Here is a 57216-nt window from a genome sequence, read left to right on the forward strand (position 1 = left end):
ATCGAATGGGTGCGCTACGCGGGCCTCAAGGACCATCCCGACCACGCCATCGTGCAGAAGCAGTCGGGCGGCCGCGCCTCGGGCATTCTGTCGTTCAGCCTGAAGTCGTCAGGCGAAGACGCACGCGCCGCCGGTGCACGCTTCCTTGACGCGCTGCAGCTGTTCACGCGACTGGTGAACATCGGCGACGCCAAGTCGCTCGCCACGCACCCGGCCTCCACGACCCACCGCCAGCTAGACGCCACAGAACTCGCCAAGGCAGGCGTGACCGAGGGCATGGTGCGTCTGTCGGTGGGCATCGAGCACATCGATGATCTGCTGGCGGATCTGGATCAGGCGCTCGCAGCGGTATAAACAGAGGCTTCAGGAAGTACCGGGCAGACGTATGTTGTTGCGCGGACTTTGAAACCGCGCCGCCTTCGGCCGCGATTGTTCAATCGTTTGGAGGCGGCGAGATGGGCCATATCGCGTCGTTGCGAAGCCTTGCCGTACGCTTGTACTGATCTGCGGCTTCGACGCCTAGCGCTATGGCCCATCTCTCCGTTGGGGCGCTTGTCCGAACGCACGGTACGCTTCGTTGGCCCGCTCCGGCAAGCAGGGCTTACCGTGAGTCTGCCATGCACCTTCCGGCTCCCACCGTCGCATCGGCGGACGCCTCGTTCAAACGTCTCGCGCCAGCCTCACTCCCGCAAACTGCCAGCGCGCAGATGTCGGGAAAAAATTGCGGTAGCTCGCGCGGATATGGTCGGATGGCGTTGCGCAGGAGCCGCCGCGCAGCACGTACTGATTGACCATGAACTTGCCGTTGTACTCGCCCACCGCACCCTCGGCCGGAGCGAATCCGGGGTAGGCCTCATAGCTTGAACGGGTCCACTGCCACACGTTGCCGAAGAGCCGCGCCGCGCCGTGCTCCGCCATCGGATGGTGGATGCCGCTGTCCGCGAAGTGGCCGTTCATGTGGCCGTTCATGTGACCGTTCAAGGGCAACGACTGCGCCACTGCCTCCCATTCCGCTTCGGTCGGCAGCCGTGCGCCGCGCCAGCGGGCATAGGCGTCGGCCTCGAAATACGAGAGATGCACCACGGGCTGTTCAGGCGCGATATCGACCACGCCGTGCAGCGTGAACTCCTGCCAGACGGCACCCTCGTCCCTTGAGCGCCGCCAGTACAGCGGCGCGTGGATCGCATGGGCCTCGCGCCAGTCCCAGCCCTGCGCGAGCCAGAGCGCGGGCTGTTCGTAGCCGCCGTCCTGCATGAACTGCAGATACTCGCCATTGGTCACCAAGCGCGAACTCAGCGCGAACGGCTCGAGGTAGACACGGTGGCGCGGCGATTCGTTGTCAAAGCCAAAGCCTTCGCCTGCATGACCGATCTGCTCAAACCCACCAAAGTGGGAGATCCACGCGGGCTGCGCGGACGATGCCACCTCGGCCCGCGGCCACTCTGCAGCGCGGTAGGTCGGCCACAGTGGATGGCAGGACAGAAGGTGCTTGATGTCCGTGAGTATCAGCTCCTGATGCTGCTGTTCGTGCTGCAGACCAAGCTCGACCAGCGCGTGGCATGCGTCATCTTCACAGCGCGCAAGCAACTGCTGCATTCGCTCGTCCACCGCCGAACGGTAGCGCAACACCGTGGCGAGATCGGGCCTCGTGATCAGGCCCCGCTGCGGTCTCGGATGCTGCGCGCCGACGCCGTGGTAGTACGAGTTGAACAGCACGCGGAAGGCCGGATCGAACGGTGCGAAATCCGATTCGAACCGCTCGAGCACAAAGGTCTCGAAAAACCAGGTCGTGTGCGCGAGATGCCATTTCACGGGGCTTGCGTCGGCCATCGATTGAGCGCAGCAGTCCTCCGCCGACAGCGGCTCGGCGAGCCGTTCGGTCGCGGAGCGCACCCGGCTGAAGCGGGCCGCGAGATGCTGTTCGAGGTTGCGCACCGGGGTCAGCATGCAGGCTCACTGCTTCGCATGGATCAGCGCAAACCAGCCCTGCTCGTCGGTCCAGCTGCGATGCTCTCGAAAGCCCGCGAGCGTGAGCAACGATGCGAAGTTCTCCAGCGAGTGCTTGTAGCTGTTCTCGGTGTGGATGCGGTCGCCCGCCGCGAAATCGCGTCCGCCGCCAGGCCAGCGCACGCGCTGCGCGGTCTGCGCGACGAGGTGCATTTCCACGCGTGAATGGGTGGCGTCGAAGAACGCGCGGTGCCGCCAGCCATCCGGATCGAAGTCGCTGCCGATGCGCCGGTTCAGATGCACGAGCGCGTTGCGGTTGAACGCGGCCGTCACGCCGCCCGCGTCGTCATAGGCCGCCTGCAGCACATGCACCGGCTTGGGCAGGTCAATGCCGATCAGGAGGCTTCCGCCCTCTTGCGGCGAACCCGAGAGCTGCCGCATCCGCGTGAGAAGCTGCACCGCCTGCGCGGGCACGAAATTGCCGATGGATGAGCCGGGATAGAACACCAGCCGCCGCTCACGCGGCACGTCGCGCGGCAGGCGCACGGGCTGAGTGATGTCGGCCGCCACGGCGCGTGCGCGCAGCCACGGCATGTCGGCGCGCAGGCGACGCACGGCGTCCTGCAGATGCTCGGACGAGATGTCGATGCCGACGAACTCGCGCGCCGCGATCAACTGACACAGGCCGCGTGCCTTCTCGCAGTTGCCCGCGCCAGGCTCGATCACCACCGCACCCGCACCGATCGATTGCGTGATCGCTTCGCCATGGCGCTGAACGATGGAGCGCTCGACCCGCGTGAGGTAGTACTCGGGCAGGCGCGTGATCTGCTCGAACAGCTCGGAGCCTCGCTCGTCGTAGAAATAGGTGGGAGAGATGACAGGCTTGGCGCGCATCAGCCCCTCGGTGATCGAGCGGGCCTCGGCGAGCGCGGCGTCATGTGCCGCGCGCGTCCACTGCGACCGGCCCACATCCCGAGCGACGGAGCCGAAGAGGCCGGCAGCGTCATCGAAGTCGCCCTGCGTGCCGGGCGAAGAGCGCGAGTTCAAGGACATGACCCAAGCGTAGGAGAACGACACCGCGCCCCTCGCCGTCCTCAGCGCAGTTCCCGCGTAGGAATCAGCCGACACAGACGGGCACCACCCGCATCACACCCCAGTGAAAACCCTAGGAGCCAAATCCGCCGCTGGCACTATCATCACTTTAGAACCAATGTTCTGCAGAACAGAACAAATAGAACCAAGGAGCCTGCGCAATGAGCCATGAATCCCTGCTGCGGACATTCGAGTCCATTCCGGCCCACGTGAATCAGGACGCACATCTGATTCACCGAGGTCGTTTCATGAACGCACTGATTCGGATTTCGGTGGGAGAAACCGCGTATCTGATGAATATCCAGCAAGGCCGCATCGCGGATCTGAGCCAGAAAATGCCGCTGTTTCAAACCGCGGATCTGGTGATTTCTGCCGGCGATGAGGCCTGGAGCGCGCTCTGGGAGAAATTCCCCAAGGCGGGCTGGCATGACCTGTTCGCGCTGCACAAGCGCGGCGCGATGCGCATCGAGGGCACGTCGCACCTGTTTTTCGCCCATCTCCAATACCTCAAGGATGTTCTGAATATCCCCCGCCGGTATCACGGCGAATGAAACGGGAGCCGCAATTGAAGAATATGCACGGATCCATCGAACCCATCACCGGGAAATATGTGCACGTCGATATCCTGGGTGAAACCTGTCGCGTGTATTTCGAGGAAAACGGCCAGGGCATTCCGCTTCTGTGCCTGCACACCGCCGGGGCCGACGCGCGCCAGTTCCGGCATCTGCTGTGCGACGAGGAAATCACCCGCCGATACCGTGTGATCGCCTTCGACATGCCATGGCATGGCAAGTCCTACCCACCGGTCGGCTTCCAGAACCACGACTACGAACTGACCACCGAACGCTATGTGCAGACCATTCGCGCGGTCTGCTCGGCGCTCGGGCTCGACAAGCCGGTGGTCATGGGCTGCTCCATCGGCGGGCGCATCGTGCTGCAGCTGGCCCATGCCCACGGCGCCGAATTCAAGGCATTGATCGGGCTTGAAGGCGCGGATTTTCAGAACCCCTGGTACGACACGAGCTGGCTGAATCGCCCCGACGTGCATGGCGGTGAAGTCTGCGCGGCGCTGGTATCCGGACTGGTCGCGCCCCAAAGCCCCGATGAATATCGCCACGAAACGCTCTGGCAATACAAGCAAGGCGGGCCCGGCATATTCAAGGGCGATCTGTATTTCTACCGCGTCGATTCTGATCTGCGCGGAAAACTCGGCGGAATCAACACCGCCGAAACGCCGCTGTATCTGCTGACCGGCGAATATGACTTTTCCTGCAGCCCCGAAGACACGATCCGCACCGCGCAAAGCATTCCCGGCGCCAAGGTCACGGTGATGGAACAGGTCGGGCATTTTCCGATGAGCGAAAACCCGGCGCAATTTCGCCCCTACATCCTGCCGGTGCTCAACGAGATCGCCGAGCGCTGAACCGATATTCGATTGCCCTTTTACACCCACACAAGGAGAACCTCATGAAGAAGATACTCGCCGTTTCGCTGATGTGCCTGGCAGGCACTGCGTTCGCACAGGAAGAACTCAAGGTCGGTGCCATCGTCACCCTGTCGGGAGCGGGAGCCGCCTGGGGCCAGGCCATGCTCTACGCCACGGAACTCGCGGCCGATGACGTGAACGCCAAGGGCGGCCTCGACGTGGGCGGCAAAAAGTACAAGGTCAAGGTCGTTCCGTATGACGACAAGTACCAGGCGGGCGAGGCGGTGACGGCCGCCAACCGTCTGGTGTTCGAGGACAAGGTCAAGTTCATCATTGGCCCCGTGGGCTCTGCGGGCGCGCTGGCGGTGACGCCCATCGTCGACAAGAACAAGGTCGTGATGCTGACGCTCGGCTTCACCGACAAGGCGCTCGGCAAGGACAAGCCGTTCAACTTCCGCCCCAACCTGACGACGATGGAGACCTCGCAGCCGCAGATCAACTGGATCGTGAAGGCCAAGGGCGTCAAGAAGGTCGGCGGTCTGTTCCCGAACGACGAGACCGGCCAGCAGATCGCGCAGGATCTGGAGAAGGCCTACAGCAAGGCCGGCGCGCAACTCAACGCCAAGGAATTCTTCGAGCGCGAGCGCGTGGACATGATGCCCCTGCTCACCCGCCTGATGGCCAAGGGCGTGGACGCCATCGAGCTCGACGGCAACGCTCCCGGCACGGCCGGTCTGATCGTCAAGCAGGCGCGCGAGCTGGGTTTCAAGGGCGTGATCATCCGCAGCGGCGGCCCGGCCACGCCCGAGATCGTCAACGTCGCGGGCGCTGGCGCCACCAACGGCATGCTGGTGAACACGCCGATCAATCCCGGCAATGCGGAGGTGAAGGCCTATTCCGACCGCTACTTCGCCAAGTACAAGAAGCGCATGAACGGCTTCAGCCCCGCGTTCTACGACGGCACGCACATGCTGTTCCAGGCGATGGCCGCAGCGGGCACCACGACCGACACCGACAAGGTGCGCGTGGCGCTCGAGAACATCAAGGACTTCAAGGGCATTCTGGGCACGCTGAACTGGACCGGTGCCGAGGTCTACGGCGCCGCGCACCAGATCAGCGCACCGTTCTACATCGCTCGCGTGCAGGACGGCCAGGAAGTGATCGAGGCCACCTGCTCGCTCACCGAATGCAAGTGACAACACACGCGTGAATCGGGGATACCGCCGTGGACTTTACTTTTCTGATCGGTCAGGCGCTGACCAATGGCCTCATCATCGGCTTGCTCTACCTGCTGATGGCCATTGGCTTCACGCTGGTCTTTGGTGTGATGCGCGTCGTGAACTTCGCGCATGGCGAGTTCTACATGCTGGGCGCGTTCTCGGCCTACGTGTTCGTCACCAAACTGGCGCTGCCCTTTCTCGCGGCGGTGCTCGCGACCTTCGTGCTCACGCTCATCCTCGGCTGGCTGATCGAGGTGCTCGTGATGAAGGGCTTTCGCGGTGACGAGCTCAACGGCATGATCGCCACCATCGGCCTCGCGATGATCCTGCAGAACGGCGCGCTGATGGTCTTCGGCCCCGATCCCCAATCCATGCCCGCCGTGGCCGAGGGCGTGCTCGCGCTCGGCCCGGTGATGGTTCCGATGTCGCGCCTCTACGTGGTGGCGTTCTCCATCGTCGTGCTGATCGTGCTCTACGTCTTTCTCATGCACAGCAAGGGCGGCCGCGCGCTGCGCGCCGTGGTGCAGGACATCGAGATCGCCAACGCCCAGGGCATCCGCTCGCAGCTCATGTATCCGCTCGGTTTCGGCATCGGCGTGGCGCTCGCGGCCATCGCGGGCGCGCTGATGGCGCCGGTGTTCTCGGTGTCGCCAAGCATCGGCTCGACGCCGCTGCTCAAGGCCTTCATCGTGGTGATTCTCGGCGGTCTCGGCAGCATTCCCGGCGCGGCGCTCGCGGCCCTGCTGCTCGGCGTGTTCGAGAGCGTGGCCAACACCTTCATGTCCAGCAGCTTCTCGGACATGCTGCTCTTCGGCTTCGTGATCCTGATGCTGATCTTCCGCCCGGCGGGTCTGCTCGGAAAGGCGGGGCGCTGACACCATGAACGCTTCTCACCAACCTCTCTCCCGCAACGAAAGCCAAGGCGTGTCCGCAACGACGTCATCTCCCACCACGAGCACCACCAAGGGCGGGCGCTGGTCGATCTGGATTCCCGGTCTGCTGGCGCTCTTCGCCCTGCCCCTGCTGCTCGCGGGCAATCCGTTCTACATCCATCTGGCGGTGCTCATCTGCCTGAACATCATCTTCGTGAACGGCCTCGCGCTGATCAACCGCACGGGACAGCTCTCGTTCTGCCACGCGGCGTTCATGGGCATGGGCGCGTTCGTCGCGGTGATCTGCACCACCCGCCTACACACGCCGTTCTTCGTCTCGGTGGCGGCGGGCGTGGTCGCCTCCATGGTCATCGCCTTTCTGCTCGGCGCGGTGATTCTGCGACTGCAGGGCGTGTACTTCGTGCTCGTGACCTTCTGCTTCGGCGAGCTGTTCCGGCTCGTGCTGCTCGAAGGCGGCGACCTCACCGGCGGCGCCAACGGCATCGCCAACATTCCACCCGCCAGCCTGCTTGGCTTCACGTTCGACTCCAAACTCGCGTTCTATGGCCTCGCGGCGGTCTGCGCGTTTCTCTCCATCGTTCTGCTGATATCGCTGTTCAAGACGCCCAAGGGCAACTCGCTCGACGCCGTGGGCGACAACCCCGACCTCGCCGAGGCCAGCGGCATCAGCATCCAGGGCTCGCAGATGTTCGCCTTCGTGCTCGGCAGCGCCTTCGCGGGATTTGCGGGCGCGCTGCTCGCGCACTACCTCGGCTTCGTCTCGCCCGAGTCGTTCAACCAGCACATCTCGGTAGCGGCCATCATCATGCTGGTGATAGGCGGACGCGGCTCGGTGCTTGGCCCGATTCTCGGCGCGCTGATCATGACGCCCCTGCCCGAGCTGTTCCGCAGCGCCATCGAGACGCAGAACATCATGTACGGCATCACGCTGATCCTCGTGCTCAAGTTCCTGCCGATGGGTCTGGTCGGCATCGGCGCCAAGCTGTTCGGCAAGGGAGGCAAGTGATGACGACGACATCAAAAACAGGCAACGCGAACACGCTGCTCAAGGTCGACGGCCTGTCCAAGACCTTCGGAGGCCTCGCCGCCGTGCGTGATCTGAGCTTCGAGCTCACGGAAGGCGAGATCGTCGGCCTGATCGGACCGAACGGCGCCGGCAAGAGCACCGCGTTCAACATGATCAGCGGATCGCTCGCGCCCACCGCCGGAACCATCGTCTTCGCGGGCGAGAACATCACCGGCAGGAAGCCCAGCCACGTGGTCAAGCACGGCCTCGCGCGCACCTTTCAATCGGCGACGGTCTATCCGAAATCCACGGTCTACGAGAACGTCCAGCGCGGCGCGCTCTGCCATTTCGGCGTCCCCGTGTGGGCGCAGATCGTGCAGACGGGCGCCTACAAGGAGGCCCTGCGGCGCACGCGCGAGCAGGTGGACAAAGTGCTCGAGATCACCGGTCTGGCCCCCTATCGCGACGAGATCGCGGGCGAGCTGGCCTACGGGCACCAAAAGCGCATCGGCGTGGCCATCGGTCTCGCGACCAGCCCGCGCCTCCTGCTGCTCGACGAACCCGCCGCGGGCCTGAACCCCGAGGAATGCGCCGAATTCGGCCGACTGTTGAAGACATTGCGCGACGAGCACCGCATTTCGCTGCTGTTCGTCGAGCACCACATGGCGTTGGTGATGGGAACCTGCGAAAAGATCATCGTTCTCGTGCAGGGACAAAAGATCGCGCAAGGCACGGCGGAAGAAATCCGCAACCACCCTGCCGTGATCGAAGCCTATCTGGGAGTGGATGAAGATGCGCACGCTTGAGGTCAAGGACATCGTCGTCCACTACGGACTCGTCGAGGCGCTGCACGGCGTGAGTTTCCAGATCGACGCTGGCAAGATCGTTGCGCTCGTGGGCTCCAACGGCGCGGGGAAAAGCACCACGCTCAAGGCGCTGATGGGGCTGAAGAAGCTCACTTCGGGCTCCTTGACGCTGGACGGCAAGCGCATCGACGCCACGAATTCCGCCGAGCGCGTGGGCATGGGCATCGCGCTCTCGCCCGAGGGTCGGCGACTCTTTCCGCGCATGTCCGTCTGGGAAAACCTGATGGTCGGCGCGCACACGGTGAGCTCGTCGCAGCAGCGCAACGAATCGCTCGAGCGCGTCTACGCGCTGTTCCCGCGCGTGAAGGAGCGCCGCGAGCAGATGGCGGGATCGCTCTCGGGCGGTGAACAGCAGATGGTCGCCATCGGCCGCGCGATGATGTCCAATCCGCAGATCCTGATGCTGGACGAGCCCTCGCTCGGCATCGCGCCCAAGATCGTCTCGGAGATCGCGCAGGCCATCAAGCGGCTCAACCAGGAGACCGGCGTCTCGGTGATTCTGGTCGAGCAGAACGCGCGTCTGGCGCTCAAGATGGCCGACGACGCCTATGTGTTCGAGCAAGGTCTCGTGATCCGCGCAGGCTCGGGACAGGAACTGCTGAACGACCCGTTCGTGCAGAAGGCCTTCCTCGGCATCTGACACATGAAGAAGCATCCATGAGCAGCAGCACCCTTCCCATCATCCCCCGCGCCGAGGTGCGCCCCGACTGGCTCGTGCAGTACACCGAGGCCGCGCTCGAACCCGATCTGCCCATCATCGATCCGCACCACCATCTGGCCGACACCAACTGGGGCGGCTATATGGCGGACGATCTGCTGGCCGATCTGGGTTCCGGCCACTGCATTGAATCCACGGTTTTCATCCAGGTCGACTTTTCGTATCGCGAAGACGGGCCCGAGGCGCTCAGACCCGTGGGCGAGACCGAGCGCGTGGTGCAGATCGCCAAGCAAGCCAACACGCAGCAGTCACGCACGCACATCTGCGCGGGCATCGTCGGCTTTGCGGAGTTGTCGCTGGGCGCGGCGGTCGAGGAGGTGCTGAGCGCGCAGATGCAGGCGGGCGAAGGTCGCTTTCGCGGCATCCGCTGCCACGCCGCAGCGCACGAGAAATTCCAGTACGGCGTGATGCACTCGCCGCCCCTGCATGTCTACCTGAATCCGCAGTTCCGCGAAGGCTTCGCCAAGCTCGCGCAGTTCGGTCTCAGCTTCGACTCCTGGGCCTATCACACGCAGCTCGGCGAGCTCACCGATCTGGCCAAGGCCTTCCCCGACACGCCCATCGTGATCGACCACATCGGCGTGCCGCTCGGCGTTGGGCCGTACACGGGGCAACGCGGCGCGGTGTTCGCGGAATGGAAAAAGCAGCTGCAGCGCATCGCCCAGTTGCCCAACGTGAGCATCAAGCTCGGCGGCCTCGGCATGAGCGTGTTCGGCTTTCCGTTCCACAAGCAGCCACGTCCGCCCACCTCGCTCGAACTGGCCGACGCGTGGCGGCCCTACATCCTCACCTGCATCGAGCTGTTCGGTCCCAGCCGCTGCATGTTCGAGAGCAATTTCCCCGTGGACAAGGGCAGCTGCAGCTATGCCGTGCTGTGGAACGCGTTCAAGCACATCACATCGGGCATGAGCGGCGATGAAAAGCGCGCGCTCTATCACGACACCGCCCAGCGCTTCTACCGAATCTGACGTTGTCAGCACGCTCGGGGACAAAAAAATACCGGCTCTCGCAACGAGAGCCGGTATTCCATTTTTCCCACCATGAATTTTCAGTTTCCGTCCAAGGGCACCCCTTGAACGGAGCCGCGCGGCCCAATGCCACGCAGTTTGGAGTGCCTTGTGGGCAGCGCCGTCAGAAGCGGTAACCCACGCCCACGCCGACCAGCAGCGGATCGACCTTGAACGAACCCACCTTGTTGCCAGCCGAGTAGACGTCGGTGCCGATGTAGACCTTCTTCACGTCGAAGTTGATCGACCAGTTCTTGTCGATGGCATAGTCAAAACCGACCTGCAGGGCACCGCCCCAGCTGTTCTTCTTGATGGAAGGCGACAGCGCGGCATCGACGGCCGGGTCGAACTTCACGCTCGAGAAGCGGGTGTAGTTGATGCCGGCGCCGACGTAGGGCTTGAACGCGCCCATGCCGGTGAAGTGGTACTGGCCCAGCAGTGTGGGTGGCAGGTGCTTGAGCGAACCGATCTTGGCGCCACCGGCACGCAGGTCGTGCTTCTGTGGGTAGGTCAGGATCAGTTCGGCCGCGAAGTTGGGCGTGAAGAAGTAGGAAACGTCAACTTCAGGGATCCACTTGTTGTTGATCGACAGGTCGAGGCCGGTGGTGTCGTGGTTGCGGCTGTCCAGATGCACTGCACGCACGCGCACCATGAAAGGACCGACGGCGTCTGCCGATTGAGCGACTGCCGCACCGGAAGTGAATGCGCTGACTGCTGCGATGGCCAACAGGGTTTTCTTCATCTTGGTTACCTCGGGTTGTGATAGAAACAATTTGTATGCATTCTATTGAACCAATTTCACTACCCGGTCGTTTTGCTCCAAATCAAGACAGCACGGGCAAACCCTAGGAAAACCTTACTTATTTTGTGGGCGCCCCAAAGTGTTGCGAAAAGGTAACGCGCCGCGACTCAATGAGCGGGCTTGCCTCTGATTGCACCCCAGATGTGCACGCAAGCCACCACCGCCGCTCCTATCAGCGCACCAACACCCGCATGCACCAGCAGCGGCAGCACGGTGGCGACCACGGTGCCGGCACCCGTCACCATGACATGCAGCCAGTGCTCAATGAACGGAATGCCGTGCACCAGCAGGCTGCCGCCCACGAGGAACATGGCGGCCGTGCCGACGATGGACAGGCCGCGCATCAGCCACGGCGTGCTCGCGATCAGGCCGCGACCGACGGCGCGCGCGACGCTGCTGCTCTTGGCCTTGAGCCATTCGCCCACGTCGTCCATGCGTACGATGCCCGCGACGAGTCCGTAGACGAAGATGGTGATGGCGAGCGCCACGGCGATCAGCACCAGCGCCTGTTCCCAGATCGGCTTGGTGGAGACCGTGCCGAGCGCAATCGCCATGATTTCTGCGGAGAGGATGAAGTCGGTGCGGATCGCGCCCTTGATCTTGTCCTTCTCGTAATCGACGGGCGCCTTGGCCGTGTCCTTGGCGGCGCGCACGGACGACGGCGCGACGCCCTCCTTTTCCGCCTCCACGAACTCGGCGGTGATCGCTGCAGGCTCCTGCTTGCCGTGCTTGTGGAACAGACTCAGGATCTTCTCCACGCCCTCGAAGCACAGGAACGCGCCGCCCACCATCAGGAGCGGAGTGATCAGCCACGGCGCGAAGGCGCTGATCAGCAGCGCTGCGGGCACGAGGATGAACTTGTTCCACAGCGAGCCCTTGGCCACGGCCCAGACGACGGGCAGCTCACGGTTGGCTTTGACGCCCGTGACCTTCTCGGCGTTGAGCGCCAGATCGTCCCCGAGCACGCCGGCCGTCTTCTGCATGGCCACCTTGGTCATGGTCGCCACATCGTCCACCGCCGCCGTGCTCTTGCCCGCCGCCACCTTGGACATCACCGCGATATCGTCGAGCAATGCTGTGATGTCGTCCAGCAACATCAGAAGTCCGCCACCTGCCATGTCTTGAGCTCCGTGAAATAGATGAATTGCGCCGTGCATGCAGGAGGCGCGTGCTTCCCGCGTGCACAAAAAAGCCGGGCATCGATCCCGGCTTTTTCCATGGAGAGGAATTTAGCGCTACTGGTCAGCAGCGCCGTGAAATCACCCCAGCCACTTTCGGGCATTGCGCCAGACGCGCATCCAGGGGCTGAACTGCGCCTTGTCGCCCGAAGTCCAGCTCATCTGGATATTGCGGAACACGCGCTCGGGGTGCGGCATCATCGCGGTAAAGCGGCCATCCGCCGTCGTCACGGCCGTGAGGCCGCCCGTGCTGCCGTTCGGGTTGAACGGATACTGCTCCGTCGCCACGCCCAGGTTGTCCACGTAACGCATCGCGCCGATCACCTTGTCGGCATCGCCGCGGTACTTGAAGTTCGCAAAGCCCTCGCCGTGCGCCACCGCAATCGGCAGGCGGCTGCCCGCCATGCCCTGCAGGAACAGGCTCGGCGATTCGAGCACTTCCACCATCGACAGGCGGGCCTCGAAGCGGTTGCTCTGGTTCTGCGTGAAGCGCGGCCAGTCCTGAGCGCCGGGGATGATGTCGGCCAGCTCGGCAAACATCTGGCAGCCGTTGCAGACGCCCAGACCAAAGGTATCGGCGCGGCCGAAGAACTGCTGGAACTCGGCCGACAGGCGATCATTGAACGTGATCGAACGCGCCCAGCCGATGCCCGCGCCCAGCGTGTCGCCGTAGCTGAAGCCGCCGCAGGCCACCACGCCCGCGAAGTCCTTGAGCTGCGCACGACCGGTCTGCAGATCGGTCATGTGCACGTCCACCGCCTCGAAGCCGGCTTCGGTGAAGGCGTAGGCCATCTCCACATGCGAGTTCACGCCCTGCTCGCGCAGCACGGCGACGCGTGGCTTGGCGAGGTTGAGGAACGGCGCGGCCACGTTGTCCTGCGGATCGAACGTGAGATGCACGTGCATGCCCGGATCGGCGGGCACGCCTGCGGCGGCGTGCTCGCTGTCGGCGCAGGCCGGATTGTCGCGCTGCTGGGTGATCTTCCAGCTCACGGCGTCCCAGACCTGATGCAGGTCGGAGAGCGTCGCGCCGAACACCTTCTTGGCATCGCGCCAGACCTGCAGCTCGCCCTTGCCGTCGTCGAGTTGGGACGACGCCGGACGGGTCTTGCCGACCACGTTCGAGCAGGTGGACAGGCCGTGCTCGCGCAGGATCTGCATGACCTCGGTGCGGTCGCTGGTGCGGATCTGGATGAGCGCGCCCAACTCTTCGTTGAACAGCGCGCGCAGCGTCATGTCTTCGCGGCGGCCGCTGATCTGGGCGCCCCAGTTCTTGCCTTCGCCGGAATCCATGCGGCTGTCGGAAATGCCGTCGCCTTCGGTGATCAGCATGTCCACGTTGAGCGCCACGCCCACATGGCCCGCGAACGCCATCTCGGCCGCAGTGGCCAGCAGGCCGCCGTCGCCCTTGTCGTGATAGGCCAGGATCAGGCCCTTGGCGCGCAGCGCGTTGACCGCGTCCACCATGGCGATCAGGTCCTTCGCGCTGTCCAGATCCGGCGTCTCGTTGCCGGACTGGTTGAGCACCTGGCCGAGAATCGAGCCGCCCATGCGCATCTTGCCGCGCGCGAGATCGATGAGCACCAGCGTGGTGTCGTCTTCTTCGGCATTGAGCTGCGGCGTGAGCGTGCCGCGCACGTCGTCGATCGACGCGAATCCGGTGATGATCAGGCTGACGGGCGACGTGACTTTCTTCACTTCGCCGTTTTCGCTCCACTGCGTGCGCATCGACAGCGAATCCTTGCCGACCGGAATCGACACGTTCAGCTCGGGGCACAGCTCCATGCCCACGGCCTTCACCGTGGCGTAGAGCGCCGCGTCTTCACCGGCCTCGCCGCAGGCCGCCATCCAGTTGGCCGACATCTTCACGCGGGACAGTTCAATCGGCGCAGCCAGCATGTTGGTAATGGCCTCGGCCACGGCCATGCGGCCCGACGCGGGAGCGTTGATCGCGGCGAGCGGCGTGCGCTCTCCCATCGCCATCGCTTCACCCTTGAAGCCCTTGAAATCGGCCAGCGTCACGGCCACATCGGCCACCGGCACTTGCCACGGGCCGACCATCTGGTCGCGGTGCGTGAGGCCTCCCACGGCGCGGTCGCCGATGGTGATGAGGAAGCGCTTGGACGCCACGGTCGGGTGCGCCATCACCTCGATCACGGCCTTTTCCAGCGGCACGCCGGTCAGGTCGATGGCGGGCAGCTCGCGTTCCACCGTCTTCACGTCACGGTGCATCTTGGGCGGCTTGCCGAGCAGCACGTCCATGGGCATGTCCACGGGCAGCTTCTGGTCACCCGAAGCCACCGCCGTGTCTTCCAGCACCAATTGGCGCTCTTCGGTCGCCACGCCGATCACCGCGAACGGGCAGCGCTCGCGTTCGCAGAACGCGGTGAACTGCGCCAGCGACTCGGGCGCAATCGCCATCACGTAGCGTTCCTGGCTTTCGTTGGACCAGATTTCCTTGGGGGCCAGGCCCGACTCCTCGAGCTTCACCGCGCGCAGATCGAAGCGCGCGCCGCGGCCCGCGTCGTTGGTCAGTTCGGGGAAGGCGTTGGAGATGCCGCCCGCGCCCACGTCATGGATCGCGAGAATCGGGTTGTTCGTGCCCTGCTCCCAGCAGTGGTTGATGACTTCCTGCGCACGGCGCTCGATCTCGGGGTTGCCGCGCTGCACCGAATCGAAGTCCAGCTCGGCCGCGTTCGTGCCGGTGGCCATCGAGCTGGCAGCGCCGCCGCCCATGCCGATGCGCATGCCGGGACCGCCCAGCTGGATCAGCAGCGTGCCGGCGGGGAACAGAATCTTCTTGACCTGCTCCGAGTCGATCACGCCGAGGCCGCCCGCGATCATGATGGGCTTGTGGTAGCCGCGCGTGATGTCGCCGACCTGCTGTTCGTATTCGCGGAAGTAGCCGGTCAGGTTGGGTCGGCCGAATTCGTTGTTGAACGCCGCGCCGCCGAGCGGCCCTTCGATCATGATCTGCAGCGGGCTCGCGATGTGCTCGGGCTTGCCCACTTCGCTGCCCCAGAGCTTGGAGACGGTGAAGCCCGTCAGGCCCGCCTTGGGCTTGGAGCCGCGGCCGGTAGCGCCCTCGTCGCGGATCTCACCGCCCGCGCCGGTCGATGCGCCGGGGAACGGCGAAATCGCGGTCGGGTGGTTGTGGGTCTCGACCTTCATCAGCACCTGATTGACGGCGCTGGACTTGGCATAGCTCGGGGCCGTGTCGGCGTCGAACTGCGCGACGAAGCGCTCGACTTCGTGGCCTTCCATGATGGAGGCGTTGTCGGCGTAGGCCACGATGGTGTGCTGGGGCGAGACGGCCTCGGTGTTGCGGATCATGCCGAACAGCGACTTGTCCTGATCCACGCCGTCGATGGTGAACTTGGCGTTGAAGATCTTGTGGCGGCAGTGCTCGGAATTGGCCTGCGCGAACATCATCAGTTCGACGTCGGTCGGGTTGCGCTTGAGGCCGTTGAAGGCACTCACGAGATAGTCGATCTCGTCATCGGCCAGCGCCAGACCCCATTGCTTGTTGGCTTTCTCGAGCGCCGAACGGCCACCGCCCAGCACGTCGACGAACTCCATGGGTTCGGCCTGCAGCGTGGAGAACAGCTTCTCGGCCTCGGCGCGTGTGGCAACGACCGACTCCGTCATGCGGTCGTGCAGCAGCGCGGCGATCTGGCCGGTCTGCTCGGGCGAGAGCTCGGGCGTGCCGCCCAGCAGACCGCTCTTGAGCGTGACGCGGTATTCGGTGATGCGCTCCACACGGAACACGTCGAGCCCGCAGTTGCGCGCGATGTCGGTCGCCTTGGAGGCCCACGGCGAGATCGTGCCCATGCGCGGCGTGACCACGAAGGCCGGACCGTCGACGGCGCCTTCGTAAGGATCACCATAGGTGAGCAGCGCCAGCAGTCGCTCGCGCAGCGCGAGTTCGGGCTCGCCCGCTGTGGCCACCAGATGCACGAAACGCGCGGCGACGCCGGTGATCTTGGGGTGAATGGCGACCAGATCGGTCAGAAGCTGTTGGGCGCGGAACGAGCTCAGGGCGTTTCCACCCTCAAACTGTGTCAAATGCAGGGTCACGTGGCGGCCTGTATGTGTGAAGGCTGGTGTATGACGCCCGGGCCCTCGCCTGATCCCAGACGTGGGCCCGAACGCAGAATCGGTGAGCCCGGCATTTTAACCGGCCAGCGAATGCCCCGAGGGTTTACACCATCACAAAGGCTTCGGAACCGAAACGAACCCGATCTTGGCCAGCCCTGCAGAGCTCGCCTCAGCCATCAACCCGGCGAGCACCGCATAGCGGGTGGACTCGTCCGCATAGAGGTGCAGCTCGGTACCGGGGGCCGAGCGACCCAACTCAACGAGACGCACCTTCAGCTCTTCGGGCGTGAGCGGTTTGCCGTCCCAGAAGGTCTGACCGGCCGCGTCAATGGACAGTGCCACCTTGTCGGCCGCCGTCACCGGCGCGCTGCTGGCGTGCGGCAGATCGAGCTTGACGGCATGGGTGATCAACGGCGCGGTCACCATGAAAATGACCAGCAACACCAGCATCACGTCGATCAGCGGCACCATGTTGATCTCGGCGGGCGGAACCTGCCCTGCCTCGCGCAATCGACCCATCGCCATCACACGCCTCCCGCTGCGGTCTGCACCGGCAGGCCGGTGGTCAGCACATGCAGCAGGTCATGCGCATGGCCGTCGAGACGGTTGAGCAGCACACGGTTGGCGCGGCTGAACGCGTTGTAGGCCAGCACGGCCGGAATGGCGACTGCCAAACCGAAACCGGTCATGACCAGCGCCTCACCCACCGGCCCGGCAATCTGCTCCAGCGACGCCCCTGCCCCGCCGCCAATGGCCGACAGCGCGTGGTACACCCCCCAGACCGTGCCGAACAGCCCCACGAACGGGGCCACTGCCGCCACGGAGGACAGCAGCGTGAGCCCGCCCTCAAGGCGGGTGGTTTCATGATCGATGCTGCGGCGCAACTGACGCGTGAGCCATTCGGCGGGCGTTCCCGCCTGAGCCAGCGTATGTGCCGAGAGCCCTTGGACACGGCCTTGGGCGCGCAGCGCATCACTTGCGAGCCGCGCCATCGGGTCACGCGGCGCGCTCTGGGTGAAACGGTGCGTCACCGCCGCGATGGAAGGCGCGGACCAGAATGCGGCCTCGCTCGCGTTGCCACGGCGAAAGTCGGACCACAGCTGCAGCGACTTGCCGACGATGTAGGTCCAAGACGCCAGCGACATGGCCAGCAGGATCAGCGCCAGCACGAGGCCGACCGTGTCGGTCTGCGCAAGAAAGTGACCGATGAAGTGATTTGAGTTCATGGAAAAAACAGGCCGACAGCCCTACGTATGTTTATTGCAATTGGAAGGAGATCGGCACGATGACGGTGCCCGCCACGGCCACGCCGCCTCGGCGCGCAGGTTCGAAGCGCCAGCGCTCGCGCACCGTGGTTTGCGCTGCGTGATCAAGACGCTGATGCCCGCTGCTCGCAGCCACCTCCACCGACTCGGGACGCCCATCGACACCGACCCGGACACGCAGACGCACCGTGCCCGATTCGCCGCGTACGCGCGCCGCGGGCGGATAGGCGGGCTCCGGATTGTTGAGATAAGCCGCGTCAAAACGTGCGGCGGTGACCTCGACAACCGGGGCAACCGGGGCAACCGGGGCAACCGGGGCGGGCGCGGCGGGCGCAGGTGAAGCCACAGGTTCAGAGACAGCGACCACGGGTTCCGCTGGCACGCTCTGCGGCATGACCTCCTGCACTTGTTCAGACGTGGTTGCGGACGTGGTTGCCGGCGTGGTTGCGGGATTCAGTGCGGCTGGTGGACTCGGTGCCGACACCGTCGACGGGCGCGGTGCAGCTCGAGTCTCAACACGTGCCTTGTGTGCAGGCGGAGGAATGGGCGAAGCGGGTGCGGGTACAGGCGGCGACGGTGACGGTGGCGGCTGAACAGGCGCCGGCACGGCAGCCGCAAGCCATTGCACCTTGAGCGCTTGCGGCGGCTCTTCGGGCTCGCTTTGGCTGACGGGCTGCGACGCCAGCCAGCCGAACAGCGCCACATGCACCGTCACTGCCGCCAGCGGCGCACACCATGCGCTCCGGTCGACTGATCGTGGCGTGTGCGTCGCCGTCATGCACATCAGGCTCATGGCAGATTCAGCGCGCGCGCCACGTCGCTCCATGGCACGAGCTTGAAATTCTGCGAGCCGTCGGGCAGACGCTTGTGGCCGTCCTGCACCACCAGCATGCCCGCGCCGTAGGGACCGCCCAGATTGGCCGAGGTCACGTCGAGCCCGTCGGTTTCCGACACCCCGTCGATGCCAAGTGGCGCGTTGATTCCGACGCGGAATGCGCCGCGAAGCCGGAACGGCGCCTCGGCATCCATCACCACAAAGCTGTCGTTGCCCTGGCTGGAGACGATCAGATAGCTGCCGCGACTGCCATGGTAAATGGCCATGCCTTCCACATCGGCATGCAGTTGGTCGCCCACCTTCAGCACCGGTTCAAGCGGCGTTGCTTGCGCTGCATCTGCGCGCGTCGTCCACACGCCCACATCCTCTTCGCCCACGAAGAGCTGGCCAGTGGAGTCATCCACCACGCAGCCTTCGGGCTGACTGCCAAGGCGCAGCGTGCGCAGCAGCCCGCCCTTCCATTTCACATCGTCGCGTGTGATGCGGTAGTGCTGGAGACGTCCGTCCTTGTCGTTCACGAAGGCTTCCAGACCTCCCGCGGGCGGCTGGTAAAGGCATACGCCGTAGATGTCCTTGAGATCGGTGGGCAGGCGCGCAGCCTCTTGCACCTTGCCGTCGCCGTCGATTTGATAAAGCACCAGGCTCAGGTCGTCTCGCTGTGTGGCAACCGCCAGATCAAAAGTCTCCGAACCGAAACGCACGCGCTGGCGCAGGTCGACATTGTTGAGCCGGCCCGACGCGAGGAACTGGCGCTCCTTGCCCTGCAAGTCATAGACCAACAGGCCTTGTTTCTTGTTGGTGCCAAGCACCAGCGAACGCGCGGGATCGCCTGGGTGCAACCAGATCGCCGGGTCGTCCGCCGCGTCACCCGCCGTCGCAACCGGTGCCGTTTGCGCGCTGGGCTGCACGCTGGGCAATGATCCAGGCCGGACAGAGGCAGAAGCGCGCCAGTGCTGCTGTGCGGCTTGCCACGGGCTGCCAGCCTTGTCCTTGCCATGCCAGACCAGCGTCAATTGTTCGCCATCGACGCGGCTGGCAAGCACCTCGGGATGCGCGGCAGCAGCCAGACGGCGGGTCCCGACGACCTTCCAGTCGTTGGTGCTGCCTCCCGATGGTGCGCGCGCCAGATGCACGCTGCGGCCATCGGCCGACAGGACCGCAGCGCCGCCCGGCAGCGCTGCGACGGCACCCGCTCCGAGCCCCAGTGGCCCATAAGGCTTGCGCAACAGCACCGGCTCACGCGATGGGATGCCTTCGCCGGCAATGGAATACGCCCATGCACCGAAATGCGGCTCCGCCACCAGCAGCATGCCCGAGAGATCGTCCACCTGGCACGACTTCACATCCGGAGGCAGCGCCAGTGAGCGGTACAACTGGGCCTTGCCATCGGCCAGCAGCCACTGCTCGGCATGACCATCCTTGCCGATCATGAACAGATGATCGAGTTGCAGGGCATCGCGATAGGCGCACATGGCCTCCACGCCGAACTGAGCGCCGCGCAGCGCAGGCTGCGCGGTCAACGTGCCCGCGAGCAGATCAATGTCTACCGGAATCGGGCTCTGCAAATTGGCGTCCAGCACCCAGGCCCGTGCCTTGCCGCCGCCGGGCGATCTGTCGATGCGCGCATCGAGCGCCGCGCCACGCACAGCCAATCGCGCGCGCTCGCGCCCCGCCTCATCGCGCAGCACCAGCGCACGCTTTTCCAGACTCAGCCAGTGATTCGGCAAAGCCACCAACGCGGTACTGGCGTTGAAGGTTGCGGGCATGGACTGCACCGCCCTGCTCTGTGCTCCAGCTGTCGCTGGCTTTGCGCCCATAAGTGCAGCAGCACCGAAGACAACCCCCACCAGCCCGAGGCGGCGCAAACCCATGCGCATGGCTCTGGCAGGTTGCTTGTTGAAGGCAATCAGCATCGTTCTCGAATCCACTTGTTGTTGTTCAGGTAAAAAAACAGGAATAGACATCACAGCGCGAATGACAGGCCCAGCTTGTAGATGGGGCCGTACTTTTCGTACTGCGCGTTGTAGGCCCGGCCTCCGGTGTAGGCGTAGTACTTGGAGTTGGTCAGATTGACGGCCTGGAAGATCACGCGCGTGTTCTTGTTCAGGCGATAGCCGAACGAGAAATCAACCTGCGTCTGGCTATCCACGTGGATGTCGTGGCGCGCGTCGCTGAGGCTTCCCGTTTCGAGCAGATAGGGACTCTTGTGGCTCACGGCCACGCGCGCCGACCACGGGCCGCTTTCGTACCCCAGCATCAGGTTGAGCGTGGTGTCCGACTGGCTTGGCAGCGAAATCGTGCGCGACACGGCCACGCCATCTTCATAGCCGCCGATGCGGGCCTTGGAACGGCTGAAGGTCGCGTTGGCACCGACCAGCAGGCCATTCCACGGCGCGGGCAGCGTGTCGCGAAAGCTCTGCGAGTAAGCCAGCTCCAGACCCTGAACATGGGCCTTGTCGCCGTTCGCATAGGTGGTGGCCTGATCGAAATCGGCCCAGCTTCCCGAGCCCGCGAGATTGGTCTGGTAGACGAAGTTCTTGATGTTCTTGCGGAACACGTAGGCCGAGACCACGCTGGCATAACCGAAGCGGTGCTCGACGCCCAGATCGAAGTTGCGCGAGGTCAGCGGTTTGAGGTCGGGGTTGCCGAACTCGGCCTCGTCGCCATCGATCACATAGTTCGGGGCGAGCTGTCCGAACGTGGGCCGCACCACCGATTGCGTGTAGGCCGCGCGCAGCGTGGTCGCATCCGACAGGTCGTAGCGCAGGTGCAGCGCGGGCAGCCAGTGGTGGTATTTGTTTTCTGCTGAAGTGGCAGAGAATTCGCCATTGTCCAGTCGCGATCCATGGGCCGAGAAGCGCGTGCCTTCATAGCGCAGACCGCCCAGCAGACGCAGCGGGCCGCTGGCCCAGGTGCCCTGCACATAGGCCGCATTGATCTTCTCGCGCATGTGGAAATCGGCGACGCGTGAGGCCTCTTCGTCGTAGTAGTCGTCGGCGTTCAGACCATCGAGCAGACCGTTCAGGCGCCCCGTGGATACGCCGGGACCGAAGGAGCCCAGCCCATGCGACACATTGCCGCCACTCAGCGCCGCGAGCGAGAGCTGATCGTCCGAAACGCCCGCCTTGTCGAGCTTCTTGTAGGTCCAGGCTTCGAGGTCGTTGGTCTTCTTGCGGCTGGCCATCTTGCCGCCGAACTTGAGCTCAAGCGTGTTCTTGTCGAACTTGAAATCGCGCGACAGATCGAGCTTGATGCTGTTGATCGTGTCGCGCGTGTCGCTGCGCTCGCGCTCCACCTTGTCCAGCGAATAAGCGCCCGGGTCATACATCGCGCTCGGGCCGCTGAGCACCGGGCGGCGCGAGTCGTCAAAGCCCACGCCGGAGAACGCATCGTTGCCGGTGAACTTGGCGCTGGCAATGCCCAGAGGGGACTTCTCGCCCGCGCGGCTGCCCGCCAGTGCCGCGCCCAGCTTCCAGTCGCCCAGCCGTTGCTCCGTACCGAGCACGGCCGAGAAGATCGACTGCGTTTCCTTGCGCGACTTGAGCGCGCGCCAGGTCTCCGCATCTCCGCGTTCGCCCGCAAGCTGTGCGTCGGCAAACTCGGCACCAAATGCCTGGCGGGTCTCGGTATCCGAGAAGCGGCTGGCGAGCGTGTGCAGAAAATACTGGGTCTCGGTGTCGGGACGGTAGTCCAGATTGAAGACACCACCGATGCGCTCGCGCTTGATGTCGTAGCGGCGCATTTCGCTCTCGCCCAGACGGGCTGCGCCGTCGCTGCCGCCGCTTTTTCCAAAGTCCCAGGCGCCGCCGGTTTCCACATTGTCCGAGCCGAAACGACGGCCCTCGTAGCTCAGACCCAGCGCGATGCCGAGCTTGCCATCAGGCCCCAGGCGATTGCTGTACGCACCCGAGATTTTGGGACTGGTCTTGCCCGCGTTGGAGTCATGGCCGGCCTCCATGTCGAGTGACATGAACTTGCCCGGATGATCGAAGCCGGTCAAGGTCTTGATCTCCACGGTGCCTCCAAGCGAGTTGGCGTCCTTGTCGGGAGTGAGTGTCTTTTGCAATTCGATGGAGCGCACCAGCGACGCGGGTACCACGTCCAGCGCCACGGCACGGCGGTCGCTGTCGGGCGACGGAGTTTGCGCGCCATTGATGGTGACGGTGTTGTAGTCGGGGCCGAGGCCACGGATACGCACATAGCGCCCCTCACCCTGATCGCGCTCGATGGAAACACCGGGCACGCGCTGCAATGCTTCGGCGGCGTTGTCGTCCGGCAGCTTGCCGATATCGTCAGCCATGACGGCGCTGACGATGTGGTCGGCCGCCTGCTGCACGTCGAGCGCGTTGTCGAGGCTGGCGCTCTGGCCGGTGACCTGTACGGTCTCGAGCGTTGGTGCTTCCTGCGCATGTGCGAACGCGCTGGCCAGGCAACAGGCCAAGGCCGTCAGGCGCAAAGGGGTGCGGGGCATCGTGGGAATCCTTTGGTGAATGCGGATGGGGTGAGTGACGATTCGGACAGGCGCCGGCCCGTCTCGGTGGGCTCGAATGTCTCCGCGGCACATGGCAGTCCGGTGACACACCGGCCGCACAGGCTCCCGCAGCGGCCAGACACCCGACCATGTGAGCCGCATTGACTGCCCAGCACTTTTTGCGTGAGCTGAATTGACTGCCCCTGCCACGCGCCCTCCAGCCCAAGTGACCACCCGCACAACGGGCAATCCCCCTTTCCGATCAAGCACTTGCATGCGCATGCCCGCTCCGGACCGAAGTCCGTCGTGAGCCATCTGCACTCCTTGCCCTGCGCCGCGAACGTCGCACCGCCACACCCTTGTCACATAGCCGCAACACAGTGACGCCACTGCTTCGCACCCGCCTCTTGCGCCCCACCATGCTGACCACCTACCGCACACCCCTGATCACCTTTGCCGCCCTGCTGACCCTGCTGACCGTGTTCTACGCGACGGTCGGCATCGCCAAGCCATACGAGATATGGAACTGGCTGGACATCGTCGGCGAGGGCAGCATTGCCCTGATGGCGGGCCTGTGGGCCGTCGTGCTGCTGGCAAACCGCCCTGCAGGCACGGTGACCTGGCTGCTGGCTGCAGGACTTGGCGCGATCACCCTGGGCACCTGGAGCGACTGGATGGACGAATTCTTTTCCATCGACAAGGCGATGCACTGGCCGCATCTGCTCGAATCCGTGTTGACGCCACTGGGGATGGTGACGCTGACCTGCGGCCTTGGCCTGTGGCGGCAGGAGCAGTTCAGCCTCAACGAGGTACTGGCCAAGCGCGAGCGCATCTTTCGCGATCACCGGGCATTCGACCGCATCACGCAGCTCGCGAATGCCGACTATCTGCGCCGCCAGATTCAGCTCGAACAATCGCGCGCGCCACAATCACCGTGCGCGCTGGTGCTGCTCGATCTGGATCGCTTCCAGCACATTGCCCGCGATCACGGTCATCGCGAGTCCGAGCGCGCGCTGCAGGCCATCAGCCACCTGCTTCTCCTGAACCTGCGCCACGGCGATCTGCTGTGCCGTTATGCGGGTGACCGCTATGCCGTTCTGCTGCCTGGCGCAAGCGCCCAGACAGCATCGCGCACCGCCGCGCACCTCGCCGATCAGGTAGGCCGGCTCGCATGGCACAGCCGGGATGGCGAACGCATTCACCTTTCTGCCCGCGTGGCCAGCGCGCTTGCCGATACCGATGCGGATGCGCTGCTCGACCAGCTCAATCAGGCGCTCGCGGAACCCGCTCATCACGCCACGCCGCAAGCCGCCTGAGGGAGTGATCCATGGGTTCAGTGCACACCCGCCTGCCATGACCGCCCGCTACCTCACCCGTGACGCGCCCTGCATTCCCACGTGCCGGCAGCCCGCGCTGGCGCTCGCCTTCGCGCAGGAGCGTGAACTGTCCGTCGCCCGCGTGCTGACGGACACCGGCCTCAATGCCGCAACGCTGCACCTGCCCCAGCACCAAGTGAGTCCAGCGCAATTGCTGCTCATGCTTCACAACCTCGCACGCGTGGCAGGCGATGCGGAACTGCCGTTTGTGCTTGGCTCGCAATGGCTGCCGGGACACTATGGTGCGGTGAGCCATGTGCTGCTGCTGTCCGCCAATCTCAGGCAGGCGCTCACGCAGCTTGCGCGCTGGCCGTTGTCGCTCAGTCCGCTGATGACGCCACGTGTCGAATTCGATGCGCAAGGCGCGACACTGCACTGGCATGACGCCTGGGGCGTTGCCGCCCAGCACGCCTTTCTTGTGGATCTGCACATGAGCGCGGTGGCCGCGATGACGCGTTGGCTCTCCGGCGAACGCCTGCCTTGGCAGTTTCGCTTCAACCGCACACGACCGCGCGAAATCGCGGCGCACGAGGTTCACCTGGGCCATGCGCTCGCCTTTGGAGCGCAGCGCAACAGCATGCATATCGGCGCCGCATGGCTTGACCGCTCCTGGCCGCGAGGCAACGCGGCGGCGGTGGAGCTGACCGTGCCGCAAGCGGCTGCGGCGGAGCAGGCACTCGACGGCGCAAAAAGCCTGCTCACCCTGCTCTACGACCACCTGCAGACCCGGTTGCACCTGAGCCCGACCCTTGACGACTGCGCGCAATGGCTGTCCATCAGTCCCGCCACGCTCAAACGCCATCTCGCCCACCACGGCACGCACTACCAGGCCGAGCTGGACCAGGTGCGCGCACATGTGGCGCTCGACCTGCTGCAAAAGGAAGGCCTGGACAATGCCACAGTCGCCTCGCGCCTGGGGTTTCACGACAGCAACAATTTCCGCCGGGCCTTCAAACGATGGACTGGCCTCACGCCGAGCCAACTGGCGTTCTGACCCAGACGCTGACAACACCACTCCCAGCGACGGTTGCGGTGCAGTGGGATAATCAGGGACATGAGTATCACTATCAAATCCCAAGAAGATATCGAGGGCATGCGCATCGCCTGCCGGCTGGCCTCGGAAGTGCTCGACTACATCACTCCCCATATCAAGCCCGGCATCACCACCGCGGAAATCGACCGCCTCGGCAAGGAATGCATGGACCAGCAAGGCACGGTCTCGGCCACCATCGGCTACCAGCCACCCGGCTATCCGCCCTATCCCGGTCACCTGTGCACCTCGGTGAACCATGTCGTCTGCCACGGCATCCCCAACGACAAGGCGCTCAAGAAAGGCGACATCGTCAACGTGGACGTCACCGTGATCACCAAGGACGGATGGTTCGGCGACAACAGCCGCATGTACCTGATCGGCGAATGCTCGATCGCGGCCAAGCGCCTGTCGGCCCTGACGTTCGACGCCATGTGGCTGGGCATCCAGCAGGTCAAGCCCGGCGCGCGTCTGGGCGACGTGGGGCATGCCATCCAGACCTTCGCGGAAGGCAACCACCTGACGGTGGTGCGTGAATTCTGCGGCCACGGCATCGGCAAGAAGTTCCATGAAGAGCCCCAGGTGCTTCACTATGGCCGACCCGGCACGGGCGAACTGCTCGAGCCCGGCATGGTCTTCACCATCGAGCCCATGCTCAACCTCGGCAAGCGCGACATCAAGGAACTCGGCAAGGATGGCTGGACCATCATCACCAAGGACCACAGCCTCTCCGCTCAATGGGAACACACGGTGCTCGTGACCGAGACCGGCTACGACGTGCTGACGCTGTCGGAGGGATCGCCCACACTGCCCTCGTTCGTGACCACGACGCGCACCTGAGCCCGGGGCCGCATCGCGGCCCCCCCTCCTGCCTGCGCGCGGTGCATGGTTCTTGCTAGTCATTTCACATGTCCTCACTCATGCCCTCACGCAGCACCCCGACGACCGCCCAACCCCTCCAGTCCGATGATCTGGTGGCGCTGCGCGAGCGCCACAAATCCGGCAAGGCGGCGATCATCGCCACCCTGCTCAAACCCTCGGCCAACACCCGCGGCATCCGCACGCTGCTGCACAGGCTCGCGCTGCAGACCGACAACCTGCTCACGCATCTGTGGGATCGCGCCGGGCTGCCGTCCGAAGCGGCGCTCGTCGCGGTAGGCGGCTATGGGCGCGGCCAGCTGTTTCCACATTCGGACGTCGACGTGCTCGTGCTGTTTCCCGACACCGCGGGCAGCGAGCTGACGGAAGGCCACCGCGCGCCCATCGAGGCGTTCATCGGCAGCTGCTGGGATGCGGGTCTGGAAATCGGCTCCAGCGTGCGCACCGTGGCCGACTGCCTGCGCGAATCCGCCGCCGACGTGACCGTGCAGACCTCGCTGCTCGAATCCCGCCTGCTCTGCGGCAACGCCACCGCGTTCGCCGATTTCGAGCGGCGCTATGGCGAGCAGATGGACCCGCGCGCCTTTCTCATCGCCAAGGCGTTCGAGATGCGCCAGCGGCACAACAAGTACGAGAACACGCCTTACGCGCTCGAACCCAACTGCAAGGAGTCACCCGGCGGGCTGCGCGATCTGCAGTTCATCGCCTGGGCCGCGCGCGCCGCAGGCTTCGGACGGGACTGGGACGAGATGGCCGAAACCGGCCTTGCCACGCCGTTCGAGGTCGAACAGATCGAACGCAACGAGGCGCTGCTGTTTCTGATCCGCGCCAAGCTCCACGCCGTTGCCGGTCGCCGCGAGGACCGCCTCGTGTTCGACCTGCAGACCGCCGTGGCCGAGGCCTTCGGCTACCGCTCGACCACGCCCGAGGGCAAGCGCCTCGCCATGCGCGCGAGCGAGACGCTGATGCGCCGCTATTACTGGGCGGCCAAGGCGGTACAGCAGCTCACGCAGATCCTGTACCTCAACATCCAGGAACGCTTCTACCCCAGCTCCCACGAGCTCAGGCCGATCAACGAGCGCTTCTTCGAAAAAGCAGGCCTCATCGAGGTCGCCAGCGACGATCTCTACAAGCAGAATCCTCACGCGATTCTCGAAACCTTTCTGCTCTACGAGACCACGGTCGGCCTCAAGGACCTGTCGGCCAAGACGCTGCGCGCGCTCTATGACTCCCGCTCCATCATGGATGCCGAGTTCCGCCGCGACCCGGTCAACCGCGCCGCGTTCATGCAGATCCTCAAGCAGCCCGCAGGCATCACGCACGCCATGCGGCTGATGAACCAGACCTCGGTGCTCGGGCGCTATCTGTGGCCGTTCCGGCGCATCGTCGGGCAGATGCAGCATGACCTGTTCCACGTCTACACGGTGGACCAGCACATCCTCATGGTGCTGCGCAACATGCGCCGTTTCTTCATGGCCGAGCATGCGCACGAATACCCGTTCTGCTCGCAGCTCGCTGCCGGCTGGGACAAGCCGTGGATCCTCTATCTCGCGGCCCTGTTCCACGACATCGGCAAGGGCCGGGGCGGTGACCATTCGCAGATCGGCGGCATCGAGATCCGCCGCTTCTGCAAGCAGCACAGCATCGACAAGGACGACGCCGCCCTGCTCGACTTCCTCGTGCGCGAACACCTGACGATGAGCCAGGTCGCCCAAAAGCAGGACCTGGCGGACCTCGACGTGATCAAGGCCTTTGCCGCGCGCGTGGGAACCGAGCGCTATCTGACGGCGCTGTATCTGCTCACCGTGGCCGACATCCGCGGCACCTCGCCCAAGGTCTGGAACGGCTGGAAAGGCAAGCTGCTCGAGGACCTGTACCGCTCCACCCTGCGCGTGCTCGGCGGCCGCGAACCCGATGCCGCCGCCGACATCGAGGCCCGCAAGCGCGACGCGCTGGTGCAGCTCGCCCTCAGCTCGCAGCCATTTGAATCGCACAAGAAACTCTGGGACACGCTCGACGTCGGCTACTTCATGCGCCACGAGGCCGCCGACATCGCCTGGCACACCCGACACCTCTCGCGCCATGTCGGCACCGGCAACCCCGTGGTGCGCGTGCGCCAGTCGCTCGCGGGCGAAGGCCTGCAGGTACTGGTCTACTCGCCCGACCAGCCCGAACTGTTCGCGCGCATCTGCGGCTACTTCGAGCGCACCGGCTTCTCGATCCTCGACGCGCGCGTGCACACCGCGCTCAACGGCTACGCGCTCGACACCTTCCAGGTCGTCCCGTCCGAAACGCTCGCGGGCCACTACCGCGAGCTGATCACGCTGATCGAAAGCGAACTGCTGCGCTCCATCAGCGCCACCGGCCCCCTGCCCGAGCCCACCAAACGCCGCGTGTCACGCCGCGTCAAGAGCTTCCCGTTCGCGCCGCACGTGTCGCTCAAGCCCGATGAAAAAGCCCAGCGATGGATCCTCACGATCTCGGCCAGTGACCGCGCCGGCCTGCTCTACACCGTGGCCCGCATCCTCTCGCAACACCAGCTCAGCGTGCAGCTCGCAAAGATCAGCACCTTGGGCGAGCGCGTGGAAGACACCTTTTTGGTGCAGGGCAACGAGCTCCAACATGGTGCGCGGCAGATTCAGATCGAGACGGAATTGCTGAAGGCACTGGCCGAAACGCCCTGACTGTTTTTCTACCGAATCGTGAATTCGAGAAAGGGCCAAATGACGATCATCGTCTCCGCCCTTCCCTCAGCAACAATCCTGCGCTTCGACAATAGCGTGGTGTCGCCGACGATGAACCTGTTCGTAATGTAGGCTCTGACCACCACGGGGGCAGTATCGGCATCCTTGATCGTAAGAAATCCCGAGTGCATCAGCGTCTTTCCGCTTTGAAAAAGGAACATCTCCTTGGCCTGGAAAAAGTCCATCTTCTCGGCATCGGGATGCAGGTCCTTGACACTTTTGCCGATGAATTCCTGCGCCTCCCATTTGTAGGGCATCGCAAAGAATGCAAGCATCAGCGTGACCGGCACGAGCACCAGCGCACACAGGAGATAGAAAGTCGACATCTTCTTTCGCATGATCAGTCAATGCATCGGAAAAGGGTCATGGAAATAACTGGCGCTGCGGATCGTTCGTCACGAAGAACAATGCCGGATTGCAGCGTTCCTCTACGTGGAGCGCCATCCAGGCGCCTCGCGCGCGGCCACGGACAAGGAGCCGCATTCAAGCGCCCTGCCGCGCCACTGCGGGCATATCCGTCCGACAGCTGGACGATCCCGCGAAACAATGAACGGCGGCGAGTCAGGCTGCGCCCAATCCAACTCGGGTCTGCTCTTGCTGGCAATGCCCTTCTACTCGTCCTCTGCCGCCGCGATTCCAGGAAACAACACATCCGTATAGCCAAACTGCGTGAAGTCCCGCACACGCATCGGATACAGCTTGCCCCAGAGGTGGTCGCACTCGTGCTGGACGACGCGCGCGTGAAAGCCTTCGGCCTCGCGGTCTATCACGCGGCCCTCGGGGTCGAAGCCCTGATAGCGGATGCGCAGAAAACGCGGCACCTTGCCGCGCAGACCGGGGACGGAGAGGCAACCCTCCCAGTCCTCCTCCTCGTCGTCGGCCAGCGGCGTGATGACGGGGTTGATCAGCACCGTCGGCGGCACGAGCGGGCGATCGGGGTAGCGCGGGTTGATCTCGTTCGAGCCAAAGATCACCACCTGCAGGTCGACGCCGATCTGCGGCGCCGCGATGCCCGCCCCGTTGGCGGCGCGCATGGTGTCGCGAAGGTCTGCGATGAGCTGGTGCAACTCGGGGATGTCGAAGTGAGTGACCTGCTGCGCGACGCGCAGGAGTCGGGGGTCACCCATCTTGAGTATGGTTTGGATGCTCATGTCTGCTGAAAAAAGTTGTGGACTCAGAATAGCTCAAGCGGTGCGTGGCTGCAGACTCGCGCACAATCCCGACATGCCGGAAGAAAAAAGCGAGCCGCAGACCGCCTCCACCAACAGCCTCCCCGCACCACCGCTGCAGCATGCCGAGCGGCCGGTGGTCGTGCGCTGGCTGCTGATGGCGTTCGCCGTCTTCTGTCTGGTGATGGGCGTCATCGGCATCATCGTGCCGGGTCTGCCGACGACCGTCTTCATTCTGATGGCCGGTTGGGCTGCGGCGCGCAGTTCGCCGAGGCTGCATGGCTGGCTGTGGAATCACCGGCTGTTCGGCCCGATGCTTCAGGAGTGGGCCAACGGCGGGCGCGTGAGCCGCAAAACCAAGTGGAGCGCCACCATCGTGATGTCGTTGTGTGCATGCATGCTTTTTTTGCTCGGCGGCACTCCGATCTGGGTGAAAATGACGGCCAACGGCTGCATGGCCTGTGTGCTGGTCTGGCTGTGGCTCCGCCCCGAGCCACCCGCTTCATCCTCCGCGGCGGCCCCCGAGCACTGAAAATTCCACAAAATTGTCGCCCGACGGGGTCTGCTTCGAAAAGTGACAGTTTTTTGTGGCTATAATCTAAGTCTTGTTCCTCAATAGCTCAGTTGGTAGAGCGCCGGACTGTTAATCCGTAGGTCCCTGGTTCGAGCCCAGGTTGAGGAGCCAAAGAATTTCTTTGAGGGCCTTGCAATTGCACAAGGCTCGGCTCGTGAAGAACGAGCCATCACCAAATAAAAAACGTATTCCTCAATAGCTCAGTTGGTAGAGCGCCGGACTGTTAATCCGTAGGTCCCTGGTTCGAGCCCAGGTTGAGGAGCCAAATTCAGAGCCCTGCAATTGCACAGGGCTCATTCAAAATCAGTATCGATATTCCTCAATAGCTCAGTTGGTAGAGCGCCGGACTGTTAATCCGTAGGTCCCTGGTTCGAGCCCAGGTTGAGGAGCCACTTCAAATCCACCCAAGAACTTGCGTCTTGGGTGGATTTTTGTTTGTGTCGCTCGCTTTTTTACAAAGCCTTTGGCTTCGATGGCTGGTCGTATGAAGTCGGCAATGCTGGCCCTGCTCGCTTTGTTGGCCCGCTGCCTGAGGAAACGAGAGGAAGAAAAAAGAAAACCCGCTCGCCTTTGGGCTTGCGGGTTTTCTTTTTTGTTTTGACCGTTTCAGGCCATCACATCTTGCTGATCATCACTTCACCGAAGCCGGAGCAACTGACCTGCGTCGCGCCATCCATCAGGCGGGCGAAATCATAGGTCACCTTCTTGGAATCGATGGCCTTTTCCATGGAGGTGATGATGAGGTCGGCCGCCTCGCCCCAGCCCATGTGGCGCAGCATCATTTCAGCGGAGAGGATTTCGGAGCCAGGGTTCACGTAGTCCTTGCCCGCGTACTTGGGCGCTGTGCCGTGCGTGGCTTCGAACATGGCGACCGAATCGGACATGTTGGCGCCGGGGGCGATGCCGATGCCGCCGACCTGCGCGGCGAGCGCGTCGGAGATGTAGTCACCGTTCAGGTTCAGCGTGGCGATCACGCTGTATTCGACCGGGCGCAGCAGGATCTGCTGGAGGAAGGCATCGGCGATGCTGTCCTTGATGACGATGTCCTTGCCGGTGTTCGGATTCTTCACGCGCATCCACGGGCCGCCGTCGATCAGCTCGCCGCCGAATTCGCTGGCCGCAAGTTCGTAGCCCCAGTCACGGAAGGCGCCTTCCGTGTACTTCATGATGTTGCCCTTGTGCACCAGCGTCACGTTGGGCTTGTCATGGTCGATGGCGTACTGGATGGCCTTGCGCACCAGACGCTGCGTGCCTTCGCGCGAAACCGGCTTGACCCCGATGCCCGAGGTCTCGGGGAAGCGGATCTTCTTGACGCTGAACTCATCCTGCAGGATCTTGATGAGCTTCCTGGCCTTGTCGGATTCGGCCGGGAACTCGATGCCGGCGTAGATGTCTTCCGAGTTCTCGCGGAAGATGACCATGTTGACCTTCTCGGGTTCCTTCACGGGCGACGGCACGCCCTTGAAGTACTGCACCGGACGCAGGCAGACGTAGAGATCCAGTTCCTGGCGCAACGCCACGTTCAGCGAGCGGATGCCGCCGCCCACGGGCGTGGTGAGCGGCCCCTTGATCGAGACGACGAAGTCGCGCACGACCTGCAGCGTCTCCTCGGGGAGCCAGACGTCGGGGCCATAGACCTTGGTGGATTTTTCGCCCGCATAGATCTCCATCCAGTGGATCTTGCGCTGGCCGCCGTAGGCCTTGGCCACGGCCGCGTCCACCACCTTGATCATGACCGGCGTGATGTCGGCGCCCGTGCCGTCGCCCTCGATGAACGGAATGATCGGCTGGTCGGGCACGTTCAGCGTCATGTCGGCATTGACGGTGATCTGCTTGCCCTCGGCGGGCACCTTGATGTGTTGGTAAGCGCTCATGCGGGTCTCCGTTGAATTCAATGGACAGTCTCGTGTTGCCTGCTATCCCTTTTGGTAAAGCAAGTGTTTGTTCGCAATGATTCTAGCGACAAAAGAAATGCGTTTACCCTGTCAACCACGCGGCATAAGTCGCGTTGAAGACTGGTCAGCCCGCACACATGGTGTGTGCAGCGGCGGACTCAACACACCGTTGGAAATTGCATATATGAAAAAACTCCTCGCAATTCTGATAGCCGGCATGTTCGCCTCTGGTGCATTCGCGCAAGCGGCACCCAATACCGCGCCCGAAGCTGCGCCCGCGGCCGCCGCCGCGCCGCACGCCAAGGCCGCCAAGAACCACCACGCCAAGGCGACGCCCAAGCACAAGCACGTCAAGGCAAAGAAGGCCCGCAAGCACCACAAGGCAGCAGCCTGACCCGACACTGATGATGCCCGCGCCTGCGCGGCGCTTCATCCACCTGCTCCCACCAGCCCGCCTCAAGTCCGCTTGGGCGGGCTTTTCACTTCCGGAACGCGAGAAACGGCCGCGCCACCCGCTTCGCACGCAACTAAACTACGAATCAGGAATCCAGCCATTCATCCCTCAACGCTTTTCGTGACCGGCACCCGATGAAAAAACTACTCTCGCACATCATCCTGACGCTCAGCCTGGCCACTCCGGCGCTGCACTCCATGGCGCAGGGCGCGCCGCAGACCACCCTGCCCCGCACCTCGATCACCGCCGGCATGTACCTCATCGACGCTCAGGTCGCGATGACGCCGCGCGAGCGCGAGATCGGCCTCATGTTCCGCAAGGACATGCCCGCGCAGGAGGGCATGCTTTTCATCTTCGAACAACCCGCCACGCAATGCTTCTGGATGAAGAACACCCTTCTGCCGCTGACGGCGGCCTTCGTCGCGGATGACGGCACCATCGTGAATCTGGCCGACATGAAGCCGATGACCGAAGATTCGCACTGCTCGGCCAAGCCGGTGCGCTACGTGCTCGAGATGAACGTGGGCTGGTTTGACAAGCGCGGCATCAAGGCCGGCACCAAGCTCACGGGGCGCCCCTTCACGCCCGCCAAGTGAGTTGACAACAAGCCACCCTGCCCCATGAAAAAAGGCTGACGACGGCATTCGACATGCCATCGCCAGCCTGATGCCGGCTCAGCGGCTGATCACTGTCTGGTGCCGCAGTTCTCGCAGAACATGTCCTGCGCACCGATGGTGTGACCGCAGGCCTTGCACCCCTTCGTCGTCGCTGGAGGAGCGTCCTCGGGCGAAGCACCCGTGGCCGCCGCAGCACTCGCCATCAGACCACCCAGAGCCGCCGCACCGGCCGTGGCAGCCCCTGAAGCGGAAGGCGCCGCGGGAGCCTGTGACGCCGCCGCCTGCGCCGCAGCGCGCGCCTCGGCTTCGCGCTGAGCCTCTGCCCGGGCCTGTGCAGCACGGGCCTGCGCCTCGCGAGCCTCGCGCTCGGCAGCTTCCCTGCGCAGCGTTTCCTGCTCGGGCAAGGGTTGGTTGGTTTCTTCTTCCTCGAGCCGGGTCTGCTCCATCACCGCCTCTTCACGCGCGTTGCTCGCGGCCTGCGCGCGATCCGCCGCAGCCTGCTTGGCACGCTCCGCAGCCGCGCGGGCCTTGTCGGCGGCTTCGCGAGCCCGCTCCTTCATGGCGCCGAATGCACCTTCGATGTCGCTCGAGGTGCCTGCGGTATCCAGACCATCGGAGGCCTGCAGGTACAGCAGATTGATGCCCATCATCGCCACGAGCGTGATCAACGCAAAGAGCAGAATGCTGAGCACGCTGGCACCCAGAATGGCACCCGTCATCGACGCACTGCTGAACATGGCCATGGCCGCGCCCAGGCCGCCCATTCCACCCATGCCGTATCCACCGCCATAGCCTCCGCCACCACCCATGATGGATGTCGCGAGGCTCGTGAGCAGTCCCATGGCTGGAACCACGCCCGAGGCGATCAGCATGCCGATGACAACGAGGATGATGTAGAGCACCATCATCATGAGCACCACCTGCACGAGGCGGTGGCGCGCGATCGCGAACACGCTGGCCAGCGCCTGCTTGAAGCCCAGACCGCTCCACACGGCAGGAGCAAAGAGAGGAAACACCACCCAGACGCAGGCGATGATGAAGGCCGAAGCGATCAGCAGCAGCACGGGATGCGCCACGAAGGCCAGCACCGCGCCGATCACCGGAATCTTGCAGATGAAATAGATCAGCGCCGCGACCAGCATGAAGGCGATGGTCACCACGAAGACGGCGACGCCCAGCAGCAGGAACTTGGGCACAGACCCGAGGCCGAAGGCCGCCGCCTCGCCGATGCTGCGCTGGGGCAGGTCGCGCGCCTTGTCCATGAGCAGCACGCCCACGGCCGAGGAGCCCGCGACCCAGACGACGAAACAGGCAAGGGCGAGCACGACCATGAGCACGATGCCCACGATGCCGCCCAGGCGGGTGACCGACCATTGCATCAACCACAGCAGCACGCAGCAGACCAATGCGGTCAGAAAGCCTGCGCCGAGCGCACGCCACTGGGTGAGCCCCTCTCCGGCTCGCGTCAGTGCGCCAAAGTCGATGGATTTGTAGCTGGAATCATTCATGGCTTTGGTGGAAAGTGAAAGTCATTGAAGAAAAACGGCGCGCACTGATGGCAATCAATGCGCGCCCGGTGCAACCGCAGAATCAGGGACGCTTCTGCAGGTCGCCCGCCTTGATCGTGTAACGCTCGATGCCACGCGGCAGATCGGCGTTCACCGACTTCTGCACGGTCAGCGGGTTGCCGTCCTTGGTCTTGGATTCGCCCTCGCTGGTGTTGACCTTGCGGCCACGCACATCGGCCGACGCCTGCTCCACCAGGATCGTCGCGCCGCCACGGCTGTCGGCGATGCGGGTGGCCAGCGCCTTCACCGCGTTCATCGAATTGATGTAGCCGCGCTTCTTCTTGCCTGCAGTCGGCAGCTCGATGGTGACGGTATCCAGCGCGGTCACGTCAGCCACGCGTGGCGACTGGCTGTCGGTCATCGATACGCGGTTGGTGAGCACCGAGGTGTTGCGCGCACGCTGCGCCTTGGGCAGGGTCTTGGTGGCTTCGACGGCGGCCTCGATGCTGACCTCGGCGTCATGCACTTCCTCGTCGAGCTGCTTTTGCAGCGTCTCGAAGCGCGCAATCGATTCGGCTTCGTTGAACTGCGGCTCCGCCGCCTGATCGGCCTTGCCGCCCTGACCGCCCGCAGCCTTGGCGCAGGCCGGGTCGGTGCTGGCGGGGTCCGCGCAACGCGACGAAGAACCCGGGCCATTCGCGCAACCGGCAAGAATGGCCACTGAAAAAGCGATACCAGCCAATTTGAAGCGTGTCATTTGCATAGGTGTTCTCTCTCTGTAACTTGGAAAATACGGACCTCAGTCCAGAAGACTGTCGAGACTCTTGTTGCGCTTGCGCTCCGCCTTGGGCGCTGCGCCTGAACCCGGTGAATCCTTGAGCACATGCACCGGCGGCACGGTGACGGGCTCCGGCTGATCGGGGTTGCGCGACTCCGCCGCCGCACCTGTGGCATCCGGCTGCGCCAGCGTCGTGGAACCAGACTCGTGGACGGCGGGAGCCGCCGCATCGGCCGGCGTTGCCGTCGTCAGCGGAGTCAGTTCCGTCGTGGCGGCCTGTCCTGCCTGAGCGCCCTGCGAAGCCGAATCCATGGCCGTGGCCGATGACTCAACGGCGGCAGCCGCAGGCACGACACTCTCCCCTTCCGCCACGTCATCCTGCGCGGGCTGCGCGCCTGCGGCCGGCACCGATGACTCGCCGCTTCCCGCAAATTGCTTGTAGCCAAACCACCCACCGCCACCCACCACCAGCAAGGCCAGCACGCCGATGGCCAGCCACTTGAGCCCGCCCGCGCCGCCAGCGCCCGGCTGACGTTCCGCTTCACCGAAATGGTCAAAGGTCACGGGTTCCGGCGATGGCCGCAGATCAATAGGCTGCGGGGCCGGTGCCGCCGCGGGCGCGGAAGTGGAAGCGGAGTCGGGTAAAGACACCTGCTCGCGCGGCACGGGCAATTCGAAATCGGGCATGCCGCGCTGCACCGGATGCAGAGGCAGCGAGTCGAGCACCGAACGCTCGATCTCCGGCGGACGCGTGTCGTCGAACGACAGCGCCAGATCGAGCTCCTCTTCGGTGATGGGCTGCTGCGCCGCAGCGGGCTCAACCGAAGCCGTCGCAACCTCGACCTCGACCGGTTCATCACCCTGAAGCACTGCCGCTCCCATCACGCCCGCATAGGCGGGGCCCAGCACGGGAATGGCGGTGCCGCAGCCGGTGCAAAAACGGATGCCGGGCTTGAGGGCCTTGCCGCATTCAGGGCAGGCGTCCAGCGCCTGCGAGGTCAACTCTTCCAGAGCCGCCGGAGCCGTATCGGCATAGGAAAAGGACGACACCTCGGCCGCGGTGGCCGCGTTTGCAGAGACTTGGGAAACCAGCGTGCCGCACTTGTTGCAGAACCTGGCTCCTGGAGAAAGCGTGTGACCGCAGGCAGGACAATTCATGGATTTGAAGATTTAACGCGTCTATCCAGCTTTATCCTGCCATAGAAATCTTAAAAATATTGCGCTGATTACCCGATTGCAACAATTGAACGCAATTAAATTACGTATGGCAACATTTAGCGTCTCTGAGCAACGAATGACAACTCGTCTGCTCATTTTCTGCATTGTGTCGCGAGCGTGGATCTTGCTGCAAGTCAGTTCCGCCTATGTGCGCCACGGATCGTGGAGGCAACGCCAATCTCCAAAAACAACAAAGCCCGCCCGGCTTCATGCCGGACGGGCTTTGCATGGGGGAGCGGGCCCGAGGGTCCGTGCCGATCAGGCTGCGATCTTGGCGACCACGGCGTTGAACGTGGCGCTTGGGCGCATCACTGCGTCGAGCTTGGCCAGGTCAGGCTGGTAGTAACCGCCGATGTCGGCGGCCTTGCCCTGGACCGCCTTCAGCTCGCCAACGATCTTCTGCTCGTTGTCGGCGAATTCCTTGGCGATCGGTGCAAACTTGGCGGCCAGATCCTTGTCCTCGGTCTGAGCGGCCATGGCCTCGGCCCAGTACAGGGCGATGTAGTACTGGCTGCCACGGTTGTCGAGTTCACCGGTGCGGCGCGAAGGCGACTTGTTCTCGTCGAGCAGACGGCCGGTGGCCTGGTCCAGCGTCTTGGCGAGCAGCTTGGCCTTGGCGTTGTTCGTCTTGATGCCCTCTTCTTCGAGCGACACGGCCAGCGCCAGGAACTCGCCCAGCGAATCCCAGCGCAGGTGGTTTTCTTCCACCAGCTGCTCCACGTGCTTGGGAGCCGAGCCGCCCGCGCCGGTTTCGTACAGACCGCCGCCTTGCATCAGAGGCACGATGGAGAGCATCTTGGCCGAGGTGCCCAGTTCCAGGATCGGGAACAGGTCGGTCAGGTAGTCGCGCAGGATGTTGCCGGTCACCGAGATCGTGTCGAGGCCACGGGCGGCGCGCTCGAGCGTGTAGCGCATCGCGCGCACTTGCGACAGGATGTGGATCTCGAGACCGTTGGTGTCGTGTTCCTTGAGGTACTTCTGCACCTTCTTGATCAGCTCGGCTTCGTGTGGACGATAGGGGTCCAGCCAGAAGACGGCGGGCATGCCGGAGTTGCGTGCGCGCGAGACGGCCAGCTTCACCCAGTCGCGGATCGGAGCGTCCTTGACCTGGCACATGCGCCAGATGTCGCCCTGCTCGACGTTCTGGCTCATCAGCACTTCACCGGTAGCCAGATCGACGATGTTGGCTACGCCGTCTTCCTCGATTTCGTAGGTCTTGTCGTGCGAGCCGTACTCTTCGGCCTTCTGCGCCATCAGACCCACGTTCGGCACGGTGCCCATGGTCTTCGGATCGAAGTTGCCATGCCACTTGCAGAAGTTGATCATTTCCTGATAGATGCGGGCGAAGGTCGACTCAGGCATCACGGCCTTGCAGTCGTAAGGCTTGCCGTCGGCGCCCCACATCTTGCCGCCCTGGCGGATCATCGCGGGCATCGACGCATCCACGATCACGTCGTTGGGCGAATGGAAGTTGGTGATGCCCTTGGCCGAATCCACCATCGCCAGAGCGGGACGGTGTTCCTGGCACTTGTGCAGGTCACGGATGATCTCTTCGCGCACCGAAGCGGGCAGCGTCTCGATCTTCTCGTACAGGTTGGCCATGCCGTTGTTCACGTTCACGCCCAGTTCGTCGAACAGCTTGGCGTGCTTCTCGAACGCGTCCTTGTAGTAGATCTTCACGCAGTGACCGAACACGATGGGGTGCGAGACCTTCATCATCGTGGCCTTCACGTGCAGCGAGAACAGGATGCCGGACTGGCGGCAGTCTTCCAGCTCGCTCTCATAGAACTCGACCAGAGCCTTCTTGCTCATGAACATCGAGTCGATCACTTCACCGGCCTGCAGCGCGACCTTGGGCTTGAGCACCACGGTCTTGCCGGACTTGGTGACCAGCTCCATCTTGACGTCGCATGCCTTGTCGAGCGTCATCGACTTTTCGCCGTGGTAGAAGTCGCCGTGGTCCATGTGCGAGACGTGCGTCTGCGACCACTGCTTCCACTCGCCCATCGAATGGGGGTGCTTCTTGGCGTAGTTCTTGACGGCCAGCGGAGCGCGGCGGTCGGAGTTGCCTTCACGCAGCACGGGGTTCACAGCCGAGCCGATGCAGCGCGAGTAGCGTGCCTTGATGTCCTTCTCGGCGTCGGTCTGGGCGTTCTCGGGGAAGTCGGGGATCTTGTAGCCCTTGCCCTGCAGTTCCTTGATGGCTTCCTGCAGCTGGCCGACGGATGCCGAGATGTTGGGCAGCTTGATGATGTTGGCTTCGGGGGTCAGCGTCAGCTTGCCCAGTTCGGCCAGGTTGTTGGGAACGCGCTGCTCTTCGGTCAGCAGTTCAGGGAATTCGCCCAGGATGCGGGCTGCGACGGAAATGTCGCTTTCGGCGACTTCAATGCCGGCATTGGATGCAAAACCGCGAACGATGGGCAGGAACGACGCTGTGGCGAGTCGTGGAGCTTCGTCGGTCAGGGTGTAGATGATTTTCGAAGTCATTGTCTCTTTCAAGTGGCGAAACAGGGAGCGGGATGCAGCGGACTCCGGGTGAGCGTCCGCTACAAAAAAACCGGTCCGGATCGAGACTGCATGCGCCTGCCCGCGGGTAAACGGACTTCATTGTGCAATGCAATATCACGATACGGAATTCGATCCCACGATTGTCGCCGCTTTTCAAGTCTTATACAAGACTTAACCCCCTAGAAATCGGTACCAAGCGCGAGTGCAACCGCCGCCCGCACAAGGACGCGCGTCGGTTTGCTCAGGGAAAATCCGTAGCGCAGCGCTCAACGATTCACAAGGGCCAGTGATGCAGCGGTGTAACGCTCTCCCCGCACTTTGCCCGGGTCCTGTGACGCGGCGATTTCAGCCAGATCCTCGGCGGAGAGCCGGAGGCCGGCCGCCGCGATGTTTTCGCGCAGATGCGGCTCGCGCCGCGCACCCGGGATCGGCACGATGTGCTCGCCCTGCGCCAGCACCCAGGCCAGCGCGAGTTGTGCCGCCGTGCAGCCACGCTCCCCTGCCATGCGCTCCAGCGTGGCGATCAGCCCTGCATTGCGCTCCCAGGCGTCCATCTGGAAGCGCGGCAGATGGCGACGGAAATCGTCGGGCGCAAGCTGATCGGGCGCGGGCAGCTTGCCCGTCAAAGCACCGCGCCCCAAGGGGCTGTAGGGCACGAAGCCCACGCCCAGCTCGGCGCAGGCCGGCAGCGTGGTGACTTCGACCTCGCGGCTCCAGAGCGAATACTCGGACTGCACCGCCGAGATCGGATGCACGGCGTGGGCCCGCCTGAGCGTCGCGGCGGACGGCTCCGACAGCCCGAGAAACCGCACCTTGCCCTCGTGCACCAGATCGGACATCACGCCGACCACGTCTTCGATGGGCACGGCCGGATCGACGCGGTGCTGGTAGAGCAGATCGATGGTCTCGATCTCGAGGCGCGCGAGCGATGCATGCACCACCTCGCGGATGTGCTCTGGCCGACTGTCGAGGCCGACCATGCGCGCCGCACCCTGGCGCTCGGGCGTTTCGGGCGCGATGTCGAACCCGAACTTGGTGGCGACGATGACCTGGTCGCGCCGCCCCTTGAGCGCCTTGGCGAGCAATTTCTCATTGGTGTAGGGCCCATAGACCTCGGCCGTATCCCAGAAGTTGCAGCCAAGTTCCAGCGCCCGGTGCAGCGTGCCGAGCGCCTCGCCCTCGTCCGCGCCGCCGTAGGCGAAGCTCATGCCCATGCAGCCCAGCCCCACGGCCGAAACCTTGAGCCCCTGCGATCCCAGTGTGCGTGTTTCCATGCGTTCTCCATTCTGCTGTCGTTGAAGCGATGGCGCGATTCCGCGATTCCACGAATGCGCCGACACCGTGGCAGTGTGCAGCAGCGCTTTGCAATTGATAATCCCGCCAATGCTCAGTAAATTCATGAGCTCATTTCACAAATGAATAAGCCTGCTCCATGAACAAGCCCGCGTCCCCCGCCGTCAACACGAGTCTGGATGCCCTCGCCGCCTTTGCCAAGGTCGCGCAGCACCGCAGCTTCAGCGCCGCCGCCCGCGAGCTCGGGGTGACGCCGTCGGCGCTCAGCCACTCCATCGCGCAACTGGAGGCCAACATGCAGTTGCGGCTGCTGCATCGCACGACCCGCAGCGTCACGCCCACGGACGCAGGACAGTTGCTGCTCGAGCGCCTGACGCCCGCGCTCGCCGACATGCAACTGGCGCTGCAGGACGCGCGCGACATGGGAGCCACGCCAAGCGGCCGGCTGCGCCTGAACGTGCCGCGCCAGGCCGCGCGCATCGTACTGGCACCGGTGCTTGCGGCGTTTCACGAACGCTGTCCGCTGGTGGAGCTCGACATCGCCACCGACGACCGGCTGCTCGACATCGTCGAGGGCGGCTTCGACGCCGGCATCCGATTCGGCGAGAGCCTCGCGAACGGCATGGTCGCCCTGCCGCTCGCGCCCGTGCCGCGCTTCGTCGTCGTGGGCACCCCGGCTTATCTCGCGGCACACGGCAGGCCGAGCACGCCGGAGGATCTGACCGCCCACCGCTGCATCAACCGCCGCTTTCCGAGCGGTGCGCTCTACCGCTGGGAGTTCAGCCGGGACGGACGCCGCATCGACGTCCAGACGCGGGGGCCGCTCACGCTCGACGATGACGTGATGATCGTGGAGGCCGCGCTCGCGGGCGTCGGCCTCGCCTATGTCTACGAGGACATGGTGAACGATGCGATTTCCAGCGGCGCGTTGGAATGCGTGCTGTCCGAATGGTGCCCGCCGACCGAGGGCTTTCACCTCTACTATCCCGGCAGACGCCATCAGTCCCCGGCGCTCAGGGTGCTGATTGAGCTGCTGACGCAGAACAGGCGCGCCTGAAACGACAAAAGCCTCCTTTCGGAGGCTTTTTCATGATTCCGGAAGACCGGAGATCAGGCGAAGTTGGCTTCGGCGAACTTCCAGTTCACCAGCTTGTCGAAGAACGTTTCGACAAACTTCTGGCGCAGGTTGCGGTAGTCGATGTAGTAGGCGTGCTCCCACACGTCCACGGTCAGCAGCGCCTTGTCGGCGGTGGTCAGGGGGGTGCCGGCGGCGCCCATGTTGACGATGTCGACCGAGCCGTCTGCCTTCTTCACGAGGAAGGTCCAGCCGGAGCCGAAGTTGCCGACTGCGGATGCCACGAAGGCCTTCTTGAAGTCGGCGTAGCTGCCCCACTTCTTGTTGATCGCGTCAGCCAGAGCGCCCGTAGGCTCTGCGCCGCCGCCTGGGGTCATGCAGTTCCAGAAGAAGGTGTGGTTCCAGATCTGAGCGGCCTGGTTGTAGATGCCGCCGGAAGCCTTCTTGATCACTTCTTCGAGTTCGAGGTTTTCGAACTCGGTGCCCACTTGCAGTTCGTTGAGCTTGACCACATAGGCGTTGTGGTGCTTGCCGTAGTGATACTCCATGGTTTCCTTGCTGTAGGCAGGAGCCAGAGCGTCGATGGCATAGGGCAATGGTGGCAGGGTGCGTTCCATGGTTGTTTCCTCGTGGTGGATTGATTGATGGTTGGATGGGCATCACCGCGCGGCGCGGGCCGCGAGCGATGCCGGGGCGAAATACTTGACCATTGTAGGAGGCGAAGTGCCCCTTGAATGGAATATGGATATGCAGACGGCGTCGGCTTACAGAAACCCAATGCGGAAACGACCGCCCGCCATCCCCTACAGCAGCCGCGGCGGCGTCACGACGACGTCAAGCACGCCATCCGACACCGCCGCGCTCAGCGCGGTGCCCGGCGGCGCCTGCTTCACGCTGGTCACCGTGCGGCCCTTGGCATCGCTGAGCAGCGAATAGCCACGCGCCAGCACATGCTGCGGATTGAGCAGTTCAAGCCGCGTGGCTGCATGCGCCAGGCGCTGGTCCAGCCGCCCAAGCGAGCGCTCCAGCATTCGCGGCAATGTCGCGCTCCATTGTTCGAGCCGCTTGTCATCGCGGTGCAGTTGCTGCTGGGCCGACTCGCGCAGGCTCTGGGCCTGGCGCATCAGCGCGAGCCGCTGCCGAGCGATGTGATTGGACGGGCGGCTGATCTGCCGCGCCGCCATGTCAAGGCGCTGAGCGGAACGATCGAGCTGGCGCTCCACGGCCTCGCTCAGGCGCTCCTGCATCAGCGCAAGCGCGCCCAGCCACACCTCGCGCGGCTGGGCCACCAGTTCAGCAGCGGCGGTCGGCGTCGGCGCACGCAGATCGGCGCAGAAATCCGCAATCGTGAAATCGGTCTCGTGCCCCACGCCGCTCACCAAAGGCACCGGACTCCGCACGATGGTGCGCGCCACCTGCTCGTCATTGAACGACCAGAGGTCCTCGATGGACCCGCCGCCGCGCACCAACAGAATCACGTCCACCGGCGGCACGCCGTCTTTTGCTGGCACATCGCCCGAGCGCGCGTAGAGCGTCTCGAGCGCCCGCACGATGGAGGCCGGTGCCTGCGCACCCTGTACCAGCGCGGGAATCATCACCACCGGAATGTGGGGCACGCGCCGCCTGAGCGCCGTCATCACGTCATGCCATGCGGCGGCGCCCGGCGAGGTGACGACGCCGATCGCGCGCGGAAAGACCGGCAGATCGCGCTTGCGCCCCGCATCGAACAGGCCTTCCGCCTCGAGCTTGGCCTTGAGGCGCAGAAACTGCTCGAACAGCGCGCCCTGACCCGCGCGCTGCATGCTCTCGACGACCAGTTGCAGGTCGCCGCGCGCCTCATAGACGCCCAGCCGCCCGCGCACCTCGACCAGCTCACCGTCGCGCGGCGAGAAATCCATCATGGAGGCGGCTCGCTTGAACATCGCACAGCGGATCTGCCCTTGCGGATCCTTGATCGAAAAATAGCAGTGCCCGCTGGCCGCGCGCGAAAAGCCACTGATTTCGCCGCGCACGGCGACGGGATTGAATCGGGCCTGCAAGGCATCAGAGATCGCGCGGCACAGCGCGCCGACCTCCCATACCTGTGGCTCCAGTCCTACATTTTCGCGCTCAAACATAGATGGGCTCTGGCTTTCGGGCAAATCGGGAGTCGCAGTAGTCCACAGAATGCATGCTCACCATGTTGGCGCCGCACCACCCCGCAGAAACCTTACAAACGCGCATATCTCCGTGCAACCTGTTGATTTTAAAAGAAAATTTGATGACGATTTTTTGATCAATTTGTTGAAAGCACGACGCCATGCAGCTTTGCGGCAGGTCCATCGATACTTTCCCACAAAGTTATCCACAGAAATTGTGGGTGACTTCTTGCAATCCGCAGACCTACATTGATAGGACGCCCTAAACGCAGTGCAATTTTTGTAGCGAAGCTGAAGAGCTGAGCCATAATCGCCCACTGCATTCACACGCGGGAGAGAGATTTGCTGTCGATCATACAAGCCGCAGGCTGGCCCATCTGGCCACTGATTGCCTGTTCCATTCTGGCCATGGCGCTGATTATCGAGCGTTTCATCGCCCTGAAAACCGCGCGCGTCGCTCCACCCAAGCTGCTGGACGAAGCCATCACGGTGTCCTCCAAGGGCGTTCCAGCACCCGACGTGGTCGCGCAGCTGGCCCAGAATTCCGCGCTTGGTGAAGTGCTGGCCTCGGGCCTGCGCACCCTCAACAGCGATCCCCAGGCCACCGAGGAAGACGTTCGCGGCTCGATGGAGAGCACCGGCCGCGCCGTGGCCCACCGCCTCGAGAAGTATCTGAACGCGCTGGCGACCATCGCCTCCGCCGCGCCGCTGCTGGGCCTGTTCGGCACCGTGGTCGGCATGATCGAGATCTTCGGCTCGCAGGGCGGTGGCAACACCATGTCCGGCGGCAATCCGGCACAGCTCGCGCACGGCATCTCGATCGCCCTGTACAACACCGCCTTCGGCCTGATCATCGCGATTCCCACGCTGATCTTCTGGCGCTATTTCCGCAGCCGCGTCGATGACTACCTGCTGTCGATGGAGCTGGCTTCCGAGCAGTTCGTGCGTCACCTCAAGCGCCACGCCGGTCGCTGAAGCCTTTTCGCACACTACGCAGGACCGACCCAGTCATGAACTTTCGACCACGCGCCAAGGAAGCACCGGAGATCAATCTGATCCCGTTCATCGACGTGCTGCTGGTGATCCTCATCTTCCTGATGCTGTCCACCACCTACAGCAAGTTCACCGAAATGCAGCTGACGCTGCCGACGGCCGACGTGGAGCAGATGCGTGACCGCCCCAAGGAAATCATCGTGTCCGTGGGTGCCGACGGCCGCTATGCGGTGAACCGTTCGGCGCTTGAGGGCAAGAATGTCGAATCCGTCGCCGCCGCCCTGTCGGACGCCGCCAAGGCAGGCAAGGAAAGCGTGATCATCATCAGCGCGGACGCCTCGTCCCCGCACCAGGCCGTCGTGACGGTCATGGAGGCCGCGCGCCGCGTGGGCCTCTCGCAAATCACCTTCGCCACGCAGACGTCGGCATCGGCCGGCAAGTAAGCCTCAAGAGCGTGTTCACGATCCCCACGCGGTCTTGCAGGCGCGGCCTCGGGTGGTCCGCTGCGCTTCAAATCCTCGCGATGGCACGCGCTGCTGCTGCGGTGTGCACCTTGCAGCCCATCCCGACCCGCATCCTGCGAGTCTCGCGATGAGCTCGCAAACACCAACTGAGAACATGGCCGGGAACGCGTCCTCGGCGCTGCGCACCTCGTGGCAGCGCCGAGGCGCTCTCGCAGCCCTGCTCTGGCCCCTCTCCCGACTCTACGGAGCCCTGACCGCACTGCGCCGCGCGCTCTACCGAAGCGGCACCCTCAAGAGCACCCGGCTTCCGGTTCCGGTGATCACCGTGGGCAACGTGATCGCCGGTGGCGCGGGCAAGACGCCCGTGACCATGGCCATCGTGCGCCACCTCAAAGAGCGCGGATTCACGCCCGGGGTCATCTCGCGCGGCTACGGCCGCAAGACGGAAGGCTGCCGAGCCGTCACCCCCCAAAGCACCGCGCTGGAAGTGGGCGACGAGCCCCTGCTGCTTGCCCGCGCACTGAACGTGCCGGTCTTCGTCGCGAGCCGCCGCGCCGAGGCCGGGCAGGCGCTTCTCGAAGAACACCCCGAGGTCAACATCCTCGTCTGTGACGACGGCCTGCAGCATCTGGCACTGCAGCGCGACATCGAAATCTGCGTGTTCAACAACGAGGGCGTGGGCAACGGCTGGCTGCTGCCCGCAGGCCCGCTGCGCGAGCCCTGGCCGCGCGCGGTCGATCTGGTGCTTTACGCAGGCAACGCGCCTGATGGCCCCGCTCCCCAGTTCGAACTCCAGCGCCAGTTGGCGGAACATGCCGTCAATGCCGAAGGGCATCATCGCACGCTCGATTCTCTGCGCGGCCAGCCCGTCAACGCGCTCGCCGCGATTGCCCGCCCGGAAGATTTCTTCGGCATGCTGCGCGAGCGCGGTCTGACTCTGAACCGCTGCTTCGCGCTGCCGGACCACTTTGACTTCAGCGGCTGGAAGCCCGAGAGTCAAGACGCTCTGCCCTTGCTCTGTACCGAAAAAGACGCGACCAAACTCTGGCCCGTGCATCCAAAGGCGCTTGCCGTGCCGCTGGAAGTCCGGCTGCCGAAGGCGTTTTTCGATGCTCTGGACGAACTGCTCAAGCGCTATCATCCACCCCTTGCTCAATGATTTACCGAGGGTGTGCGTCCCGTCGCACGCCCCGCAACACCGCCATGGATCCCAAACTGCTTGAACTGCTGGTATGCCCCGTCACCAAGGGTCCGCTGACCTATGACCGCGAGCGCCAGGAACTCATCTCGCGCAGTGCCCGTCTGGCCTATCCGGTGCGTGACGGCATTCCCGTCATGCTGGAGAACGAAGCCCGTGAACTGACCGACGAGGAACTGGAGGCATGAGCGTCAAGGCAGCTCAGGCCGCGCCGTTCACGGTGCTGATTCCCGCGCGCATGGCCTCGTCGCGCCTGCCGAACAAGCCGCTGGCCGACATCGCCGGTGCGCCCATGGTCGTGCATGTGGCGCACCGCGCAGCGCAAAGCGCCGCCACCCGCGTCGTGGTGGCGGCCGACGATCAGCGCATCGTCGAAGCCTGCCAGTCGCACGGCATCGATGCCATCCTCACCCGCGCCGATCACCCGAGCGGCAGCGATCGTCTGGCCGAGGCCTGCGAACAACTGGGTCTGAACGGCAGCGACATCGTGGTCAACGTGCAGGGTGACGAGCCGCTGATCGACCCACGCCTGATCGACGCCGTGGCCGAGATTCTCGATCAGCGCGCCGACGCGAGCATGGGCACGGCGGCGCACGCCATCGACTCCGTGGAAGATTTCGTGAACCCGAACGTGGTCAAGGTCGTGCTCGACGCCAAGGGGCTTGCGCACTACTTCAGCCGCTCGCCAATTCCCTTCGCGCGCGACCACGCGACAGGCTCCGCCTGGTGGAAAGACCAGCAGCAGCAGTTGCCCGCCGCAGCCAAGGGCGTCGCGCCCCTGCGCCACATCGGCATCTACAGCTACCGCGCAGGCTTTCTGCGCGAGTTCCCGCTGCTGGCGCCCGCGCCCACCGAGGTGCTGGAAGCGCTGGAGCAACTGCGCGCCCTCTGGCACGGCCACCGCATCGCCGTGCATGTGAGCGAACACGCGCCGGGCCCCGGTGTCGACACGCCCGCCGACCTGGAACGCGTGCGCGCCCTGCTGGGCTGAAGCCGTCAGGACCCCTTGAGGAACCCTTCGCACCAAGCCGGTGCAGGAAACGCGCCTTTCCCCCAAAACCGAGGAGAGTCTCTGCGCAGCACGTCAGTTTGGTGCGGGCTACGCGTGCTATCCTTGACCGGTTAAGAGCACGAGAGCGGGCGCTGGCATGCCCGCGGCTGATGTGCCCGCAGATTTCAACATACAGAGGACATCCATGAGACTGATTTTGCTTGGCGCTCCCGGCGCCGGTAAGGGTACGCAAGCCGCCTTCATCTGCGAGAAGTACGGCATCCCGCAAATCTCCACCGGCGACATGCTGCGCGCCGCCGTCAAGGCCGGAACCCCGCTGGGCGTGCAGGCCAAGGCCGTGATGGACGCCGGTCAGTTGGTGAGCGACGACCTGATCATCAATCTGGTGAAGGAACGCATCGCCCAGCCTGACTGCGCCAAGGGCTTCCTGTTCGACGGTTTCCCCCGCACCATCCCCCAGGCCGATGCGATGAAGGCCGCCGGCGTGAAGCTGGACTACGTGCTGGAAATCGACGTCCCCTTCGAAGCCATCATCGAACGCATGAGCGGCCGCCGCTCGCATCCCGCCTCGGGCCGCACCTACCACGTCAAGTTCAATCCGCCCAAGAACGCCGGCAAGGATGACGTGACCGGCGAAGACCTGGTGCAGCGCGAAGACGACAAGGAAGAAACCGTCAAGAAGCGCCTGGACGTCTACGACGCCCAGACCCGCCCTCTGGTCGACTACTACTCCAACTGGGCCAAGGCCGACGCCGCCGCCGCCCCCAAGTACCGCGCCATCAGCGGCACCGGCAGCGTGGAAGAGATCACCCAGCGCGCCCTCCAGGCACTCGCCAGCTGACCCCCGGCATGGCCACCAGCAAAAACGCCGCGGAATGCGGCGTTTTTTATGGGCGTCGACGTTGATCCTGGATTGGGTAGTCCAGACAGCGCCCCTTCAAAGCGAAGCGAGCGCCCGATCAACGATCCCGACGGCGGATCAGCCCAAAATCAGAATAGAAGCTATTCATCGTTCTCGGCGGCAAGATCGTCATCGATGAGATCGAGGATGAGGCTGATGCGGGCCTTGACGGGACTGAGCCCGTTGGCGCTCGCCCAGCGGTCATCCTCCGCGCCAAGCACCTGCCCCTCGACGCAGCGCGACGCGATCCGCACCAGCACGCCCTCCTCCTCGGCGGCTTCAAGCGCGTGCTCCAGCGTCCCGTGCAGCGTGCCATTGCCCGTGGCGGCCACGACGATGCCGTCCACGCCCTGCGCGGCCAGCGCCTTGACCAGCGCACCGCTCACGCCCGCATGGCTCATCACGATCTCCACCTGCGGCCACAGATCGGGCTCGGGCAGCGTCTGCACGACGCGCGCATGCGACGTCGCCGAGCACTCGGGCGCGCTGTTGCGTGACCAGCGCACGCTGCGACCTTCCACCCAGCCAAGCGGGCCCGCGTCGCCCGAAGAGAAGGCGTTGAGTCTGAGCGGATGCACCTTGCGCACCTCGCGCGCGCCATGGATCTCGCCCGCCGCCACGCACAGCACGCCGCAGGCCGTGGGCTCGCCCGCGACGATCACCGAGTCCAGCAGATTCTGCGGACCATCGGGCGCAAGCGCCGTTGCGGGCCGCATCGCGCTGCACAGCACGATGGGTTTGCGCGGCTCCAGCACCTGTTGCAAAAACCACGCGGTTTCCTCCAGCGTGTCCGTGCCATGCGTGATCACGATGCCCTGCACGTCGGGATCGGCAAGGTGCTTCTCGCAGTGGCGGGCAAGCTTGAGCCAGATCTCGTGCGACATGTCCTTGCTGTCCACCTGCGCGATCTGTTTGGCGACCAGCCCACCCGGCGCCACCTCCCGCAGAGCGGGAACAGCGGCGATCAGATCCTCCACGCCGATCTGGGCGGCGGTGTATCCCGTATTGGCACCGGCGACCGCAGAAGTGCCGGCTATCGTGCCGCCCGTCCCCAGCAGTACGATCTTTTTTGCAACAACCACTTGCGTCTCCTTAAAAACTGTTCAAAAATACAGGCACTGGTTATTTAACCAGTACGTCATTTCGCAACCCGACTGCATTGGATGGATCGCACCATGTCCGACAGCCCCAAGCTCACCGCCCGCCAGCAGCAGATTCTGGACTTGATCCAGAACGCCATCTCGCGCACCGGCGCACCGCCCACCCGGGCCGAAATCGCCGCCGAGCTGGGCTTCAAGTCCGCCAACGCCGCCGAAGAACACCTGCAGGCACTGGCCCGCAAAGGCGTGATCGAACTCGTCAGCGGCACCTCGCGCGGCATCCGCCTGCGCTCCGACGCCGTGCGCAACATCAACGCGGCGCGCGATGCACAGTTCAACCTGCCGATTCCGGGCCTCGCCCAGCTCGTGCTGCCGCTCATCGGCCGCGTCGCTGCGGGTTCGCCCATTCTCGCGCAAGAACACATCGATCAAAGCTATACCGTCGAAGGCAGTCTCTTCGCGCGCAAACCTGACTACCTGCTCAAGGTACGCGGCATGTCGATGCGTGACGCCGGCATCATGGACGGCGATCTGCTTGCCGTGCAGGCCACGCAGGACGTGCGCAACGGCCAGATCGTCGTCGCCCGTCTGGGTGACGAGGTCACCGTCAAGCGCCTGCGTCGCTCGGCCGACGCCATCGAGCTTCTGCCCGAAAACCCGGACTACCCGGTGATCACCGTTCACCCCGGCGAACATTTCGAGATCGAAGGCCTCGCGGTAGGTCTGATCCGCAACACCATGCTCATGTAGAGCATCACCTCTTCCCCATTCCAGTGCTGACCGCAGGTGGCGGGCGTTTGGCGAATCTCCCCGGATTCGCCAGCCCTGCGGCAGCGCTTCGTCCGTATTCCGGTAATCCTGCCTGTGTTCAACCTTTTCATGACGCTCTCCAATCGCGTCATGCTGGAGATATCACATGCGTTCCGCCCTGATCGAACTTTCCGCCATCGCCCAACCCTTCAACCGCATCGCCCACTGGGTCGCTCTGCGTGCAGGCAACGACCAGCGCACCGTCCTGCCCACGGAAGTCGACATCTCCGAGCTCAAGCTGCTCGTGCGACCACGTCTGGGCAAGGTGCGCAGACTCGCCACCTCGGCAGCCAACAGTGACCGTCTCGACTTCCTGAGCGCCACCCAGTCACCGCTGCAGTTGGCCAGCCACAACGCCGCCACGCCACTCGCCCGGCTGGACGCACAACCGCGTCGCCCGGCCCTGCGCGTCGTCGTCAAACCAGACGCCAACGGAGGCACCGGCCGCATGGTGATCTCCGGCCGCATGGCCGACGTGTGCGCGGAGCTTGATCGCCTTGCGCACCAGCACGAACGCCAGATGCAGCCCTGCGCCTGAAACAGCGCACCGAGACCGCCCGACGAGCCGGTCCTGAAAGCAAGCCAGCAGGCTCGCCTCACCATACCAAGCCAATGCGCAGATTGCCTGCACACGGTATGTGAGCGCGGTCATCGCTGGCTTTCTACAATGGTGCAACCCGATTTGCCTGCACCTTCCACACCATGCCACACGAATCCCGCCTGCAACGCAGCCTGCGTACGTTGGTCGAACAGCGCCGCACCGCTGCGCTGGCCGTCTCGGCCATCGATGGCAATGCTGGCAGCGCCCCTTTGATCTCCATGGTGCCGTTCGCCTGGTGCGCGCAGTTCGGCTGCATCGTGCTGCACGTGAGCGCGCTCGCCGTGCACACGCGGGCAATGGAGCGGCATCCGGCCGTGTCACTGCTTTTCAGCGCGCCGGAAACGGCTGGCGACGGCGTGCATGCGCTCGAGCGAGTGAGCCTGCAGGGCGTCGCCTCGACGCTGCCCACCGAGAGCGTGCTCGGTGAGGGAATCCGCACGGCTTATCTCGCGCGTTTTCCCGAAGCCGGATTCATGACCGAACTTCCCGATTTCCGCTTTGTCTGCATCACGCCCGAATCGGGCCGCCATATCGCGGGCTTCGGTTCCGCGCGCGATGTCACAGGCAACGACTTTGTGGCGGCAATGAACTTCAGGCCCGAGTGACCGGGCCGCGCTCCTCACCCTTGCCCGACACCCAGTCGGCAACCGCCATGAACGCAGGGTCGGCCATTCCCGCCACGCAGCCCGTCACATAGTCCTGCCACATCTGGCCCTGCTGCTCCACCTGCGCGGACTGAAACTGCGCGAGCATGCGCGCCGCGTCATCGCACCCCTCATAGGCATAGGGGTCACGTCGCAGACACGCGGCCTGCACCTGCAGCCACGCCGCCTGCCGCGTCACCGCCATGCCCTGCTCGCGCTGCCATTGGTGCAGCAGCTCATGCGCAAACAGCCCCGCCACATAGGGATGAGACAGCCTGAGCGACTGCCGCGCATCGCCATTCACAAAGCAAGCACGCGGCATGAAGATGCGCCCACCATTCATCGACAGCGCCCGCCGCGTGTCACCCAGCCGCCGCAGATGAAGGCGCATGCGCGGCTGAAGTGCATCCAGCGAATGCGCGAAGAAGCGGCGCACGAATGCGCGCTCGGCTTCGGTGAAAGGACGGCTCCAAAACATGGGAAAAAGAGTTGGCGGGTTTTCAACGTGCCGCAGATTTTCACCGATCGACCGGTGGGAAAACCGACCAGCCCCGCTACCGACAACACAACAGGACTGGTCCTACAAACCCGCGCATTGAGTCAACGGTCCATCACCCCTATGCATGCTGCTCTCGCTTCATGCAACAATCAACGACGCTCACGGAATGCGACAGAGCGCCGGCATGGAAGTCACAGGAAATCCGGTGCATTTCCATGCCACCTTTCCACTGTCAATGCGAGGCTCCAGAAAAATCGATGCCGCAGGGTCCGCCATGAACAGCATCACCCTGCCGTCATCGGTGACCCGCCCGCCGCTCAGCCTGCCGACCGCGGCAATCGCGACGCCCTTGCCAACGCCATCGAGCGAGCCGGTCCGCTCGATGTTGGCTGTGATCATTTCACGTTGAGGCGCGACTTGATGCAGTACTTCCCCCACGTACGCACGTGCCGTATAGCACTGGACTGCCGGCATCAGCACCGTGAGTGCCAGAGCGCCGACGAAGCAGATCAGAGCGAAGCTCAGCAAATCGTACAAAACATGCGCCGACGCCTCGCCCCAACGACGCCATCCACGCGCATCGGAATCAGTGCCAAGCCAATTGATCCAGATAACACTGCATGTCACCGTCACAACAAACGCAAGCTCCGGATACAGCGGGCCGTCCTTGCACTGAGATGCTGCGACAAGCCATATCCAGCAGACAAAAAAGACAAGCGGAACGCCCCAATGAACCGAGGCAAAGGGCCTGCGCAAGATGTACTTGCGCATGAAAACAGGAGACGTCATCCGCCAAATTCTAGACGCTGCCAAGCCGCCGCTTTGCTATCGCTTCGTGGCGCTTTCAATCCCAGACCGGCGCCAGCCCCTCGGGATTGACCTCGCGGCCGTTGCGTTCCAGCTCTGCGATCTGCGCCATGTCGTCCGCGTCGAGCATCAGCTTTTGCGCGAGCAGGTTGCTTGCCAGGTTTTCGCGCTTGGTGGACGACGGAATCACCGCATAGCCCAGTTGCAGCGCCCATGCCAGCGCCACCTGGGCCACGCTCGCGCCGTGCTTCTGCGCGATGGCGGTGAGCACGGGATCCTGCAGCACCTTGCCGTAAGCGAGCGTCATGTACGAGGTCACGGCAATGCCCTGCTCCTTCAGAAAGGCCGTCAGCCTGGCGTTCTGCAGATAGGGGCTCAGCTCGATCTGGTTGGTCGCGATTTCGCCCTTGCCGACCACGGCGATGGCCTCGCGGGTCAGCGCGATGTTGAAGTTGGAGATGCCGATCTGCCGCGTGAGGCCGAGCGACTTGGCCTCGGCCAGCGCCTCCATGTATTCGGGCAGAGGCACGGCTGCGCCCGGCGCTGGCCAGTGGATCAGCGTCAGATCGACCGCATCGGTGCGCAGCTTTTCCAGGCTCTCGCGCAAGCTCGGTATCAGCCGGTCGCGCGAGAAGTTCTCCACCCAGATCTTGGTGGTCACGAACAGCTGATCGCGCGGCACGCCGGATTCCGCCATCGCCTCGCCGACCTCGGCCTCGTTGCCATAGATCTGCGCGGTGTCGATGGCGCGGTAGCCCACGTCCAGCGCCTTGAGAACGGAGTCCTTGGCCGCTCCATCCTTCAAACGGAAGGTGCCGACGCCAAAAGAAGGGATGCCCATGATGTGTTGCTCCAAACAGTGATTGAATGCCATGAAGTATGCCTAATTCGGTGTTGCAGAAAAATGCCAGAATCAAGCAAACATATTTGATTTGAAATCAACAATGAAAACCACTCTCGACGAAATGCAGGTGTTCGTGACCGTGGTGGATCTGGGATCAATCTCGGCCGCCGCCGAGCGGCTTGAGCTCACCGTCTCCGCCGCCAGCCGTGCGCTCACGCGTCTTGAGCAAAAGCTCGACACCACGCTGCTCAACCGCACGACCAGGCGACTCATTCTCACCGAGGAAGGCGCTGGATTCCTGCAGCAGGCGCGCAGCATTCTCGATTCGGTCAACGCCGCCGAGGAGCAGATGGCCGCGCGCAAGAACGCGCCCGCAGGCCGCCTGCGCGTGGACGCCGCGACGCCCTTCATGCTGCATGCGGTCGTTCCGCTGATCGCTGGATTTCGCGCGCTCTATCCCGGGATAGAGCTGGAGCTGAACTCCAACGAAGGCATCTCCGACCTCATCGAGCATCGCACCGATGTGGCCCTGCGCATCGGCACGCTCAAGGACTCCACGCTGCACGCGCGCAAGCTGGCGACCAGCAGGGTGCGCATCCTCGCGAGTCCCGCCTATCTTGAAGCGCACGGCACGCCCAGAACCCTCGCGCAACTGCTGAATGCCGAGCGCCATGTGCTGCTCGGTTTCAGCAAACCCGAATCGCTCAACGAATGGCCGCTGCGGCACCCCGATGGCGAGCCCGTGCAGATCGCGCCGCAGGTCCTCTCGCAGAACGGCGAAACCCTGCGCCACCTCGCACTGGCGGGGCAAGGCATCGTCTGCCTGTCCGACTTCATGACGCGTGAAGACCGGGCGAGCGGCGCACTCGTGCCGCTGTTCGCCAAACAGACGCTCGAGGTACGGCAGTCGATCCACGCGGTCTACTACCGCAATACGGCGCTGGCCTCACGAATCACCTGTTTCCTGGACTACCTGGCGCAAGCGTTTCAGGGAAGGCCGTTTGATGCGTGAAGAGCTGGTGGGCATCCTGCTCAATTCCAGTCGAAGCGCTCGCCCTCCTCCGGCACCACCGCATCCATCCCCAACTGCTCCTTGAGCTTGCCCGCCAGAATCCGTGCGGGCTCGGCCTCGCCGTGCACCACGTATGTCATGTGCGGCTTCTTCTGGAACGCCCCCGCCCAGTCCAGCAGCGCCTTCTGATCGGCATGGGCCGAAAAGCCGCCCAGCGTGTGGATCGATGCGCGCACGTCGATTTCCTCGCCGAACATGCGGACCTGCTTGACGCCATCGACCAATCGCCTGCCTAGCGATCCTGCGGTCTGGAAGCCGCAGATGATGACCGCGCAGTCGGGGTTGCCGAGGTTGTTGCGCAGGTGGTGAAGCACACGGCCCGCGTCGCACATGCCGCTGGCGCTGATGATCACCGCGCCGCTCTTGATGCGGTTGAGCTTGATGGAGTCTTCGACGTCGCTGATGAAGTGGATGCGCTTGCTCTCCATGAGCTTGGCGGCGCTGCCGAGCAGTTGTTGGGCTTCTTCGTCGAACACCGAGAAATGCTTGAGCGTGATTTCCGTGGCGGCAACGGCCATGGGAGAGTCGACGAAGATCTCGACGTTGCCAAGACGCCCCTGCTGCGCGAGCTGCAGGAAGTGATAGAGCAGCTCCTGCGTGCGGCCCACGGCGAAGGCCGGGATGACGATGTTGCCATGCGGCGCCGTGCGGTTGACCACCTCGACCAGCTCGTCGAGCGTGGAGCCCAGGTCCTTGTGCAGACGGTCGCCGTAGGTCGATTCGATCAGCAGCACATCGGCCTCGTCGATGGGAGTCGGATCGCGCAGAATGACGCGCCCGGGCTGGCCGAGGTCGCCGCTCGCGACCAGCTTGGTGACCTTGCCGTGTGCATCAGTGAGCCAGACCTCGAGAATCGCCGAGCCAAGAATGTGCCCCGCGTCGCGCATGCGGACCTGCACGTTGGCATGCGGCGAAAACGTCTTGTCATACGGCTGCGCGCGGGTCTGCTCCATCGCAAGCGCGACGTGGGCGAGGCTGTAGAGGGGCAATTGCACGTCCTTGTTCGCCTTGTAGGAATTGCCGCGCTGATGGCGCAGGCCTCCGGACTTCTGGCGCTTGATGTCGCGCTCATACTCCATCTGCTGGATGTGCGCGCTGTCCTTGAGCAGCACGTCGAGCAGATCTCTCGTCGCCAGGGTGCAATGGATCGGGCCGCGAAACCCGCGCGCCGCGAGCTTGGGCAGGAGACCGCTGTGGTCGATGTGGGCATGGGTGAGCAGCACGAAATCGATGCTTGCGGGATCGAAGGTGAATGCGTTTTCGTTGTGCTCGTCGGCCTCGTGTCCGCCCTGGGCCATGCCGCAATCGATGAGGAAGCGGCAGCCATTCGCCTCGACCAGATGACAGGAGCCGGTGACCGTCTGCGCCGCGCCGTGGAATGTGATGTTCATGGATATATGGCCCGAGCCACCGGGCTGGTTGCGAAAGTTGCTCGAATGATTCAAGCCAATCTATCACCACTGGTCACCCAGTACTCAGTCGCGTGATCGGATCGCCATCGTCACTTGATCAACATCAATACCCAAGACATCCGGAGCCGTTGTCTCAGAGCGGTTCGAGGCGCGCCGGATCGGGCCGTGCGCACCATTCGGCGAACTCGTCGGCCAATTGGCGTGCGGCTGCGACGCCCTGCTCCCACGCCCTCACCCGGCCCGCGTTGTCACTGAGGTAGTTCACAAAATCATTGCGATCCGGCAGCTTGGCATGGGGCAAGGTCTTGACCCATTCGGGATCGGGCGCGAGCACCACCATGCGGTCGAGCGCCGAAGTCGCGTGGTGGCGCGATCGCCAGGCCTTGTCAAGCCAACCGGGAATCACCTGCTTCTGGAAATGCGGATAGAGCACGATACCGTCCCGCTCGCCGCTCAGGTAGCGCAGATGCAGGTGGTAGTCGGTGATGCCGCCATCCCAGTAGGCGCCGCGCGGTGCGCCGGGAATGTCGTGCACGGCGCGAAGCATGAACGGGATGGAGCAGCTGGCCTGCAGGGCGGGCATGAAGTTGCGTTCAACGAGCGCCACCTGGAGCGTGCGGAAATCTTCGGTATCGAACGGCATCCTCGCGGGCTTGCCGCCGTCGAGCGAAGAGAACACCACGCGCTCCAGCCAGTGCGCGAGCCCCCGACGGCTGATCGCGTTGCTCGCATAGGCCCCCAGATAACCCAGCGGCGTGGCGAGCCGCCCCTCGCGCGCA

At 64.1% G+C, this 57216-nt stretch carries 53 protein-coding genes and 3 tRNA genes (2 of these 56 cut by a window edge); 30 read left to right on the forward strand and 26 right to left on the reverse strand.

The features are described 5' to 3' along the window. A protein-coding gene (locus tag ISG32_RS09520) for an O-acetylhomoserine aminocarboxypropyltransferase/cysteine synthase family protein (RefSeq protein WP_194770771.1) crosses the window boundary here: on the forward strand, window positions 1–354 show its end. It extends 930 nt beyond the left edge of the window; only the last 354 of its 1284 coding nucleotides appear in the window; its start codon lies off the left edge, out of view; it ends in the stop codon at window positions 352–354. 306 nt (window positions 355–660) lie between these two features. Here ISG32_RS09520 and egtB read toward each other — a convergent pair whose 3' ends face one another. Beyond that, window positions 661–1947, reverse strand: coding sequence for an ergothioneine biosynthesis protein EgtB (gene egtB, locus ISG32_RS09525; RefSeq protein WP_194770772.1), 1287 nt, complete (start codon window positions 1945–1947; stop codon window positions 661–663). A gap of 6 nt (window positions 1948–1953) precedes the next feature. Beyond that, on the reverse strand, window positions 1954–3000 hold the full coding sequence (egtD, locus tag ISG32_RS09530) for an L-histidine N(alpha)-methyltransferase (RefSeq protein WP_194770773.1): 1047 nt from the start codon (window positions 2998–3000) through the stop codon (window positions 1954–1956). Window positions 3001–3200: 200 nt separating this feature from the next. On the opposite strand from egtD, the gene ISG32_RS09535 reads away from it, so the two are divergent. From ISG32_RS09535 to ISG32_RS09570, 8 genes are read left to right on the forward strand one after another with little or no spacing between them, the layout of a single operon-like run. Beyond that, a complete protein-coding gene (locus ISG32_RS09535) occupies window positions 3201–3590 on the forward strand; it encodes a hypothetical protein (RefSeq protein WP_194770774.1) in 390 nt (129 codons plus the stop codon). Window positions 3591–3613: 23 nt separating this feature from the next. Next, window positions 3614–4462 carry an alpha/beta fold hydrolase gene (locus tag ISG32_RS09540; RefSeq protein WP_194770775.1) on the forward strand — a complete coding sequence of 283 codons (849 nt, stop codon included), beginning with the start codon at window positions 3614–3616 and terminating at the stop codon, window positions 4460–4462. Between the two features lie 44 nt (window positions 4463–4506). After that, window positions 4507–5661, forward strand: a complete 1155-nt coding sequence (locus tag ISG32_RS09545; RefSeq protein WP_194770776.1) for an ABC transporter substrate-binding protein — start codon at window positions 4507–4509, stop codon at window positions 5659–5661. Between the two features lie 29 nt (window positions 5662–5690). Continuing rightward, window positions 5691–6560: a branched-chain amino acid ABC transporter permease gene (locus ISG32_RS09550; RefSeq protein ID WP_194770777.1), complete on the forward strand. Its 870-nt coding sequence runs from the start codon at window positions 5691–5693 to the stop codon at window positions 6558–6560. Window positions 6561–6564: 4 nt separating this feature from the next. Continuing rightward, on the forward strand, window positions 6565–7584 hold the full coding sequence (locus tag ISG32_RS09555) for a branched-chain amino acid ABC transporter permease (RefSeq protein ID WP_194770778.1): 1020 nt from the start codon (window positions 6565–6567) through the stop codon (window positions 7582–7584). Further along, on the forward strand, window positions 7584–8390 hold the full coding sequence (locus ISG32_RS09560) for an ABC transporter ATP-binding protein (RefSeq protein WP_194770779.1): 807 nt from the start codon (window positions 7584–7586) through the stop codon (window positions 8388–8390). Before ISG32_RS09555 ends, ISG32_RS09560 begins: the two co-directional genes overlap by 1 nt. Next, window positions 8377–9090, forward strand: a complete 714-nt coding sequence (locus ISG32_RS09565) for an ABC transporter ATP-binding protein (protein WP_194770780.1) — start codon at window positions 8377–8379, stop codon at window positions 9088–9090. Before ISG32_RS09560 ends, ISG32_RS09565 begins: the two co-directional genes overlap by 14 nt. A gap of 17 nt (window positions 9091–9107) precedes the next feature. Further along, window positions 9108–10136 (forward strand): amidohydrolase family protein, encoded by a 1029-nt coding sequence (locus ISG32_RS09570; protein WP_194770781.1) that lies wholly within the window; start codon window positions 9108–9110, stop codon window positions 10134–10136. Window positions 10137–10299: 163 nt separating this feature from the next. On the opposite strand, the gene ISG32_RS09575 is transcribed toward ISG32_RS09570, so the two are convergent. The 8 genes from ISG32_RS09575 to ISG32_RS09610 all read right to left on the reverse strand — a co-directional run bounded on the left by ISG32_RS09575 (window position 10300) and on the right by ISG32_RS09610 (window position 22824). Next, window positions 10300–10917 (reverse strand): OmpW/AlkL family protein, encoded by a 618-nt coding sequence (locus ISG32_RS09575; protein WP_194770782.1) that lies wholly within the window; start codon window positions 10915–10917, stop codon window positions 10300–10302. Window positions 10918–11084: 167 nt separating this feature from the next. Then, the gene (locus ISG32_RS09580; RefSeq protein ID WP_194770783.1) at window positions 11085–12095 is read right to left on the reverse strand and encodes a DUF808 domain-containing protein; all 1011 of its coding nucleotides are present in this window, start codon (window positions 12093–12095) and stop codon (window positions 11085–11087) included. 141 nt (window positions 12096–12236) lie between these two features. Continuing rightward, complete coding sequence (purL, locus tag ISG32_RS09585; RefSeq protein ID WP_194770784.1) at window positions 12237–16232, reverse strand: phosphoribosylformylglycinamidine synthase; 3996 nt, start codon at window positions 16230–16232, stop codon at window positions 12237–12239. 132 nt (window positions 16233–16364) lie between these two features. Next, complete coding sequence (locus tag ISG32_RS09590; protein ID WP_194770785.1) at window positions 16365–16778, reverse strand: ExbD/TolR family protein; 414 nt, start codon at window positions 16776–16778, stop codon at window positions 16365–16367. Beyond that, window positions 16778–17479 (reverse strand): MotA/TolQ/ExbB proton channel family protein, encoded by a 702-nt coding sequence (locus tag ISG32_RS09595; protein WP_194770786.1) that lies wholly within the window; start codon window positions 17477–17479, stop codon window positions 16778–16780. Before ISG32_RS09595 ends, ISG32_RS09590 begins: the two co-directional genes overlap by 1 nt. Before the next feature lie 31 nt (window positions 17480–17510). Next, window positions 17511–18311, reverse strand: a complete 801-nt coding sequence (locus tag ISG32_RS27530) for an energy transducer TonB (protein WP_228529694.1) — start codon at window positions 18309–18311, stop codon at window positions 17511–17513. Beyond that, entirely contained in the window at window positions 18308–20119 is a 1812-nt protein-coding gene (locus tag ISG32_RS09605; protein ID WP_228529695.1) for a phytase, read from the reverse strand. Before ISG32_RS09605 ends, ISG32_RS27530 begins: the two co-directional genes overlap by 4 nt. Before the next feature lie 197 nt (window positions 20120–20316). Further along, window positions 20317–22824, reverse strand: coding sequence for a TonB-dependent receptor (locus ISG32_RS09610; RefSeq protein ID WP_194770787.1), 2508 nt, complete (start codon window positions 22822–22824; stop codon window positions 20317–20319). A gap of 419 nt (window positions 22825–23243) precedes the next feature. Between ISG32_RS09610 and ISG32_RS09615 the strand changes: the two genes are divergently transcribed. From ISG32_RS09615 to ISG32_RS09630, 4 genes are all read left to right on the forward strand, one after another. Beyond that, a complete protein-coding gene (locus ISG32_RS09615) occupies window positions 23244–24140 on the forward strand; it encodes a GGDEF domain-containing protein (protein ID WP_194770788.1) in 897 nt (298 codons plus the stop codon). A 37-nt stretch (window positions 24141–24177) separates the two neighbouring features. Beyond that, window positions 24178–25194: an AraC family transcriptional regulator gene (locus ISG32_RS09620; protein ID WP_228529696.1), complete on the forward strand. Its 1017-nt coding sequence runs from the start codon at window positions 24178–24180 to the stop codon at window positions 25192–25194. A 60-nt stretch (window positions 25195–25254) separates the two neighbouring features. Continuing rightward, entirely contained in the window at window positions 25255–26070 is an 816-nt protein-coding gene (gene map, locus ISG32_RS09625) for a type I methionyl aminopeptidase (RefSeq protein ID WP_194770789.1), read from the forward strand. Window positions 26071–26138: 68 nt separating this feature from the next. Next, window positions 26139–28793: a [protein-PII] uridylyltransferase gene (locus ISG32_RS09630; RefSeq protein ID WP_407645041.1), complete on the forward strand. Its 2655-nt coding sequence runs from the start codon at window positions 26139–26141 to the stop codon at window positions 28791–28793. 8 nt (window positions 28794–28801) lie between these two features. Here the strand turns inward: ISG32_RS09630 and ISG32_RS09635 are convergent, their stop codons facing one another. Next, a complete protein-coding gene (locus ISG32_RS09635; RefSeq protein WP_194770790.1) occupies window positions 28802–29191 on the reverse strand; it encodes a hypothetical protein in 390 nt (129 codons plus the stop codon). 273 nt (window positions 29192–29464) lie between these two features. Beyond that, window positions 29465–30004, reverse strand: a complete 540-nt coding sequence (def, locus tag ISG32_RS09640) for a peptide deformylase (protein ID WP_194770791.1) — start codon at window positions 30002–30004, stop codon at window positions 29465–29467. A gap of 73 nt (window positions 30005–30077) precedes the next feature. Between def and ISG32_RS09645 the strand changes: the two genes are divergently transcribed. The 4 genes from ISG32_RS09645 (at window position 30078) to ISG32_RS09660 (ending at window position 30988) form a co-directional block, all read left to right on the forward strand. After that, window positions 30078–30554, forward strand: coding sequence for a YbaN family protein (locus tag ISG32_RS09645; RefSeq protein WP_194770792.1), 477 nt, complete (start codon window positions 30078–30080; stop codon window positions 30552–30554). 77 nt (window positions 30555–30631) lie between these two features. Next, window positions 30632–30707, forward strand: a tRNA-Asn gene (locus tag ISG32_RS09650). Window positions 30708–30785: 78 nt separating this feature from the next. Further along, window positions 30786–30861 (forward strand) — tRNA-Asn (locus ISG32_RS09655). Window positions 30862–30912: 51 nt separating this feature from the next. Next, window positions 30913–30988: transfer RNA gene (locus ISG32_RS09660), tRNA-Asn, on the forward strand. Window positions 30989–31210: 222 nt separating this feature from the next. Here the strand turns inward: ISG32_RS09660 and icd are convergent. Next, on the reverse strand, window positions 31211–32470 hold the full coding sequence (icd, locus tag ISG32_RS09665; RefSeq protein WP_194770793.1) for an NADP-dependent isocitrate dehydrogenase: 1260 nt from the start codon (window positions 32468–32470) through the stop codon (window positions 31211–31213). A gap of 205 nt (window positions 32471–32675) precedes the next feature. Between icd and ISG32_RS09670 the strand changes: the two genes are divergently transcribed. Continuing rightward, complete coding sequence (locus tag ISG32_RS09670) at window positions 32676–32885, forward strand: hypothetical protein (protein WP_194770794.1); 210 nt, start codon at window positions 32676–32678, stop codon at window positions 32883–32885. 257 nt (window positions 32886–33142) lie between these two features. Beyond that, window positions 33143–33541 carry a DUF192 domain-containing protein gene (locus ISG32_RS09675; RefSeq protein WP_407645046.1) on the forward strand — a complete coding sequence of 133 codons (399 nt, stop codon included), beginning with the start codon at window positions 33143–33145 and terminating at the stop codon, window positions 33539–33541. An 89-nt stretch (window positions 33542–33630) separates the two neighbouring features. Here the strand turns inward: ISG32_RS09675 and ISG32_RS09680 are convergent, their stop codons facing one another. The 5 genes from ISG32_RS09680 to ISG32_RS09700 form a co-directional block, all read right to left on the reverse strand. Then, entirely contained in the window at window positions 33631–35070 is a 1440-nt protein-coding gene (locus ISG32_RS09680) for a zinc ribbon domain-containing protein (protein ID WP_194770796.1), read from the reverse strand. An 82-nt stretch (window positions 35071–35152) separates the two neighbouring features. Then, entirely contained in the window at window positions 35153–35827 is a 675-nt protein-coding gene (locus tag ISG32_RS09685; RefSeq protein ID WP_194770797.1) for a hypothetical protein, read from the reverse strand. Window positions 35828–35869: 42 nt separating this feature from the next. Then, window positions 35870–37006 (reverse strand): zinc ribbon domain-containing protein, encoded by a 1137-nt coding sequence (locus ISG32_RS09690; protein ID WP_194770798.1) that lies wholly within the window; start codon window positions 37004–37006, stop codon window positions 35870–35872. Window positions 37007–37324: 318 nt separating this feature from the next. After that, the gene (locus tag ISG32_RS09695; RefSeq protein WP_194770799.1) at window positions 37325–39553 is read right to left on the reverse strand and encodes an NADP-dependent isocitrate dehydrogenase; all 2229 of its coding nucleotides are present in this window, start codon (window positions 39551–39553) and stop codon (window positions 37325–37327) included. A gap of 287 nt (window positions 39554–39840) precedes the next feature. Continuing rightward, window positions 39841–40848, reverse strand: a complete 1008-nt coding sequence (locus tag ISG32_RS09700) for an aldo/keto reductase (protein ID WP_194770800.1) — start codon at window positions 40846–40848, stop codon at window positions 39841–39843. 158 nt (window positions 40849–41006) lie between these two features. On the opposite strand from ISG32_RS09700, the gene ISG32_RS09705 reads away from it, so the two are divergent. After that, the gene (locus ISG32_RS09705) at window positions 41007–41924 is read left to right on the forward strand and encodes a LysR family transcriptional regulator (RefSeq protein WP_194770801.1); all 918 of its coding nucleotides are present in this window, start codon (window positions 41007–41009) and stop codon (window positions 41922–41924) included. Window positions 41925–41977: 53 nt separating this feature from the next. On the opposite strand, the gene ISG32_RS09710 is transcribed toward ISG32_RS09705, so the two are convergent. Continuing rightward, window positions 41978–42559, reverse strand: a complete 582-nt coding sequence (locus ISG32_RS09710) for a superoxide dismutase (protein ID WP_194770802.1) — start codon at window positions 42557–42559, stop codon at window positions 41978–41980. A 186-nt stretch (window positions 42560–42745) separates the two neighbouring features. Continuing rightward, window positions 42746–44059, reverse strand: a complete 1314-nt coding sequence (xseA, locus tag ISG32_RS09715) for an exodeoxyribonuclease VII large subunit (protein ID WP_194770803.1) — start codon at window positions 44057–44059, stop codon at window positions 42746–42748. A 363-nt stretch (window positions 44060–44422) separates the two neighbouring features. Here xseA and ISG32_RS09720 point away from each other — a divergent pair, with 363 nt between their 5' ends. The 6 genes from ISG32_RS09720 (at window position 44423) to adk (ending at window position 48588) form a co-directional block, all read left to right on the forward strand. Continuing rightward, window positions 44423–45055, forward strand: coding sequence for a MotA/TolQ/ExbB proton channel family protein (locus ISG32_RS09720; protein ID WP_194770804.1), 633 nt, complete (start codon window positions 44423–44425; stop codon window positions 45053–45055). Between the two features lie 35 nt (window positions 45056–45090). Continuing rightward, complete coding sequence (locus tag ISG32_RS09725) at window positions 45091–45516, forward strand: ExbD/TolR family protein (RefSeq protein WP_194770805.1); 426 nt, start codon at window positions 45091–45093, stop codon at window positions 45514–45516. A 175-nt stretch (window positions 45517–45691) separates the two neighbouring features. Continuing rightward, a complete protein-coding gene (gene lpxK / locus ISG32_RS09730; RefSeq protein ID WP_194770806.1) occupies window positions 45692–46696 on the forward strand; it encodes a tetraacyldisaccharide 4'-kinase in 1005 nt (334 codons plus the stop codon). 44 nt (window positions 46697–46740) lie between these two features. After that, entirely contained in the window at window positions 46741–46923 is a 183-nt protein-coding gene (locus ISG32_RS09735) for a Trm112 family protein (protein ID WP_194770807.1), read from the forward strand. Next, entirely contained in the window at window positions 46920–47726 is an 807-nt protein-coding gene (kdsB, locus tag ISG32_RS09740) for a 3-deoxy-manno-octulosonate cytidylyltransferase (protein ID WP_194770808.1), read from the forward strand. Before ISG32_RS09735 ends, kdsB begins: the two co-directional genes overlap by 4 nt. Before the next feature lie 205 nt (window positions 47727–47931). After that, entirely contained in the window at window positions 47932–48588 is a 657-nt protein-coding gene (gene adk / locus ISG32_RS09745; RefSeq protein ID WP_194770809.1) for an adenylate kinase, read from the forward strand. Between the two features lie 161 nt (window positions 48589–48749). On the opposite strand, the gene ISG32_RS09750 is transcribed toward adk, so the two are convergent. Next, window positions 48750–49730, reverse strand: coding sequence for an asparaginase (locus ISG32_RS09750; RefSeq protein WP_323745917.1), 981 nt, complete (start codon window positions 49728–49730; stop codon window positions 48750–48752). A 93-nt stretch (window positions 49731–49823) separates the two neighbouring features. Here ISG32_RS09750 and lexA point away from each other — a divergent pair, with 93 nt between their 5' ends. From lexA to ISG32_RS09765, 3 genes are all read left to right on the forward strand, one after another. Continuing rightward, on the forward strand, window positions 49824–50498 hold the full coding sequence (gene lexA, locus ISG32_RS09755) for a transcriptional repressor LexA (protein WP_194770810.1): 675 nt from the start codon (window positions 49824–49826) through the stop codon (window positions 50496–50498). A gap of 166 nt (window positions 50499–50664) precedes the next feature. Continuing rightward, entirely contained in the window at window positions 50665–51096 is a 432-nt protein-coding gene (locus ISG32_RS09760; protein ID WP_194771042.1) for a hypothetical protein, read from the forward strand. 164 nt (window positions 51097–51260) lie between these two features. Continuing rightward, on the forward strand, window positions 51261–51764 hold the full coding sequence (locus ISG32_RS09765; protein WP_194770811.1) for a HugZ family pyridoxamine 5'-phosphate oxidase: 504 nt from the start codon (window positions 51261–51263) through the stop codon (window positions 51762–51764). Here the strand turns inward: ISG32_RS09765 and ISG32_RS09770 are convergent. The 3 genes from ISG32_RS09770 to dkgB form a co-directional block, all read right to left on the reverse strand. Then, the gene (locus ISG32_RS09770; protein ID WP_194770812.1) at window positions 51751–52281 is read right to left on the reverse strand and encodes a hypothetical protein; all 531 of its coding nucleotides are present in this window, start codon (window positions 52279–52281) and stop codon (window positions 51751–51753) included. The genes ISG32_RS09765 and ISG32_RS09770 overlap by 14 nt on opposite strands. A gap of 180 nt (window positions 52282–52461) precedes the next feature. Then, on the reverse strand, window positions 52462–53073 hold the full coding sequence (locus ISG32_RS09775; RefSeq protein ID WP_194770813.1) for a pilin: 612 nt from the start codon (window positions 53071–53073) through the stop codon (window positions 52462–52464). 73 nt (window positions 53074–53146) lie between these two features. Continuing rightward, window positions 53147–53950, reverse strand: coding sequence for a 2,5-didehydrogluconate reductase DkgB (dkgB, locus tag ISG32_RS09780; RefSeq protein WP_194770814.1), 804 nt, complete (start codon window positions 53948–53950; stop codon window positions 53147–53149). A gap of 103 nt (window positions 53951–54053) precedes the next feature. Between dkgB and ISG32_RS09785 the strand changes: the two genes are divergently transcribed. Continuing rightward, on the forward strand, window positions 54054–54965 hold the full coding sequence (locus ISG32_RS09785) for a LysR family transcriptional regulator (RefSeq protein ID WP_194770815.1): 912 nt from the start codon (window positions 54054–54056) through the stop codon (window positions 54963–54965). Window positions 54966–54985: 20 nt separating this feature from the next. Here the strand turns inward: ISG32_RS09785 and ISG32_RS09790 are convergent, their stop codons facing one another. Then, on the reverse strand, window positions 54986–56416 hold the full coding sequence (locus ISG32_RS09790) for an MBL fold metallo-hydrolase RNA specificity domain-containing protein (protein ID WP_194770816.1): 1431 nt from the start codon (window positions 56414–56416) through the stop codon (window positions 54986–54988). Window positions 56417–56570: 154 nt separating this feature from the next. Beyond that, window positions 56571–57216: the 3' portion of a patatin-like phospholipase domain-containing protein gene (locus ISG32_RS09795; RefSeq protein ID WP_194770817.1), read on the reverse strand. Its footprint extends 461 nt past the window's final position; only the last 646 of its 1107 coding nucleotides appear in the window; its start codon lies beyond the right edge, outside the window; the stop codon is at window positions 56571–56573.

This window comes from Diaphorobacter caeni (genome assembly GCF_015354245.1).
GTDB lineage: Bacteria > Pseudomonadota > Gammaproteobacteria > Burkholderiales > Burkholderiaceae_C > Diaphorobacter_A > Diaphorobacter_A caeni.

Bases quoted from the DNA above. Each gene is read 5' to 3' on its own strand.
- egtB (WP_194770772.1), bottom strand. From the start codon at position 1,947: ATGCTGACCCCGGTGCGCAACCTCGAACAGCATCTCGCGGCCCGCTTC.
- egtD (WP_194770773.1), bottom strand. From the start codon at position 3,000: ATGTCCTTGAACTCGCGCTCTTCGCCCGGCACGCAGGGCGACTTCGAT.
- ISG32_RS09535 (WP_194770774.1), top strand. From the start codon at position 3,201: ATGAGCCATGAATCCCTGCTGCGGACATTCGAGTCCATTCCGGCCCAC.
- ISG32_RS09540 (WP_194770775.1), top strand. From the start codon at position 3,614: ATGCACGGATCCATCGAACCCATCACCGGGAAATATGTGCACGTCGAT.
- ISG32_RS09545 (WP_194770776.1), top strand. From the start codon at position 4,507: ATGAAGAAGATACTCGCCGTTTCGCTGATGTGCCTGGCAGGCACTGCG.
- ISG32_RS09555 (WP_194770778.1), top strand. From the start codon at position 6,565: ATGAACGCTTCTCACCAACCTCTCTCCCGCAACGAAAGCCAAGGCGTG.
- ISG32_RS09560 (WP_194770779.1), top strand. From the start codon at position 7,584: ATGACGACGACATCAAAAACAGGCAACGCGAACACGCTGCTCAAGGTC.
- ISG32_RS09565 (WP_194770780.1), top strand. From the start codon at position 8,377: ATGCGCACGCTTGAGGTCAAGGACATCGTCGTCCACTACGGACTCGTC.
- ISG32_RS09570 (WP_194770781.1), top strand. From the start codon at position 9,108: ATGAGCAGCAGCACCCTTCCCATCATCCCCCGCGCCGAGGTGCGCCCC.
- ISG32_RS09575 (WP_194770782.1), bottom strand. From the start codon at position 10,917: ATGAAGAAAACCCTGTTGGCCATCGCAGCAGTCAGCGCATTCACTTCC.
- ISG32_RS09580 (WP_194770783.1), bottom strand. From the start codon at position 12,095: ATGGCAGGTGGCGGACTTCTGATGTTGCTGGACGACATCACAGCATTG.
- ISG32_RS09590 (WP_194770785.1), bottom strand. From the start codon at position 16,778: ATGGCGATGGGTCGATTGCGCGAGGCAGGGCAGGTTCCGCCCGCCGAG.
- ISG32_RS09595 (WP_194770786.1), bottom strand. From the start codon at position 17,479: ATGAACTCAAATCACTTCATCGGTCACTTTCTTGCGCAGACCGACACG.
- ISG32_RS27530 (WP_228529694.1), bottom strand. From the start codon at position 18,311: ATGAGCCTGATGTGCATGACGGCGACGCACACGCCACGATCAGTCGAC.
- ISG32_RS09605 (WP_228529695.1), bottom strand. From the start codon at position 20,119: ATGCCCGCAACCTTCAACGCCAGTACCGCGTTGGTGGCTTTGCCGAAT.
- ISG32_RS09610 (WP_194770787.1), bottom strand. From the start codon at position 22,824: ATGCCCCGCACCCCTTTGCGCCTGACGGCCTTGGCCTGTTGCCTGGCC.
- ISG32_RS09615 (WP_194770788.1), top strand. From the start codon at position 23,244: ATGCTGACCACCTACCGCACACCCCTGATCACCTTTGCCGCCCTGCTG.
- ISG32_RS09620 (WP_228529696.1), top strand. From the start codon at position 24,178: ATGACCGCCCGCTACCTCACCCGTGACGCGCCCTGCATTCCCACGTGC.
- map (WP_194770789.1), top strand. From the start codon at position 25,255: ATGAGTATCACTATCAAATCCCAAGAAGATATCGAGGGCATGCGCATC.
- ISG32_RS09630 (WP_407645041.1), top strand. From the start codon at position 26,139: ATGTCCTCACTCATGCCCTCACGCAGCACCCCGACGACCGCCCAACCC.
- ISG32_RS09635 (WP_194770790.1), bottom strand. From the start codon at position 29,191: ATGCGAAAGAAGATGTCGACTTTCTATCTCCTGTGTGCGCTGGTGCTC.
- def (WP_194770791.1), bottom strand. From the start codon at position 30,004: ATGAGCATCCAAACCATACTCAAGATGGGTGACCCCCGACTCCTGCGC.
- ISG32_RS09645 (WP_194770792.1), top strand. From the start codon at position 30,078: ATGCCGGAAGAAAAAAGCGAGCCGCAGACCGCCTCCACCAACAGCCTC.
- icd (WP_194770793.1), bottom strand. From the start codon at position 32,470: ATGAGCGCTTACCAACACATCAAGGTGCCCGCCGAGGGCAAGCAGATC.
- ISG32_RS09670 (WP_194770794.1), top strand. From the start codon at position 32,676: ATGAAAAAACTCCTCGCAATTCTGATAGCCGGCATGTTCGCCTCTGGT.
- ISG32_RS09675 (WP_407645046.1), top strand. From the start codon at position 33,143: ATGGCGCAGGGCGCGCCGCAGACCACCCTGCCCCGCACCTCGATCACC.
- ISG32_RS09680 (WP_194770796.1), bottom strand. From the start codon at position 35,070: ATGAATGATTCCAGCTACAAATCCATCGACTTTGGCGCACTGACGCGA.
- ISG32_RS09685 (WP_194770797.1), bottom strand. From the start codon at position 35,827: ATGACACGCTTCAAATTGGCTGGTATCGCTTTTTCAGTGGCCATTCTT.
- ISG32_RS09690 (WP_194770798.1), bottom strand. From the start codon at position 37,006: ATGAATTGTCCTGCCTGCGGTCACACGCTTTCTCCAGGAGCCAGGTTC.
- ISG32_RS09695 (WP_194770799.1), bottom strand. From the start codon at position 39,553: ATGACTTCGAAAATCATCTACACCCTGACCGACGAAGCTCCACGACTC.
- ISG32_RS09700 (WP_194770800.1), bottom strand. From the start codon at position 40,848: ATGGAAACACGCACACTGGGATCGCAGGGGCTCAAGGTTTCGGCCGTG.
- ISG32_RS09705 (WP_194770801.1), top strand. From the start codon at position 41,007: ATGAACAAGCCCGCGTCCCCCGCCGTCAACACGAGTCTGGATGCCCTC.
- ISG32_RS09710 (WP_194770802.1), bottom strand. From the start codon at position 42,559: ATGGAACGCACCCTGCCACCATTGCCCTATGCCATCGACGCTCTGGCT.
- xseA (WP_194770803.1), bottom strand. From the start codon at position 44,059: ATGTTTGAGCGCGAAAATGTAGGACTGGAGCCACAGGTATGGGAGGTC.
- ISG32_RS09725 (WP_194770805.1), top strand. From the start codon at position 45,091: ATGAACTTTCGACCACGCGCCAAGGAAGCACCGGAGATCAATCTGATC.
- lpxK (WP_194770806.1), top strand. From the start codon at position 45,692: ATGGCCGGGAACGCGTCCTCGGCGCTGCGCACCTCGTGGCAGCGCCGA.
- ISG32_RS09735 (WP_194770807.1), top strand. From the start codon at position 46,741: ATGGATCCCAAACTGCTTGAACTGCTGGTATGCCCCGTCACCAAGGGT.
- kdsB (WP_194770808.1), top strand. From the start codon at position 46,920: ATGAGCGTCAAGGCAGCTCAGGCCGCGCCGTTCACGGTGCTGATTCCC.
- adk (WP_194770809.1), top strand. From the start codon at position 47,932: ATGAGACTGATTTTGCTTGGCGCTCCCGGCGCCGGTAAGGGTACGCAA.
- lexA (WP_194770810.1), top strand. From the start codon at position 49,824: ATGTCCGACAGCCCCAAGCTCACCGCCCGCCAGCAGCAGATTCTGGAC.
- ISG32_RS09760 (WP_194771042.1), top strand. From the start codon at position 50,665: ATGCGTTCCGCCCTGATCGAACTTTCCGCCATCGCCCAACCCTTCAAC.
- ISG32_RS09765 (WP_194770811.1), top strand. From the start codon at position 51,261: ATGCCACACGAATCCCGCCTGCAACGCAGCCTGCGTACGTTGGTCGAA.
- ISG32_RS09770 (WP_194770812.1), bottom strand. From the start codon at position 52,281: ATGTTTTGGAGCCGTCCTTTCACCGAAGCCGAGCGCGCATTCGTGCGC.
- ISG32_RS09775 (WP_194770813.1), bottom strand. From the start codon at position 53,073: ATGCGCAAGTACATCTTGCGCAGGCCCTTTGCCTCGGTTCATTGGGGC.
- dkgB (WP_194770814.1), bottom strand. From the start codon at position 53,950: ATGGGCATCCCTTCTTTTGGCGTCGGCACCTTCCGTTTGAAGGATGGA.
- ISG32_RS09785 (WP_194770815.1), top strand. From the start codon at position 54,054: ATGAAAACCACTCTCGACGAAATGCAGGTGTTCGTGACCGTGGTGGAT.
- ISG32_RS09790 (WP_194770816.1), bottom strand. From the start codon at position 56,416: ATGAACATCACATTCCACGGCGCGGCGCAGACGGTCACCGGCTCCTGT.